The sequence below is a fragment of the Marivirga sp. genome (assembly GCF_035704835.1).
Taxonomy (GTDB): Bacteria; Bacteroidota; Bacteroidia; order Cytophagales; family Cyclobacteriaceae; genus Marivirga.
On sequence record NZ_DASSWQ010000075.1, the window covers coordinates 1 to 53,637 of the forward strand.

At 34.3% G+C, this 53,637-nt stretch carries 50 protein-coding genes and 2 pseudogenes; 33 read left to right on the forward strand and 19 right to left on the reverse strand.

The genetic code is table 11. From position 1 onward, the window contains the following. Positions 1-484 precede the first annotated feature (484 nt). Positions 485-982: a hypothetical protein gene (locus VFM92_RS13130; protein WP_325122682.1), complete on the forward strand. Its 498-nt coding sequence runs from the start codon at positions 485-487 to the stop codon at positions 980-982. 94 nt (positions 983-1,076) lie between these two features. On the opposite strand, the gene VFM92_RS13135 is transcribed toward VFM92_RS13130, so the two are convergent. Beyond that, complete coding sequence (locus tag VFM92_RS13135) at positions 1,077-2,498, reverse strand: hypothetical protein (protein ID WP_325122683.1); 1,422 nt, start codon at positions 2,496-2,498, stop codon at positions 1,077-1,079. Positions 2,499-2,535: 37 nt separating this feature from the next. Continuing rightward, complete coding sequence (locus VFM92_RS13140; protein WP_325122684.1) at positions 2,536-3,924, reverse strand: T9SS type A sorting domain-containing protein; 1,389 nt, start codon at positions 3,922-3,924, stop codon at positions 2,536-2,538. Positions 3,925-4,368: 444 nt separating this feature from the next. Between VFM92_RS13140 and VFM92_RS13145 the strand changes: the two genes are divergently transcribed. The 23 genes and pseudogenes from VFM92_RS13145 (at position 4,369) to VFM92_RS13255 (ending at position 24,293) form a co-directional block, all read left to right on the forward strand. Next, entirely contained in the window at positions 4,369-4,563 is a 195-nt protein-coding gene (locus VFM92_RS13145; protein WP_325122685.1) for a hypothetical protein, read from the forward strand. Between the two features lie 108 nt (positions 4,564-4,671). Beyond that, positions 4,672-4,956, forward strand: a complete 285-nt coding sequence (locus tag VFM92_RS13150) for a hypothetical protein (protein WP_325122686.1) — start codon at positions 4,672-4,674, stop codon at positions 4,954-4,956. 255 nt (positions 4,957-5,211) lie between these two features. Further along, entirely contained in the window at positions 5,212-6,624 is a 1,413-nt protein-coding gene (locus VFM92_RS13155; RefSeq protein WP_325122687.1) for an inorganic phosphate transporter, read from the forward strand. 156 nt (positions 6,625-6,780) lie between these two features. Continuing rightward, entirely contained in the window at positions 6,781-7,146 is a 366-nt protein-coding gene (locus tag VFM92_RS13160) for a hypothetical protein (protein ID WP_325122688.1), read from the forward strand. 199 nt (positions 7,147-7,345) lie between these two features. After that, positions 7,346-10,279 carry a protein translocase subunit SecDF gene (gene secDF, locus VFM92_RS13165; RefSeq protein ID WP_325122689.1) on the forward strand — a complete coding sequence of 978 codons (2,934 nt, stop codon included), beginning with the start codon at positions 7,346-7,348 and terminating at the stop codon, positions 10,277-10,279. A 2-nt stretch (positions 10,280-10,281) separates the two neighbouring features. Then, on the forward strand, positions 10,282-10,914 hold the full coding sequence (locus VFM92_RS13170) for a DedA family protein (RefSeq protein WP_325122690.1): 633 nt from the start codon (positions 10,282-10,284) through the stop codon (positions 10,912-10,914). Beyond that, positions 10,911-11,303 (forward strand): hypothetical protein, encoded by a 393-nt coding sequence (locus VFM92_RS13175; protein ID WP_325122691.1) that lies wholly within the window; start codon positions 10,911-10,913, stop codon positions 11,301-11,303. Before VFM92_RS13170 ends, VFM92_RS13175 begins: the two co-directional genes overlap by 4 nt. Before the next feature lie 103 nt (positions 11,304-11,406). Continuing rightward, positions 11,407-12,249 (forward strand): MotA/TolQ/ExbB proton channel family protein, encoded by an 843-nt coding sequence (locus VFM92_RS13180; protein ID WP_325122692.1) that lies wholly within the window; start codon positions 11,407-11,409, stop codon positions 12,247-12,249. 4 nt (positions 12,250-12,253) lie between these two features. Further along, complete coding sequence (locus VFM92_RS13185; RefSeq protein ID WP_325122693.1) at positions 12,254-12,850, forward strand: biopolymer transporter ExbD; 597 nt, start codon at positions 12,254-12,256, stop codon at positions 12,848-12,850. Positions 12,851-12,867: 17 nt separating this feature from the next. Further along, positions 12,868-13,413, forward strand: a pseudogene (locus tag VFM92_RS13190) (ExbD/TolR family protein). Then, a complete protein-coding gene (locus VFM92_RS13195; protein WP_325122694.1) occupies positions 13,410-14,189 on the forward strand; it encodes a TonB family protein in 780 nt (259 codons plus the stop codon). The pseudogene VFM92_RS13190 and the gene VFM92_RS13195 overlap by 4 nt, the downstream one beginning before the upstream one ends. 21 nt (positions 14,190-14,210) lie before the next feature. Further along, positions 14,211-14,444 carry a hypothetical protein gene (locus tag VFM92_RS13200; RefSeq protein ID WP_325122695.1) on the forward strand — a complete coding sequence of 78 codons (234 nt, stop codon included), beginning with the start codon at positions 14,211-14,213 and terminating at the stop codon, positions 14,442-14,444. Then, positions 14,441-15,349 carry a substrate-binding domain-containing protein gene (locus tag VFM92_RS13205; protein ID WP_325122696.1) on the forward strand — a complete coding sequence of 303 codons (909 nt, stop codon included), beginning with the start codon at positions 14,441-14,443 and terminating at the stop codon, positions 15,347-15,349. Before VFM92_RS13200 ends, VFM92_RS13205 begins: the two co-directional genes overlap by 4 nt. Before the next feature lie 33 nt (positions 15,350-15,382). After that, positions 15,383-16,693 (forward strand): NAD(P)/FAD-dependent oxidoreductase, encoded by a 1,311-nt coding sequence (locus tag VFM92_RS13210; protein ID WP_325122697.1) that lies wholly within the window; start codon positions 15,383-15,385, stop codon positions 16,691-16,693. Next, positions 16,690-17,616 (forward strand): TerC family protein, encoded by a 927-nt coding sequence (locus VFM92_RS13215; protein WP_325122698.1) that lies wholly within the window; start codon positions 16,690-16,692, stop codon positions 17,614-17,616. The genes VFM92_RS13210 and VFM92_RS13215 overlap by 4 nt, the downstream gene beginning before the upstream one ends. Next, complete coding sequence (locus VFM92_RS13220) at positions 17,613-18,968, forward strand: dicarboxylate/amino acid:cation symporter (protein ID WP_325122699.1); 1,356 nt, start codon at positions 17,613-17,615, stop codon at positions 18,966-18,968. The genes VFM92_RS13215 and VFM92_RS13220 overlap by 4 nt, the downstream gene beginning before the upstream one ends. A 265-nt stretch (positions 18,969-19,233) precedes the next feature. Further along, positions 19,234-19,842 carry an AraC family transcriptional regulator gene (locus VFM92_RS13225; protein ID WP_325122700.1) on the forward strand — a complete coding sequence of 203 codons (609 nt, stop codon included), beginning with the start codon at positions 19,234-19,236 and terminating at the stop codon, positions 19,840-19,842. 210 nt (positions 19,843-20,052) lie between these two features. Next, entirely contained in the window at positions 20,053-20,520 is a 468-nt protein-coding gene (locus tag VFM92_RS13230; protein WP_325122702.1) for a hypothetical protein, read from the forward strand. Positions 20,521-20,574: 54 nt separating this feature from the next. Further along, positions 20,575-21,660 carry an ice-binding family protein gene (locus tag VFM92_RS13235; RefSeq protein WP_325122703.1) on the forward strand — a complete coding sequence of 362 codons (1,086 nt, stop codon included), beginning with the start codon at positions 20,575-20,577 and terminating at the stop codon, positions 21,658-21,660. Between the two features lie 667 nt (positions 21,661-22,327). Next, positions 22,328-22,891, forward strand: coding sequence for an AraC family transcriptional regulator (locus tag VFM92_RS13240; RefSeq protein WP_325122704.1), 564 nt, complete (start codon positions 22,328-22,330; stop codon positions 22,889-22,891). A 99-nt stretch (positions 22,892-22,990) separates the two neighbouring features. Further along, positions 22,991-23,281 carry a hypothetical protein gene (locus VFM92_RS13245; RefSeq protein WP_325122705.1) on the forward strand — a complete coding sequence of 97 codons (291 nt, stop codon included), beginning with the start codon at positions 22,991-22,993 and terminating at the stop codon, positions 23,279-23,281. Positions 23,282-23,467: 186 nt separating this feature from the next. Next, positions 23,468-24,127 carry a porin family protein gene (locus VFM92_RS13250; RefSeq protein ID WP_325122706.1) on the forward strand — a complete coding sequence of 220 codons (660 nt, stop codon included), beginning with the start codon at positions 23,468-23,470 and terminating at the stop codon, positions 24,125-24,127. Between the two features lie 7 nt (positions 24,128-24,134). Continuing rightward, entirely contained in the window at positions 24,135-24,293 is a 159-nt protein-coding gene (locus tag VFM92_RS13255; RefSeq protein WP_325122707.1) for a lmo0937 family membrane protein, read from the forward strand. Positions 24,294-24,381: 88 nt separating this feature from the next. Here VFM92_RS13255 and VFM92_RS13260 read toward each other — a convergent pair whose 3' ends face one another. Then, positions 24,382-25,911 (reverse strand): SulP family inorganic anion transporter, encoded by a 1,530-nt coding sequence (locus VFM92_RS13260; protein ID WP_325122708.1) that lies wholly within the window; start codon positions 25,909-25,911, stop codon positions 24,382-24,384. A gap of 240 nt (positions 25,912-26,151) precedes the next feature. Beyond that, entirely contained in the window at positions 26,152-27,405 is a 1,254-nt protein-coding gene (locus VFM92_RS13265; RefSeq protein ID WP_325122709.1) for a cystathionine gamma-synthase family protein, read from the reverse strand. A gap of 124 nt (positions 27,406-27,529) precedes the next feature. Between VFM92_RS13265 and VFM92_RS13270 the strand changes: the two genes are divergently transcribed. Continuing rightward, on the forward strand, positions 27,530-28,009 hold the full coding sequence (locus VFM92_RS13270; RefSeq protein WP_325122710.1) for an Lrp/AsnC family transcriptional regulator: 480 nt from the start codon (positions 27,530-27,532) through the stop codon (positions 28,007-28,009). Between the two features lie 89 nt (positions 28,010-28,098). Here the strand turns inward: VFM92_RS13270 and hutU are convergent, their stop codons facing one another. From hutU to VFM92_RS13295, 5 genes are all read right to left on the reverse strand, one after another. Beyond that, complete coding sequence (gene hutU, locus VFM92_RS13275; protein WP_325122711.1) at positions 28,099-29,772, reverse strand: urocanate hydratase; 1,674 nt, start codon at positions 29,770-29,772, stop codon at positions 28,099-28,101. Between the two features lie 85 nt (positions 29,773-29,857). Next, the gene (locus tag VFM92_RS13280) at positions 29,858-30,184 is read right to left on the reverse strand and encodes a nucleotidyltransferase domain-containing protein (RefSeq protein WP_325122712.1); all 327 of its coding nucleotides are present in this window, start codon (positions 30,182-30,184) and stop codon (positions 29,858-29,860) included. A gap of 302 nt (positions 30,185-30,486) precedes the next feature. Beyond that, positions 30,487-30,852 (reverse strand): dihydroneopterin aldolase, encoded by a 366-nt coding sequence (folB, locus tag VFM92_RS13285; protein ID WP_325122713.1) that lies wholly within the window; start codon positions 30,850-30,852, stop codon positions 30,487-30,489. Between the two features lie 20 nt (positions 30,853-30,872). Next, entirely contained in the window at positions 30,873-31,649 is a 777-nt protein-coding gene (locus VFM92_RS13290) for a DivIVA domain-containing protein (RefSeq protein WP_325122714.1), read from the reverse strand. Between the two features lie 106 nt (positions 31,650-31,755). Then, entirely contained in the window at positions 31,756-32,673 is a 918-nt protein-coding gene (locus VFM92_RS13295) for a WD40 repeat domain-containing protein (RefSeq protein ID WP_325122715.1), read from the reverse strand. A gap of 16 nt (positions 32,674-32,689) precedes the next feature. Here VFM92_RS13295 and VFM92_RS13300 point away from each other — a divergent pair, with 16 nt between their 5' ends. Further along, a complete protein-coding gene (locus VFM92_RS13300; RefSeq protein WP_325122716.1) occupies positions 32,690-33,325 on the forward strand; it encodes a 4'-phosphopantetheinyl transferase family protein in 636 nt (211 codons plus the stop codon). A 268-nt stretch (positions 33,326-33,593) separates the two neighbouring features. Here VFM92_RS13300 and VFM92_RS13305 read toward each other — a convergent pair whose 3' ends face one another. From VFM92_RS13305 to VFM92_RS13320, 4 genes are read right to left on the reverse strand one after another with little or no spacing between them, the layout of a single operon-like run. Next, complete coding sequence (locus tag VFM92_RS13305; RefSeq protein WP_325122717.1) at positions 33,594-34,454, reverse strand: transglutaminase-like domain-containing protein; 861 nt, start codon at positions 34,452-34,454, stop codon at positions 33,594-33,596. 17 nt (positions 34,455-34,471) lie between these two features. After that, positions 34,472-36,100, reverse strand: a complete 1,629-nt coding sequence (locus VFM92_RS13310; protein WP_325122718.1) for an acyl-CoA carboxylase subunit beta — start codon at positions 36,098-36,100, stop codon at positions 34,472-34,474. Positions 36,101-36,147: 47 nt separating this feature from the next. After that, positions 36,148-37,086 (reverse strand): MlaD family protein, encoded by a 939-nt coding sequence (locus VFM92_RS13315; protein ID WP_325122719.1) that lies wholly within the window; start codon positions 37,084-37,086, stop codon positions 36,148-36,150. A gap of 15 nt (positions 37,087-37,101) precedes the next feature. Beyond that, entirely contained in the window at positions 37,102-37,848 is a 747-nt protein-coding gene (locus VFM92_RS13320; protein WP_325122732.1) for an N-acetylmuramoyl-L-alanine amidase, read from the reverse strand. Positions 37,849-37,972: 124 nt separating this feature from the next. Here VFM92_RS13320 and VFM92_RS13325 point away from each other — a divergent pair, with 124 nt between their 5' ends. Continuing rightward, a complete protein-coding gene (locus VFM92_RS13325; protein WP_325122720.1) occupies positions 37,973-40,636 on the forward strand; it encodes a putative LPS assembly protein LptD in 2,664 nt (887 codons plus the stop codon). Positions 40,637-40,694: 58 nt separating this feature from the next. Here the strand turns inward: VFM92_RS13325 and VFM92_RS13330 are convergent, their stop codons facing one another. Genes VFM92_RS13330 through VFM92_RS13345 form a run of 4 tightly spaced genes read right to left on the reverse strand, consistent with a single transcriptional unit; the run spans position 40,695 to position 44,179 of the window. Beyond that, positions 40,695-41,177, reverse strand: a complete 483-nt coding sequence (locus VFM92_RS13330) for a low molecular weight protein-tyrosine-phosphatase (protein WP_325122721.1) — start codon at positions 41,175-41,177, stop codon at positions 40,695-40,697. Further along, entirely contained in the window at positions 41,174-42,040 is an 867-nt protein-coding gene (locus VFM92_RS13335) for a glycosyltransferase (protein ID WP_325122722.1), read from the reverse strand. Before VFM92_RS13335 ends, VFM92_RS13330 begins: the two co-directional genes overlap by 4 nt. Further along, positions 42,030-43,256: a hypothetical protein gene (locus VFM92_RS13340; protein ID WP_325122723.1), complete on the reverse strand. Its 1,227-nt coding sequence runs from the start codon at positions 43,254-43,256 to the stop codon at positions 42,030-42,032. Before VFM92_RS13340 ends, VFM92_RS13335 begins: the two co-directional genes overlap by 11 nt. Then, positions 43,250-44,179 carry a hypothetical protein gene (locus tag VFM92_RS13345; protein WP_325122724.1) on the reverse strand — a complete coding sequence of 310 codons (930 nt, stop codon included), beginning with the start codon at positions 44,177-44,179 and terminating at the stop codon, positions 43,250-43,252. The genes VFM92_RS13340 and VFM92_RS13345 overlap by 7 nt, the downstream gene beginning before the upstream one ends. Positions 44,180-44,258: 79 nt before the next feature. On the opposite strand from VFM92_RS13345, the gene VFM92_RS13350 reads away from it, so the two are divergent. Beyond that, positions 44,259-44,867, forward strand: a complete 609-nt coding sequence (locus tag VFM92_RS13350) for a YigZ family protein (protein ID WP_325122725.1) — start codon at positions 44,259-44,261, stop codon at positions 44,865-44,867. A 2-nt stretch (positions 44,868-44,869) separates the two neighbouring features. On the opposite strand, the gene VFM92_RS13355 is transcribed toward VFM92_RS13350, so the two are convergent. Beyond that, positions 44,870-45,346, reverse strand: a complete 477-nt coding sequence (locus VFM92_RS13355; protein WP_325122726.1) for a DUF962 domain-containing protein — start codon at positions 45,344-45,346, stop codon at positions 44,870-44,872. Positions 45,347-45,694: 348 nt separating this feature from the next. Here VFM92_RS13355 and hisG point away from each other — a divergent pair, with 348 nt between their 5' ends. Genes hisG through hisC form a run of 3 tightly spaced genes read left to right on the forward strand, consistent with a single transcriptional unit; the run spans position 45,695 to position 48,949 of the window. After that, on the forward strand, positions 45,695-46,552 hold the full coding sequence (gene hisG / locus VFM92_RS13360; protein WP_325122727.1) for an ATP phosphoribosyltransferase: 858 nt from the start codon (positions 45,695-45,697) through the stop codon (positions 46,550-46,552). Between the two features lie 41 nt (positions 46,553-46,593). Then, on the forward strand, positions 46,594-47,880 hold the full coding sequence (gene hisD / locus VFM92_RS13365; protein ID WP_325122728.1) for a histidinol dehydrogenase: 1,287 nt from the start codon (positions 46,594-46,596) through the stop codon (positions 47,878-47,880). Between the two features lie 13 nt (positions 47,881-47,893). Beyond that, entirely contained in the window at positions 47,894-48,949 is a 1,056-nt protein-coding gene (gene hisC, locus VFM92_RS13370) for a histidinol-phosphate transaminase (protein ID WP_325122729.1), read from the forward strand. Here hisC and VFM92_RS13375 read toward each other — a convergent pair. Then, a complete protein-coding gene (locus tag VFM92_RS13375) occupies positions 48,946-49,494 on the reverse strand; it encodes an NUDIX hydrolase (RefSeq protein ID WP_325122730.1) in 549 nt (182 codons plus the stop codon). The two genes, hisC and VFM92_RS13375, sit on opposite strands and share 4 nt — an antisense overlap. Positions 49,495-49,669: 175 nt before the next feature. On the opposite strand from VFM92_RS13375, the gene VFM92_RS13380 reads away from it, so the two are divergent. Then, positions 49,670-52,276, forward strand: coding sequence for a tetratricopeptide repeat-containing sensor histidine kinase (locus VFM92_RS13380; protein ID WP_325122731.1), 2,607 nt, complete (start codon positions 49,670-49,672; stop codon positions 52,274-52,276). Positions 52,277-52,360: 84 nt separating this feature from the next. Further along, a pseudogene (locus VFM92_RS13385) lies at positions 52,361-53,512 on the forward strand (hypothetical protein). The last annotated feature ends 125 nt before the right edge of the window (positions 53,513-53,637 follow it).

The following is a 53,637-nucleotide window of genomic DNA, read 5'->3' on the forward strand; positions in this document are numbered from 1 at the left end:
CTTCAAAAGGATGATGAACATATGGAAATCATCTCTTTGGCTCTATTTACAAAAGATGTATCAAAGCTGTTTCATCTGTTATCAAAATTTTTTACCATTAAAAGGGATGTATTATGGGGTTTTTAAGGGCTGACTAATTAAATCTTTAAATAGATTCATTTATGTAATGAAATAAAGTCAGGGGAAATCATTTATGATTACTGAGATTAGCGTACAGAAGTAAAATGGAATCTAAATTTTCTCACCATCTACTTTTTAGCTAAGAAACTGGGAAATGTGTCTACTAACCCTAACTCAAGAATCGATTTTTCCTGGCTTTTTTCTATTTAAAAATACTATTCAAATAACTTATCTACCTTAATAAATTCAATTATACTCAATAGTTCTGACTATTGAATTCTTAGGGGAAGGATACAAATTAATATTTTAAACGACTACATTCCACGAAAATCCACCTAAAGTACTCAATTCAAAATCTTGATAAATGCAATTAACTAACTTTTTACTCGCTATTTTCTCAGGTCTTATCGGAACAATTGCAATGACACTTGTCATGTATTCATATGCTGCAATTACCAAAAAGAAAACAAAAGTCGTTCATGTATTAGGTCTTATGGTAACAGGAAACCATGGTTTTTCGAAAGAAAGAAAAACCATAATATTGACCACTGGCTCAATAACTCATCTATTAGTGGGTGTTCTTTTCAGCTTTTCTTATTTCCTCCTATGGAATTGGGGAGTTTTTAGTATTTCAACACTAGATTCCATTATTGTCGGTGCATTAAGCGGAATTTTGGCAATCGTTGGTTGGGGAGCCTATTTTAAAGTGTATAGTAAACCTCCTAGAATTAATCTATCGCATTACTTTACCGCATTATTTATTTCTCATATCGTTTTTGGATGGGTTACTGTAAATATTTTCAGATTAATTACAGACTCGCCCCAATTTTGGTATCAGCTTCAAGAGGAAATAAATAAATAGCTCACACCTATTATCTCTACTGGTGTTAGGGAAAGAAATGTTTTCCCTAAAAAGTGCGCAAAATACATGAATAAAAACATCTAAAAACATTTGACTAATTTCTCACTCTAAATTGTAAATCAGTAATTAAAACAGTCATATCTCCTGTTGTGGTTTTGATTACAGCTTCAATATAATCACCGGTAGCCATGTCAACCTCAGTTTCTAATACCAATGTAAAGGTCTGATTGTTCACCATTGCACCTGTACTATGATTAGGATTACTAATTGCGGTTCCATTCTTAGAAAGGGCTATTGTAAATTCTGCACCATTGCTGGGAGCTTTGCCTGTCACCGTAATAAAAATATTAGCTCCTATAGATTCCTTTCCTTTATAAGTAAGTCGATTATTGGTGTCAGACTCAAATTTCAAGAGTTTCAAACTTGAGGTAACTCCTTCAATTTTCACAAAGGTATTATTTGGTTGTGTATTGGTGGAAGTATTAGCGTTTGCATTCGCATAAATATAACCATAAACACGAGTATTGGGAATATTTGTATTTTGAGACATATACCAACCAATATCATGGGGAGTTAGGCCATTTAAAACATTAATGTTATTGCCTCTAAACATATTGGTTGTTAAACGACCTCGATCCACTTGCGCTGATGGGTTGAGCTTTACGCCTATTTGGTCAGGGTAAATAAAGTAATTATTGGAAAGATCAATATCATCTACCACTAAATTATTCAAAAACTCAATACCCGCACCTGTCGTCAGATTGGTTACCAATGTGAAACTGCAGGCAAATTTACCCATATTGCCAGCTACCTTTATGCCATCCGAACAGCTCCAATAATTTTTAATGATGGTTGCAGCCAAAAAACCACTGACCTGGCCAACACCTAAACTGGGAATACCCGACAATTCGACTACAGAATTCCCAGAAAAAAGATTGCAAAACTTCGTTTTAGTTCCATCTTTAAAATCGTAAGCGGAGGTACTTCCACTCATTGGAATTACTGCTAAATCTTGCATAAATACGGAAACATCCGTACTTCTGAGCACTGCACCACTTACAGATGATAATACTCCATCGCGCACGGGGTCAATGCCGCGCAGACTAGCTCCATTTAATTCTAAATAATAAGGAGAAATGTCCACAATTCCTCTAAAAATATACATGCTGTTGGCATCTAAAGTTATTCCGCCTGCGGAAGGTGCCGGAAGGTCATCCAGAGAGTAAACATATACTAGGCTTTCATCGGTTTTGCTATATGCAGTAGACTCCCAACCATCGGCTCGGTAAATATCCATTGTATTGGTGGTGATATTATAAATTTGTAAACCATTGGGTGGAGTTGAAATGGCATCACGCTGAGAGGTGGTCATTCTAGTAACCAAAACACCCCGAGTGGTATCTTCCATTTCTAAAATTGAAGCAGGATTAATGGAATCTGGATTAGCCCCTATTTTCACCTGAGCATGAACAGAGAAAACTATAAAAAGTAAAGTGAATGATAAAAAATATTTCATATGATTTAATTTAACTCTCCAAAAGGAAATAACAGTATTAGTATTTAATAAATGAATTGTACTTATTTTTTGTCTTTAAATAATACGTACCGGGTAAAAGTAGCGAAATGTTCAATTGTAAATTTCCTTCACTATTTTTTAAGATTGAAATAGAACGAGTCACTTCCTGACCCAGCACATTAAAAATTTTAAACTGTATACTTTCACCAGCAATACCTTTTAGCGTTATTAAATCTTTGGCTGGATTCGGATATATTATCAATTTGCCCTCAGTGGCATTAGTTATATTCACCATCTCTATTGATGAATATTTAAACTCTCCATTAAAATCAGTTTGTTTTAATCTATAGTAGGAAATGCCTGAAAAAGGAGATGTGTCAATAGCCTTATAATTCAATAGACTTTTTGAATTTCCTGCTCCTTTTATATCTGCAAAAGCTTTCCAAATCAATCCATCAGAAGATTTCTCGATAGTAAAAAAATCATTATTTATTTCGGATGAGGTTTGCCAATTCAGACAAACTGATAGTTCACATAAATTAGCAGTAAATGAAGTTAGATCAATAGGCAAAGGATTATCACTTGAAAATGACCCCAGCGTGAAAGGACTAAAGTTTGAAATAGGTTCTGGAACAGAACAATTACTTCCTGAAACTACAGTCCCTGATAACCCAGAACCAGTGGTACCACCATTTCCTTCTGAAATCCATTGTGTTCCATTCCATTTTGCAACTCGCAAATCGCAAAGATTATCAACTCCACAGGAGTTAGATGACCATGACAAAGTCACCTCCACACTGGAATTCCCATTTGTCCGGTTAAGTACCCAGTATTCGCAAGCACTAATATGATGCACATCAGCACCAAGAGAAGCACCGGAATAAAGCCCATCAGGATTGGCCTCCGTATAGTAAGCGGTAAAATGATCGGTAATCGCAACTGGCGCAGATATCGCTATTGTTCTTAAAAAGGAATTGTCACCAGTAGGAAAAACGAATGCATCATTTCCAACTTTACGAATAACACCATCAATATGGCTGGTATCGCTTTCTCCTGTATAAGAAGCATTATCAAGAAACTCAACATATTCAGTATCATAATCAATATGGTCAGTTGTGATCACACCCTTGACAAATGTTAGCATTTCAGTAATTTTTAAGACATTGTCTAGCTGAAGTGAATTGCTGGTTTTATTAATCGTCAGATGGTTAGTTTGAATAAGTTTAGATCCACCTAAGGCTTGAGATTTGGAGCCTACAATATGTAGTGTACCTAAATTTGAGGTAAAGTCTCCTTCATTAACGAAATCACCAAATAGACCCATTTTAGAATCTGAATGCATTCTCAAATTACCATTGTTTCGTATTTGTCCGAATGAAAAAATCGGATAAAATGATAGTGCAAAAAATGCATAAGCTAATTTCATACTGTACTATTATTACGTAAATATCAACTCAAATGCACTTTAATCATGGCTTACTACACTGCTTTTTATAAAAAATAAGAAATCAATTTTAACGACTATTTTATAATGAGTTTGATAGCCTTCATAAATAATAGATTATAATTATTTTAACAAGGTTAGGACTTTTTAGGTAATTACTAGTTATACTAAAGGATATAATACTTACATAAGTTACATATTTTCCTATTTTGAATATAATTTAAAAAGTAGGTCTTTGTAGGGCATTTAGATATGTTAAGACGATTTAAAAAGCGGTAATTATCAATTTATATTTTATAGAAGCTAATGGTTTAGCAAATAAGATATGATTAAAAATATTTTTACAAAAGTATTTGGTGAAATAAACTATTTCATATTACTTTGTATTTCAAAGTACTTTTATCAATTTATTTTAAGTATGAAATTATGGAAAAGAAAAACAGTCAAAACCTAAAAAGCTTCCGAGTATTATTCATCGTCATTATTTTGATTGGCTTAGGCTTAATGATATTTATGATAACGGTAGAGGACGAACCTGGTGCCTTACCCCTTTTACTTATTGTATTGGGCACCATTAGTTTAATCATCAACCAAATTAAAATCAAAAAACAAAACGCTTAAATTTTATAAACATGAGATGAGCCTAAATTTTGCAATCCTCAACATAGCAGCTGAGGATGAATAAAATTTATCGAATTACATGTAACAGTTAAAAATAAATCTATACCCATGAAAAACAAAAGATTAAGTTTGATTATGGCAGCAGTGGTAGTATTGTTGCTTATCCCTTTTATTGCGATGCAGTTTACTAATGAAGTAGACTGGGATGTTTTTGACTTCCTTATTATGGGGATTTTACTAACAGGAACTGGGCTATTATGCGAACTCGTACTAAGGAATGTAAAAACCTTAACGGGCAGAGTGCTTGTTTGTGGAGCAATTTTAATTGGTCTATTTCTCGTATGGGCTGAACTTGCAGTTGGAATTTTCGGATCACCATATGCTGGCTCCTAATCCATAACTCCTAGTAGGAAGTATAATTCTAGTCCATTTATAATTCGAATACTCATCTTACTTGATGCATCATTCTCAAAATGATGCATTTTTTATTGCGTAAAATCGTAAAATGGACTTAATAAATTAATGACACTAATAATTGTCTTACCATTTTTTCAGCATCCTATTAAATAAATTTTTAATGAAATATTTGTTTGTCTCTTGTTGAGTTCTGTTAAAAATTACCTCTACATTTGCGAAAAATAATTTAGAATGTTTCTTCTATTAGATGCTAACCACGCAATTCTTCTGGTAATTTGCTTAATTGCTGCATGTGCCTTTGAATTTATAAATGGTTTTCATGACGCTGCAAATGCGGTGGCCACCGTAATCTATACCAACTCACTAAAACCTAGAGTTGCCGTTATTTTATCTGGCATATTTAATTTTATTGGAACCATGACGGGTGGTATTGCCGTAGCTATGGCAATCGTGAATTTACTTCCAGTTGAAGCGCTGGTGGACCAAAACATTAATCATGGAATTGCGATGGTGTTAGGTATTTTACTATCTGCCATATTTTGGAATTTTCTCACCTGGTATTTGGGTATACCCTGCTCTAGCTCCCATACGCTAATTGGCTCCATTTTGGGAGTAGGAATTGCGTATTACTTATTACCTGATAGCCAGGGAATGGCTGTCAATTGGGGTAAAGTTGGTGATATAGGATTGTCTTTATTGATTTCCCCTATATTTGGATTCAGCGCAACTATTTTTTTAATGTATCTTTTGAAAAGACTTACTAAAAAGGATAAACTATTTAAAGAACCACCTAAAAATACTCCTCCTAGTTTAGGAATTCGCTCATTACTCATTTTGTCTTGTACAAGCGTAAGTTTTTTTCATGGTTCAAATGATGGACAAAAAGGCGTAGGATTGGTAATGCTTATTCTTATTGGAATAGTTCCCGCTTATTTCGCACTCAATCCTGATGTGGAGCTGAAACAATTTAACAAGCCTATTAATGAATTAAGTTTAATAATTGAAAATGCTAATTTAGAAGAATTTGGTCTTGAAGATAAAAAGACGCTTCAAGAAACTCTGAAAGTCACTTATAAACTAGATTCCATTACGCACACAGCTTCTTTAGCTTCAGCTATTCCAGAGGAAAATCGATTTTTGGTTAGATCTGAATTAATAAATGTCAATCAGAATCTTAAGGACATTACAAGCCGCTATCCGGAACAGTTCTCTAATAAAGAGTTAGCCACTATTAAAAGCAGCTTATCGGAATTAAAACCATTCACAGAATATAGCCCTATTTGGGTTTTAGTGATGATTTCAACCTCCATTGGTTTGGGTACCATGATTGGTTGGAAAAGAATTGTAGTCACCATAGGTGAGAAAATTGGTAAACAACATTTGACCTACGCACAAGGAGCTTCTGCTGAAATGGTAGCCGCTACAACTATTGGTCTATCTAGTGCTTTTGGATTGCCCGTAAGTACGACCCACGTACTGTCATCCGGAATAGCAGGAAGTATGGTCGCTTCAAAAGGATTAAAGAACCTCAATAATAATACTATCAAAAATATAGCGCTGGCCTGGGTATTAACTTTACCAGTTGTGATTTTCCTATCAGCTTCTTTGTTTTTGTTGTTTAGGTGGATTTCAGATTTACTTTAAAAAATAGTTTTAACGATGAATACTTAACTAAAAAAAGCTATGAATAAGAGGTCAAACATCTAAAAATCAAAATTTGGGCACCCAAAAAAAAATAAAAAAATAATTATGATAGTATTTGCAAATATATCATAAACTATACATACATTTCGTCTGTAAATGAAACACAATAGCGCAATGCTGCTCCGCCAAACTCTCGGCATCTTCCTGATGGCATTAATGCTTGTGATTTCACTTTTCACCAGTCCCATTACTGAAAGCAATGCAAAGCAAATTTCTACTGTTTACTCCCAATATGAAATAAGCGCGCCAAGTGCAGTATCTGATCTTGATTTTCTTCAAGTCAATAGTTTAAAATCAAACTTTGTAAAAATCCCAGTCTTCTCGAAAATTGCGGAAAAATTTGCTGAGAAGACTCAAATTATTTTCAATGAGACCCATTTCATACCATATCCGTCTTTATTAAAAATCAATTCTTTCTCTAGAAACGTCTTTTACGTTTTTATCTCTATCAAAGCACCCTAAATCTGAGGCTACATTTTAGCTATTAGCATTTTGAAAGCTTGACTTCCCTGAAGTAATCTCCTTTCAAAAGCTATCCTTAATTTCTTAAATTATCAGATTTACGATCATGAAATCATTATTCAAATTCGAATTTACACTAATCGAAGATGAATTTTTAATCAAAGATTTCATGTGACAATCAAAAAACAGTCAAATACACATGAAAAACAAGTCATTTATTATTGGTATTACGATTATCGTGAGTTTATTATGTATTTACTTTCTTTCATTCACTCCTATTTCAAGGAAAATTGAAAAAGCCGCAGAATTTCAAGCATTAGAAGAAGGTACACTTAATGAAGTAAAAAAACAGGCCTATCTGGATTCTATCTACAGCCTTCCTGTTTTCAACCTATTAGGCATTGAATACACTTATCAGGAAATAAAACAAAATGAATTAAAGTTAGGACTTGATTTACAAGGTGGAATGCATATTACTTTGCAAATCTCTCCTGTAGAAGTATTGAAGCAAATGGCTTCCAATAGCATAAATCCCGATTTTCAGGCTGCCATATCTAAGGCAAATGAATTGCAGACAAAAACCAATGAGAACTTTGTTGATTTATTCTATCAAGAATACAAAAAGACTAATCCTGAAGGAAAACTTTCTACAATCTTTGCAAATAGCAGAAATCAAGAGCGAATTAATCAGAAATCAAGTGATAAAGAAATCTTATCTATTATCAATGAAGAGGTTTCTTTAGCTATTGATAGGTCATTTCATATTTTACGTACTCGCTTAGATCGTTTTGGCGCGACCCAGCCCAATATTCAATTAATTGCTGGAACCGAAAGAATTCAAATTGAGCTTCCTGGTGTGGAAAACCCAGAGCGCGTGCGTAAATTATTGCAGGGTGTAGCCAAATTAGAATTCTGGGAAGTTTACACTCCTTTGGAAATCAATGAGTTCTTAGAGGCTTCAAATAGCTTATGGTTGGCTTCACACCCAATAAATAAGGAGAACAAATCTGTAGAGAATTCTACACAATCTTTGAAAAACCTTTTAGGAGATGAAGCAATTCAACAAGATTCTGTTGCTACTGATACTGCTGAAGAGCTAGCTCTATCTCCCATGATTGGCAAATTGCGTTCACCCTATGGACTGGTTTACGAGTTGAAAGATACAGCCCTGGTGAATTTACAGATTAGAGAATCAATAACAGCCGGAATATTTCCTAAATATTGCCAATTCATGTGGGATTTAAAAACGCGCACTTCAGCCGAAGATGGCCTAAATTATATTGAATTATATGCATTAAAAGGTGATCGTTACGGTAAAGCTTCTATGGCTGGTGAAGCAGTAAGCGATGCAAGTCCATCTGTGGAAAATGATGGACCTGGTGTGAACATGCGAATGAATATTGAAGGAACTAAAAAATGGAAAAAACTAACTTCAGAAAATATTGATGAGCAAATTGCCATTGTTTTAGATGGTAAAGTATATAGTGCTCCTGTAGTTCAATCAGAGATTCCCAATGGTAACTCTTCCATTTCCGGCAATTTTTCATTAGAGGAATCGAAAGATTTAGCCAATATCTTGAAGGCCGGGAAAATGCCTGTTTCTACTCAAATTGTTGAAGAAGCTGTTGTTGGGCCATCATTAGGACAAGAGGCAATTGCACAAGGATTAATTTCGATGGTTGCTGGATTGGGTTTAGTAATTATTTTCATGGTATTGTACTATGGAAGTAGTGGAATGGTAGCAAACCTAGCATTATTGATTAATATTTTCTTCATCGTTGGATTATTAGCTCAATTTGGAGCAGCCCTCACACTGCCAGGAATAGCAGGTATTGTGCTCACTATAGGTATGTCTGTTGATGCTAACGTCTTAATTTTTGAACGAATAAGAGAAGAATTAAGATTGGGTAAATCCATCATTGAGGCTATTAGAATTGGTTATAACAAAGCGTATAGCTCAATAATTGATTCGAATGTCACAACCTTTTTGATTGGTGCAATTCTCTACACTTTTGGCTCTGGTGCAGTAAAAGGTTTTGCTCTAATTTTGATGATAGGAATTGCTTGTTCCTTATTTACAGCTGTTTTTATTACCCGATTAATTGTAGAAAATGTGGCTAAAAGAAATGCTGGTCGAAACATAAAATTCGATACTATCTTCTCTAAAAATTTACTATCTAATATTCAGTTTGATTTTATCAAATTCAGAAAAAAGGCGTATTTGTTTTCGATAGTAGTAATTCTTTCTGGATTTGCTGCAATTTGGTATCAAGGAGGCTTGTCATTAGGAGTAGATTTCAAAGGTGGAAGAAGCTATATCGTTCAATTTAATGATAATATTACTGCTTCTGAAGCTAGAGAAGCACTTTTACCTCATCTGGAAGGAGCAACTGCAGAGGTGAAAACATATGGAAGTAATAATCAATTGAAAATTACAACCAGCTATATGATAGATGATAACAGCAACGAAGCCGATAAAAAAGTGGAATCTGCAGTATATATGGGGCTGGCATCATTTGAACAATCTAATCCAGAAATTTTGAGTAGTTCTAAGATTGGAGCTACCATAGCTGATGATATTAGAGAGTCTTCACAAACTTCATTAATCTATTCTTTACTAGCTATTTTTGTTTATATCGTGATTCGTTTCAGAAAATGGCAATTTGGACTTGGCGCATTAGTCGCGCTATTTCATGATGTGCTAATGGTTTTATCATTCTTTGGTTTGGCAAAATTCTTTGGCTTCAATTTGGAAATAGATCAAGTATTCATTGCAGCAATTCTTACTGTTATTGGGTATTCCATTAATGATACTGTAGTAGTTTTCGACCGACTCCGTGAGTTTTCTGGGGAGAAAATCAATCAATCATTGAAAAACACATTCAATCGTTCGATTAATGATACGCTAAGTCGCACGCTGATTACTTCTTTTACAGTATTTATTGTAGTAGCAGTGCTACTCATATTTGGAGGTGAAGTCTTAAGAGGCTTTTCTTTTGCCTTACTGATTGGCGTTATTTTCGGAACTTATTCTTCTATCTTTGTGGCAGCACCTCTCGTTTTGGACTTGGATAAAGAAAAGAATACTGACACCCTTGTTATTAAAATGAATAAACAGTCTAAAGCTGCTTAAATATGGAAACGGTATTACTTATTATGCCTGAATGGCTAGAGCCGACTAATTTGCTTGCTTTTGGTGGCTTAACACTACTTTTACTGGTAGTATTTATCGAAAACAGCTTCTTTTTTGGATTTTTTCTACCAGGAGATTCACTGCTTTTTACTGCAGGCTTATTCTGCGGTTCGGTTTACTTACCTGTATCACTCCTAACATTGATTGGTGCGCTTATTTTAACCGCAAGTTTGGGATCACTTTTGGGGTATTGGTTTGGTAAAAAATTTGGTTTTTGGATCAAAAATTTACCTGACGGCAAGATTTACAAAAGAAAGCACTTAGAAATGACCTCAGAGTATTATGAAAAGAAAGGCTCTTATGCATTTATTATGGGCAGATTTCTACCCGTTATAAGAACTTTTGTACCCATTTTAGCTGGAATTGTGAATATGCCTTTCAAAAAATTTATGCTATTCAACGTTCTAGGTGTATCAATTTGGGTTATAATCATTGTAACTGCTGGATTTTTCTTAGGAAAAACCTTTCCTCAACTTATTCATCATTTAGAGTGGGTTATTCTAGCCTTAGTAGTATTACCATTAATCCCTGTATTAAAGAAAATATTTTCAAAAAATGCAGTAAAGCCAGCATGATTAAGCAAAAAAAACATATCAATTTGATTAAAGCATTGCTGCTAATTGTGATTAGCACTGGTTTCCTTAGTTACTTCTCTTTCAATGAAGCAGTAATTAAAAAACATAATCCCAATCAAGAATTCAGTTCATTAAGTTTTGATACTTTTTTTGATTTTGATCAGCCTACAGAACCGATGGCTGGGATAATAGAAAAAAGTGAAGCATTCCTATTGAGCTTACCTTTAAAAAAGTCTGGGAGGTTTTTAAATCAAGTTGGATTTAATGATAGTTGCCAGGGTTCTACTCTTGCTTTATTACACATAGGTAGTAAATCAAACTTCAAAATTGTAAAAAAGCAAGTTAGTTTCATTGATTTTTACAGTACCTACCGCCAATTACGGATTTGAAATAGCCCTATGTTTTAAGGGCACCAAAATCATCAAAATAAGTGTAGCAATAATTTAATGCTACAAAAAAATAAAATTTCAAATCGTAAAAAATCATTTATCAATGAAAAACTCATCAAGTATTCTTGACAGCATAAAATCAAAATTTGTAGCAATTATCATCCCTTTAGAGATTTTAATCGCAGTTTTAATATATATGTACATTTTGGAAAATCCTGCAAACTTTCAAGGAGGAGACCCATCAAATCATCCCTTGCCTGATAATTATTTAGGTATTATTTATAAAGGCGGATTTATAGTTCCGATACTAATTTCTCTACTCCTATTAGTCATTACTTTTGGAATAGAAAGACTATTAATTATTTCTAAAGCTAAAGGTAAAGGAGATGTTCGGAAATTCGTAGCCAAAGTAAAAAGTCTATTAGCAAAAGAACAAATAACAGATGCAATTCAGGCTTGTAATGAACAAAAAGGTTCAGTAGCCAATGTGGTGAAATCTGGTTTGATAAAATTTCAGGAAGAAGCAAAATCTATTCATTCTACTGAAAGCGAAAAACAAATTGTAGCCATTCAAAAAGAGATAGAAGAAACTACACTTTTGGAAATGCCTATGCTTGAAAAAAACCTAGTGATTATCAGTACTATTGCTTCTATTGCTACTTTGATGGGTTTATTAGGAACTGTTATGGGAATGATTAAAGCTTTTGCGGCCATTGCAACTGCTGGAGCTCCTGATGCAGTTGCGCTGGCTAATGGGATTTCTGAGGCGCTTATTAATACAGCCTTAGGCATTGGTACATCGGCATTAGCGATTATTGCCTACAATTATTTCACCAATAAAATTGATGCATTAACGCATAGTATTGATGAAGCCTCTTACAGCATAATTCAGCATTTCTCTGCTTTTAAAAAAACAAGAAAGTCAACCTTTAAAGAGGTAGCTTAAAAATATGAGCCAGACTAAAATAAAAAAGAACCAACCATTACTGGACATGACTCCTATGGTTGATTTAGCCTTTTTGTTGGTCACTTTCTTTATGCTGACCACTAAATTCGCTAGTGAAGAACCTGTAATTGTGGATATTCCTTCTTCTATATCGGAAATAAAATTACCCGACAATGATATTCTAACCATCACAATTTCAAAAGAGGGAAGTGTGTTTTTCAATATGGATGGAAAATATAATAGGCAAGAACTCCTATCAAAAATGGGAGACCGATATCAGATCGAGTTTACAGAGCAAGAAATAAATTCCTTTGCACTAATGACCAGTTTTGGAATGCCCCTGAATAAATTAAAGGGGTTTCTGCAGCTTGAGCATGAACAACAAAAGGAAGTAATCCAAACAGGCATTCCTGCCGATTCTCTTAATAATCAACTGGCAGATTGGATTGTTTACTCTCGCATGGCAAATCCTAAATTGCGAGTGGTATTAAAAGGAGATAGAGACGCTAATTATCCGTCTGTTCAGAAGGTTATAAATACCTTGCAGACTAATAATATAAGTCGTTTCAATCTAATCACTAACATGGAAAAAGCTTCTTAACTTTTAATAACAAAGACATGTCAGAAGTAAGTAGTTCCTCCACTGGTGGAGGAAAACAGCAGGATGGAAAAGTAAGAAGCAAGAAAAGTTCAACTAAAATTGATATGACGCCAATGGTTGATCTGGCCTTTCTTTTATTGACGTTTTTTATGTTTGCAACCACTTTTAACAAACCTCAGACGATGGAAATTACCTTGCCTGAGAAACCAAAAACGGAAGACTAACAACCACTGATAAATGAGAAGAAAGTGCTGACATTAGTTTTAGACGAGGAAGATAAAATTTTCTGGTATGTAGGCATTACTGATCCTTCTGTTGCATTAACCAATTTTTCTAAAGATGGAATTCGCAAGATTTTATCAGAGCAAAAAAATACTATCAGTGAGATGGTGGTGCTTATCAAACCAACAGAAAAATCGCGATATGCCAATATTGTGGATATTCTGGATGAAATGAGCATTGGAAATATTGAGCGCTTTGCTATAGTTGATATCACTTCTGAAGATTTATCTCTCATTAATTCAACAATCAATCCTTTAGGCAAAGGAAATCTGAAAATATGATGAATCAAAGCTGGGAAGACCTGGTTTTTGATGGAAGAAATAAAGAATTTGGTGCATATGTTTTACGTAAAGCATACAGTCATGTATTGGTAAAATCTTTCCTAATTGCTGTATTAATACTTGTTGCGGTTTTCACCACGCAATATTGGGGACAGCTCTTTAAAAAAGATACAGTAGAAGAGATTGCAGCCGTTAAAACAATTAAGTATACGGAATTAGCTCCTCCTCCCCTAATTGAAAAAATTCAGCCACCTAAAATGGATTTGCCTCCTCCCGTGAAAACAGTGGTAAAATACTTACCACCTAAGGTCACCCAGAAAGAAGTAATAGAGGAAGAATCCATGCCTACGGTAGACGATATAAAAGCAAACTTAACTGGTTCTGAGAATATTGAAGGAACGGGAAAAGTAATTGTGGAGGAAACTCCTGTGGTAACTGACGATGATGTTGATGAAAATAAGGTATACAGCATTGTAGAGGAAATTCCAATTTTTGATGGAGGATTAGAGGCTATGTATGATTTTATCAATAGAAATATGTCTTATCCTCGCCAAGCTCAAAGGATGGGACTGGAAGGCACTGTTTACATTGGATTTATAGTAAGTAAAACCGGTGAAATAACAGAGGTAAAAGTAATTAAAAAGTTAGGTGGAGGCTGTGATGAAGAAGCGGTTCGTGTTATTGAAAAGATGCCTAATTGGAAACCAGGGATGCAAAATGGGAAAGCAGTCAATACCAATTTTGTTCTGCCATTTAAATTTAGACTTGATAGTTAAACATTATAAAATATTACAATTATGGAAAATCAATTAAATTCAGTTAAGAAAACAGGTTTGAGTACATTTCTTAAATTCTTCTCGTTTTCAATGGCCCTCATTTATTTAGCAGGAGGGCTTTGGTTTCTTTTCTCAGCGCACCAAGCATATGTAATTCCTCAGGTCCATATCATTCCTCCTGGATTTGTTTTAGTTGGGTATGGGCTTTTCAGATCCTTCATTAATTACAAAAAAAAATTCAGACATCGTAGATGAAAACACAGCAGCTTTATTCTTTGACATTAATTGTGGTAGCACTTTGGGGATGTAATAATCCCCAAGGTTCTCAGCATGAAAACACTACAGTTTCAGGAGAAATTTTAGTTGGAGTAGATGAGTCATTAGCACCTTTAGTGGTAGCACAAACAGAGGCTTTCCATGCCACCTATCCTGATGCAATTGTGAGAATCCAAACGTATTCCGAGCATTTAGCTATTGAAAACTTTTTAGCAGATTCTGTACAGACCATTGTGGTAACGCGACAATTAAATGCAGAAGAACAAGCGTTATTGAACAAGCAGAAATATTTCTCCAAACATACAAAGATTGCCTACGATGCAGTGGTGATGATTGCTAGTCCAGAACATCCGTTATCAACCTTGGATTCAGTTCAGCTGCAAGCTATTTTTTCAGGTAAAGATTCACAATATCCGTTGATTTTTGACAGTGAAACTTCGGGCACTTTAAGAATGATAATGGATTTATATCCTTCACCTGATAGCATCGCTTCTTACTTTAAAGCAGCGGAAAATACACCTGAAGTGGTAGCTTATCTTACAGAAAATAAAAATGCCATTGGTTTAGTAGGAAGAAGTTGGATAAGTGAAAAGCACGACTCCATTACAGCTAATTTTTTGAATGAGGTGAAAATTCTCAGTCTGCAAGGACTAGATGGAGCCTACTATCAACCTTATCAAGCATATATTGCTCAGAAATCCTACCCCTTAATTAGAGAAGTGTTCATCATTTCACGAGAGGCTTACACAGGCTTGGGCTCCGGATTTACGGCTTACGCAGCTGGAGATAAAGGCCAGCGTGTAGTTTTGAAATCGGGTTTAGTACCTGCAACTATGCCTATCAGATTAGTACAGTTTAGTGAGAAAAATAATAGTAAATTATAAATAATAAATTCAATCCATTAATTTTGGGATAAAATGAGTTTAAAACTTAAAGTGCCGGAAAGTAAGCTCCCGCGAATTATTATAGTAGGTGGAGGTTTTGCCGGACTAGCAATGGCTAAGCAGCTATATAATGCGCCCTATCAGGTAGTTCTGATAGATAAAAACAATTACCATACTTTTCAACCATTACTATATCAAGTTGCCTCTGGAGCTTTAGAACCCGATGCCATAGTAGCACCATTTAGGCTAATCTTTGAGAAAAAGAAAAATATATTCTTCAGGATGGCGGAAGTAATTAAAATTGAAGCTGAAACAAATAACTTGATTACTTCCATTGGAAATATTAAGTATGATTATTTAGTCATAGCATCTGGCTCAAAAACCAATTACTTTGGCAAAAAAGATGTGGAAGAATTCTGCATGCCTATGAAAAGTGTACCCAACGCACTTGACTTGAGAAGCTTAATAATTCAAAACTTTGAACATGCTGTAAACTACGATGAAGGGGATGAAAAAGAAAGCTTGATTGACATCGTAGTAGTGGGCGGAGGACCAACAGGAGTTGAAACTGCTGGAGCCTTGGCAGAACTTAAAAAACATGTGCTACCTGATGACTACCAAGAGTTGGATTTAAGTAGAATGGATATATATTTGGTAGAAAAATCGTCTCAGCTATTAAATGGAATGTCCAATGAAGCTTCTTCTAAAACTAAACAGTACCTAGAAAAGTTAGGGGTGAATGTTTGGTTGAATACAGGGCTTGAATCCTATGATGGCAATAATGCCGTATTTAGCAACGGAAAAGTAATTGCCACAAAAGGTTTAATTTATAGTGCAGGTGTAATAGGCAATCCTATTGCAGGAATTAAACCAGAGTCAATTACAAAAGGAAGAATCCAAGTTGATGAATATCTTAAATTGAAAGATTATGAAAATATATTTGCCATGGGAGATGTAGCTGCTATTCAGCAGAATCAAAAATTACCACATCCAATGGTAGCGCAAGTGGCTATGCAACAAGGTGTATACTTAGGAAAGCGATTTTTGAAAAATTTCAAAACTGGTAAACCTTTTCAATATAAAAATCTTGGTGCAATGGCTACTATTGGCAGAAATAAGGCCGTTGCTGATTTACCCTTATTAAAACTTCAAGGTTTTGTAGCTTGGTTAGTTTGGATTTTTATTCATTTAATGCATTTGGTGGGTTACCGAAACCGAGTAGTAGTTTTTATGCACTGGGCAAACAGCTACTTTAGTTCCGAAAAACGATTCCGATTGATTATACGCCCTTTTAATAGAGTTAATACATATACACAAAAAACAACGCAACAACAAGAAATATGAACAACACCGTTTGGATTTTATTCAATGCATTAATTGTCTTTTTATTAGCCCTCGATTTACTCATTATAAATCGAAAAGCGCACGTAATCAGTGTGAAGGAAGCATTAGGGTGGTCAGCTTTTTGGATTGGACTAGCCGCAATTTTTAACGTGGTAATTTACTTTTGGTTAGGTGCTGAACTTGCCCTTGAGTTCACTGCTGGTTACTTAATTGAAAAATCACTTAGCGTAGATAACCTTTTTGTATTTCTAATGCTGTTTGCTTATTTCAAGGTTCCAGCAATATATCAGCATAAAGTTCTTTTTTGGGGAATTCTTGGAGCAATTATTTTTAGAGCTATTTTCATTTTTGCAGGTATAGAGCTTTTGAACAGATTTAGCTTTACCGTTTATATTCTAGGTGCCTTTTTAATTTTTGCTGGCATAAAAATGTTTTTTGCAAAGGAAAAGCCTTTAAACCCAGAAAAGAATGTGGTTCTCGCAATTATTCGACTATTTGTCCCGGTTACTAATGAATACCATGAAGGTAATTTTTGGGTGAGAATTAAAGGTGTATTACATGCAACCCCTTTGTTTGTTGTTTTAATCATTGTTGAAACCACAGATATAGTTTTTGCAGTGGATAGCGTTCCAGCTGTTTTGGCAATTTCCAAAGATCCATTCATTGTTTACAGTTCCAATATTTTTGCAATTTTGGGCTTAAGATCCTTATTTTTTGCTTTAGCAGGGATAATGGATTTATTTCATTATCTCAAATATGGTTTGGCTTTAATTTTAGCATTTGTGGGTACTAAAATAGTACTCAGCCACTGGTATCATATGGACATTGTATTGTCACTTGGCATAGTAGGCTTTATTTTATTGGCCTCAGTAATATTATCCATTTCATTTCCCAAAAAATCTCATTTAGATGTACCCAAATGAAAAAAGTTAAAATTGCACTTTTTATAACTGGCACTATTACGCTAATTCTTGGCCTTTTACAATTAGAACAAATTTTTATACTACCCTCCCCAGCCTTCACAATAATTCGCTGGGCATTATGGATTTTATTTTTTTTCTATGCATGCCTCAGAAAATCCTTAACAACCTGGATTTTAGTAAGCATGTTAATAGGCGCTGAGCTAGGCAATAGTTTCCCTGAATTTTCATCCAATTTACAGGTGTTGAGTCAAGCTTTCCTTAAACTGATAAAAGTAATTATTGCTCCTCTCCTACTTGGGACATTAGTAGTGGGTATTGCTGGTCATTCTAACTTGAAGCAAGTCGGTAGCATGGGATGGAAAGCCTTACTGTATTTTGAAGTGGTCACTACCTTGGCACTTTTCATTGGATTATTTGCAATTAACCTCACAGAAGCTGGAAAAGGCATAGATTTATCATCTGTGGTAGTCAGTAATGAAATTCCTCAAATAAAAAGTCAGGGATGGCAGGAAATAATTCTACATATTTTCCCTGAAAACATTGCCAAATCAATTTATGAAGGTCAAATTCTTCAGATTGTAATATTTAGTATTTTATTTGGATTAGGACTTGCTATGGTCAAAGATGAGCAAAAAAGAAGGCCTATGATTTCCTTTGCGGAAAGCTTATCAGAAGTGATGTTTAAATTTACCAATATTGTGATGTTTTTTGCGCCATTTGGGGTAGGTGCCGCAATTGCCTATACTGTTTCTCACATGGGTCTGGGAATTCTAGTGAATCTATTTTATCTGTTAGCAACACTTTATGGTGCTTTATTAGCATTTCTTTTACTTATTTTACTCCCCATTGCTTTAGCATTTAAAGTAAATATCAAAAAATTTATACAAGCTATTTCAGAGCCAGTTTCTATAGCATTCGCCACCACCAGTTCAGAGGCGGCATTACCTAAAGCTATGGAAAATCTGGAAAAAATGGGGGTTTCCAGAAGAATTGTAGCCTTCGTGATGCCAACGGGTTATAGTTTTAATCTGGATGGTACTACACTTTATTTATCGCTGGCAACGGTTTTCGTAGCACAAGCTGCAGGTATTAGCCTAAGCTGGGGAGAACAGCTTCTAATTGTATTTACACTGATGCTCACCAGCAAGGGGGTAGCAGGAGTCCCGAGAGCATCTTTGGTAATACTTTTAGGTACGGCCGCCACTTTTGGTCTACCTGTAGAACCTATTTTTATTATTTTGGGTATTGATGAATTGATGGATATGGCAAGAACATCTGTAAATGTAATCGGAAATTGCCTTGCAACGGTCTTAGTAGGCAAATGGGAAGGTGAATTTACTGAAGTCCAGTAAACAATAGTTGCCTTGTAGCCAGTTAGGAAAAAAATAAACTTTTGTATCTTTCTTCTAACTAGCCTCAAACCATACATGAGAAACTATCAGTCAGACAAACAATAGTTTCCCCAGATACTAATGCGTACCTTCAATTAAATCGATAAAGATTTAGCACGTCCGAAATCCATTAAGAATCATTTTCATATTTACTGCTTGTGATGTATTTGATATCTGTACACAGATCATTCGTTAGTTTAAATTAGCATTCATAAATCAATTTCGTATGCAAATCAATCCCCTTCACATAGCACTTTCATCCCCTATTGCTAAGGAAAAACTATATATAAAATATATGGTAAGTCTTCGATGCAAATTGTTAGTACAAGAAGAACTTAAAAAATTAGACATTCAACACTTGGTGGTGGAATTAGGAGCAGTTGAACTACTCCAAGATATATCTGCCGAACAACGTCTTATACTCAGAGAAAACCTGATAAAATCTGGTTTGGAGCTTCTAGACAATAAAAAAAGCATTCTTGTAGAGAAAATCAAAAGTGCAATTATCAATGTCATTCATTATTCAGATGAACAACTGAAAATTAATTATTCCGAATACTTAGCTGAAAAGCTAGGGTATGATTACACTTATTTATCTAATCTTTTCTCAGAGGTGAAAGGCATCACCATACAACAGTTTATCATTATCCATAAAATTGAAAAAGCAAAAGAACTCATTCTTTATGAAGAGCTTAATACAACAGAAATATCGTATAGACTTCACTACAGTAGTGTGGCACACTTTTCTAATCAATTCAAAAAAGTAACCGGTCTCACTCCTTCTTTCTACAAAAAATTGAAAAAAAAACGCCAAGGTAATCTCGAGGACGTTTGATTTCAGTGAATTTAAGATTCAGTAGCATTGAGATGGCTAAATCAGTGATTTATGTAAAAATATGGGTTTATTATGTAATACTATTCGGTGGTTTACCTACTAATATTGTATCACCAAAGAAACAACTGGTAATACCTGACTGAAACAGGAATAAAAAGACGGGGCGATACCGAAAAGCCATAAGAGTAGGATAAAAGTAACAATGAACTGATGAAAAAATTAAGCATTACATTTCTATTAACATTATTCGCATTAACCTATGGTATTGCGCAAGATTACAACACAAGTATAGGCCTAAGAGGAGGATTTTCAAATGGCATTACCATTAAGCACTTTGTTTCCTCAAAAGCAGCTTTTGAAGGTATTATAGCAAGCCGTTGGAGAGGCGTTGAACTTACAGGTTTATATGAGATCCATGGCAGAGCCTTCGATACTGAAAGATTAAACTGGTACGCTGGTTTTGGTGCACACGTTGGATTTTGGGATGGAAGAGATACTAGATGGGGTGAAGATAGATCTTATACAGTAGTAGGAATTGACGGAATTTTAGGATTAGAATATAATTTCGTTGAAATCCCTTTTAACATCAGTGTTGACTGGAAACCTGCATTTAACTTATATGGTTACACAGGATTTTGGGCTGACGGTGGTGCACTATCAATTCGTTACATTTTTTAATATTACAACATAACTTTTAAAGTACGATTAAATACACTTTTTTAAATACACAATATGAAATTAATTAAAATTATTCCAATACTAGCAATTATGCTTTCGGTTTTCGTGATAGGCTGTAATGAGGACGATGAAAATAATCCGAACAACCAAGGCAATAACCCAACTATATCAGCAACTATTCCTGAAAGCAATGAAGTAAATATTGCTCGAAACAATGCTGTCACGGTTACCTTTGATGTAGAAATGGATCCAGCTACAATAAATAGCTCAACTTTCATTGTAACACAAGGCACAACAGAAGTAGATGGAAATCTAGAATACTCTGAAATGGAAGCTACATTTACACCGACTATGGCATTCAATGCTCTTACTGCTTATACAGCAACCATTACTACTGATGCAAAAAGTTTAGAAGGTAACAACCTTGAAGAAAACTATAGCTGGACGTTTACTACTGGTGGTACAAACGCTAACATAGAAAATGTTGACCTTGGAGCTTCTGGAAATTATGTAATTCTTTCCAAAACAGCCATCAATAATACAGGGACTTCTGCACTCACAGGTGATTTAGGTTTAAGCCCAGCAGCCACTTCGTATATCACTGGTCTTTCTTTGACTGACTATACAGGTTATGCAACTTCAGCTCAGGTTACAGGAGAAATTTATGCAGCAGATATGGCTGACCCTACTCCATCGAATCTTACAACTGCAGTTGAAAACATGATTACTGCTTATAATGATGCTGCAGGACGTTCTGCAATTGATTTCTTAGAATTAGGAACTGGTAACATTGGTGGTAAAACATTAACTTCTGGTATCTACAAATGGACTAATACCGTTACAATTCCAACGGATGTAACACTTTCAGGTAGTTCAACTGACGTTTGGATTTTCCAAATTGCTGAAGACCTTACTATGAGTGCTGCTACTAACATTATCTTAACAGGTGGTGCAAGTGCTAAAAACATCTACTGGGTAGTTGCTGGTCAGGCTACATTAGGAACTACTTCTCACTTTGAAGGTATTATCTTATCAATGACTGGCATTACGCTTCAAACAGGTGCTTCAATGAACGGACGCGCTTTAGCACAAACAGCAGTAAATCTTGATGGAAATGCAGTAACACAACCTGCTCAATAAGTATAAATCCATTCATCACATTGAAAATAGGAGTTGTCATAAGCAACTCCTATTTTTTTTGCTACTACATTCAATCATTCTTCTACCAAATAATACCCATCTAATCAATTGATTTAAATGGTAAGAATCAAAAGTATATTGCCTGTACTGAAAACTAGATTTTCATTCCTTTGAATAATTAGTACGTTTTACACTAAAATCTCAAATTATTTTCACCTCATTTCTCAACATAATAATTCACCATTGACCGATAAATTTATCCCATACCTAATCGGTATTTTCAATCTGGATTAGATTCACAAAAATGGTCATAAGTAAAATTTTACTTTTATTACTTTTTTATATTATTTATTACGTGCATAAAAATACCGACTTTTAAGTACTTAAGACAAGATTATATCAAAAAGCGAATGGTAAGTTCACATCCAATAGTTATGTCCAATTTATAATAATCGTATATAATAATTCTATTAAATAATTTAAAATCACCTTTTCTATTTCAATTCAAAGATATTTATCAACACCTCTATTAGCCAAAATATAAAATCAAAAAATTTAAAAATTTAAAATAAATCATATAAAAGTCAGTTTTTATTGAAAATCTTACGTATAAAAAAATGAACCTAAAGTAGGCTAAAGTTTGAATTGTTAATTAAACATTAGTGTCATGCAGATATTACATATTAAGTACATGGTCAGTTTGCGTTGCAAAATGATGGTGAAAGAAGAATTAAATAAACTTGATTTACACGGTGCCACAATAAATTTGGGCACTGTTAAAATTCGAGAAGAACTATCAGAGTCTAAGCGCGAACAGCTTAAAGAAAATTTATTAAAAATTGGATTAGAATTAATGGACGATAAAAAAAGTATTCTTGTAGAAAAAATTAAAAACGTAATTATCGAAATGGTGCATTACAGCGAAGAGCTACCAAAAGAGAATTACTCTTACTATATAAGTCAGAAACTGGGTTATGATTACACCTATTTAGCTAATGTCTTTTCTGAAGTAAAAGGGATAACGATACAGCAGTTCATTATCAATAATAAGATTGAGAAAATCAAGGAGCTTCTCCTTTATGATGAATTAAGTCTTTCAGAAATTGCTTTTCAAATGCATTACAGTAGCGTAGCCCATCTTTCCAATCAGTTTAAAAAGAATACAGGTCTTTGTCCCTCGTTTTATAAAAACAAAAAGGAAAAGCGATTAGAGAATCATGAAAACCTATGATCTTTGTATTATTCAATTATTTGAGTGTAACATAGCATACCTTCATTTGAGCTAATTTTATAATGTAATAACTCAATTACAAAATAAATTTTACAGCTTATGAACTCAAATAAAAATAATTCGAACGAAAATTTTCAAATAAAAGGAAATTGGGAGGCGCAGTCGAGACAACTTAAATCTAATTATCCTCAACTAACGGATCAGGATTTAAAGTATGAAAAAGGAAAAGAAGATGAATTACTGGAAAGAGTAGAAAATCGATTAAATAAAGACCGGGAAACTGTAATTGGTATTATTAATGAAAACCAAAATGAGCAACAAAGGGAATACCATAATGAAAATCAAAATGGTATTTACAATGAAGACCAAAACGAAGATTCAAGTAGATAGTGGGAACTACCTCTTAGCAAAAAAACAAAAAGGTCAGGATATTTAAATCCTGACCTTTTTTTGGTTTTAGGCCATATGTGCAAGTAACAATGTGCGAATCATGTAATGATCCTCATTAAATATGTAACAAATTTCCAACGCATGGTTCTGATCTTTACATAAACTAAATCTTAAAACCGCGAAAATATGAAAAATCTTAAAATTTTAGCTACCGCAGCATTTATGACTATTTCCAGTTTTGCAATGGCTCAAGACGAAATATATGTGAGTAGATATGACGATAGAGATGAAGCAAGGCTAGGGATTAAAGCAGGTCTTAATTATTCCAACGTTTATGATGAAAATGAAGAATCTTTTAATGCCGATGGGAAATTTGGCTTTGTAGGAGGTCTGTTATTACATGTTCCAATTGGCGACTTTCTGGGATTTCAACCAGAGGTATTATATTCTCAAAAAGGATTTAAAGGTAATGGAACTTTATTCGGAAGCAATTATAGTTTTAAAAGAACCACCTCCTTTATTGATATACCACTACAGCTCGCTATTAATCCTACAGAAGCTCTTACAATTCTTGTAGGCCCTCAATATTCTTTTCTTATCAAGCAAAAAGATGAGTTTGATAGCAACTTTGGAACTGCAGCACAGGAGGAGGAAATAAGAAATGATAATGTTCGAAAAAATATTCTTGGCTTTATTGCCGGAATCGATATTAATGCTGATGATTTAATAATTGGATTGAGAATGGGATGGGATGTTCAAAACAACAATGGAAATGGAACTTCAGATACACCCAGGTATAAAAACGTTTGGGTTCAAACAACAATAGGGTACACATTATTTAAATAAAAAACACATGAACAACATTCTTTACATTGTAGCAGTAGTATTAGTTATTCTATGGCTAATTGGTTTCTTAGGATTCGATTCCGGAGGAATTATTCACATACTCTTGGTAATTGCAGTAATTGCTGTCTTGCTTAGATTAATTGGCGGAAATAGGATCATAAAATAACATCAACTGGGAATGGTATTAAATAAGAAAAGCCGAATTGATTAATCCGGCTTTCTTATTCTAAACCAAAACTACTCACTATGAAAAACTAAACTTTATCGATCACTAATTTATAGTTAGGATCTTCTATTACATTAACATCGATTATTTTATCAGCATTTTTCAACAATCTTCTGCAATCAGGACTTAAATGTTTCAAATGCACTTTCTTGCCTACCTTTAAATATCGTTCTGTAATTTTATTCAATGCTTCAATTGCAGACATATCTACAACCCTACTTTCCTGAAAGTCGATGATAACCTCTTCAGGATCATTCATTACATCAAATTTATCATTGAAAGCCGAAACAGACCCGAAAAATAATGGACCATAAATTTCATAATGTTTTATTCCATCCTCATCTACACTTTTTCTAGCACGAATTCTTTTGGCATTGTCCCAAGCAAAAACCAGGGCAGCAATAATCACACCTACTATGACAGCCAATGCCAAGTTATGAAGTATAATTGTCACCAAAGTAACTAAAACCATCACTAAAATATCTGATTTAGGCATTTTGTTAATGGTCTTCAAACTCGCCCACTCAAAAGTGCCAATTGCCACCATAATCATCAAACCTGTTAATGCGGCCATTGGAACTAATTCAATATAAGCAGAAGCAAACATGATGAATAATAATAAAGTTACTGCCGCTACTATTCCAAATAATCTTGCTCTGGCACCATTAGAAATATTAATCAAACTTTGCCCTAACATTGCACAACCACCCATTCCTGAAAAGAATCCTGACAAAATATTTGCAGCACCTTGTGCTACTGCTTCTTTATTTCCTCTACCTCTGGTTTCGGTTATTTCATCAATGATATTTAGTGTTAAAAGACTCTCAATCAAGCCAACTGCAGCCATAATCCCTGCATAAGGGAAAATGATGACTAATGTCTCCCATTTAAATGGAATATGAGGGATATGAAATGGAGGAAAACCGCCTCTAATTGAAGCTACATCCCCTACTGTTCTGGTTCCAATTCCAAAATAAACAACCACTCCAAAAACGACCAAAATAGCTACTAATGAAGATGGAATTACTTTTGTTAACTTAGGTAAACCCCAAACAATTAACATAGTCCCTAAAACTAATGCTAATAATATATATATTGGCTCACCTGTTAGCCAATTACCTGATGCGTCTTTGAATTGCGCTAATTGGGAAGTGAAAATAATAACAGCCAAGCCGTTAACGAATCCGAAAATTACCGGATGTGGCACTATTCGCATGAATTTCCCCAACTTTAAAAATCCAGCAGCTACTTGTATTAACCCTGATAGAATGACCGCTGCAAGCACATATTCAATTCCATGAGTTTGTGCTAACGCCACTATTACAACTGCAATAGCTCCTGTTGCTCCAGATATCATTCCAGGACGACCACCTAAAATAGCAGTCACTAAACCCATAACAAAAGCTGCATATAAACCTGTAAGGGGCGCTAAACCAGCAATCATCGCAAAAGCCACTGCTTCAGGTACCAAAGCTAATGCTACGGTAACTCCTGAAAGTACTTCTGTTTTGTAATCTACTTTTTGGGTCAGGTCAAATAATTTGAAAAATTGTTTCATTCTAAGATATTTAATTGCGGGTGGCAATTATAGAATGCAGCCCTGTGAAAACGAGCGCGCAAAGGTAAGGGTAATTTTATTTAATCAAAAGTTAGAATAAAAATATTCGTAGAAAATATAATTTAATAGTCTAAGGAAAAAAATTGACAGTTGACAATATACAATTGATAAAAAAAGCTAATTTATTAAGAGAAACAATAAGAGCCTAGAATCTATGTTCTAGACTCGTGATTCTAGAAATCAAACTTTCGCCAAAGCCTGATCAATATCCCAAATCAAATCTTTTGCATCTTCCACTCCGACTGACACTCTAACTAAACTGGCAGTAATGGACATTTTATTTCTTAATTCTTCATCAACATCCGAATGCGTCATGGTAGCTGGATGTTCAGCTAAAGATTCCGTACTTCCTAAACTTACCGCTAGTTTAATCAACTTTGTGCTGTTCAAGAATTTGAAAGCTTCTTTTTCTCCACCTTTTATATCAAAAGCTAGCATGGCTCCATTGGAACTACATTGTCTTTTGAAAATTTCATATTGACGACCATCCTCAGGTTTTAAATTACCTAAGTAATAAACTTTATCTACTTTCGGGTGTGTATTCAAGAAATTAGCAACCTCTTGAGCATTAGCGGCTTGTTTTTCCATACGTACTTTTAGCGTTTCCAAGCTTCTCATCAACAACCAACCAGTATGTGATCCAGCCATATTGCCCATAAAAGTTCGGAATCCTTTCACTCTTTTAATCAAATTTGCAGCTCCTAAACAAGCTCCCGCAACTAAATCACTATGACCACCAATATATTTGGTGGCAGAATAAATCACTAAATCAGCACCCAATTTCAATGGGTGCTGCCATACAGGGCCCATGTAAGTGTTATCAACTCCAATGTAAATAGGCTCTTCCGTAGCTTGTAATTCATTTGCAATTTCTCGAAACATCTCTATATCAACCAATGCATTAGTTGGATTTGCAGGCGTTTCCAGATAGATAAAACGAATCTTATCTTTCATACCGCTCGCTTCTATTTCCTTTAAAGCTTCTGCTTTATCTTGATAAGGATTTATTCCAATAGATTGAATACCCCATTTGGGCAAAACATGATTAATAAAATGATCGGTTCCACCATAGACAGGTACAGAGTGCAACAGAACATCACCAGGATTTAAGAATTCCATCAACATACTGCTGATCGCACCCATTCCACTTTCGAATATTGCCGCATCTTGCGCCCCATCCCAGAGGCATAATCTCTCTTCTGTAATTTGAAGATTGGGATTATTTAATCTACTATAAATTAACCCTAAATCTTCATCTTGCGCCTTTTCTCTTTTTCCATAAGCTACTTCAAAAAATGCTTTTCCATCTTCTGCTTTTTTAAATGCAAAAGTTGAAGTCTGGAAAATAGGACATTTAATAGCTCCTTCTGATAATTCTGGCTTATAACCAAAAGACATCATTAAACTTTCTGGTGAAAAAGAATGCTCGCTCATAATTTCTAATATTTTTTATAAATTTAGAAAATAATTCTTGTATTGCATGTTATTAAGAAAATAAACCTATAATTAGAAATACAATAGAAATTAAGTCTTTTTAAACCCTTTTAAAAGTATTAAAATGGAAAATAATTCTACTATCCGCCTTGATGCCATTGATATTCAAATCATAAAGCTCTTGCAAATGAATGCTCGCATTACAAATAAAGAACTGGCAGCACAGCTCGATCTCACTATCACACCAGTTTATGAAAGAGTAAAAAGACTAGAGAAAACAGGGGTAATCGGACAATATGTAGCACTGATTGATGCTGATAAAACTGGGAAAGGATTAATGGCTCTTTGTATGTTGAGACTTGAAAAACACACCAAGGATAAATTGGCTCAATTTGAAGCGCATGTAGCAAAAATCCCAGAAGTTACCGAATGTTATCACCTGGCAGGACAATACGATTACCATTTAAAAATCTTGGTAAAAGACATGAATGCTTTCCAGGATTTTATAGTCAATAAACTCTCCACCAATGAGAACCTTGCAAATATCCAAAGCTCCTTTGTAATGAAAAAAATTACGGATACCACCGCGGTTCCTTTGGGGTGAGCAATCAGAAAACCCGCAAGGTTTTGAAAACCTTGCGGGTTTAGCAAAATACCGGTCAGATACGAAATGCATCAGACCAGGGTCAACTTTTATTTCAATCGTTCTTTAATATCCAATTTATGCTTTCTGGCAGTGTCTTTTGCAATATCATAACCAGCATCTGCATGTCTGATAACTCCCATTCCAGGATCGTTACGTAGTACTCTTTTTATTCTTTTCTCAGCATCCTCAGTACCATCTGCCACTATCACCATACCCGCATGGATGGAATAACCCATTCCAACTCCACCGCCATGATGTAATGAGACCCAGCTGGCACCACCCGCAGTGTTCACTAGTGCGTTTAACAAAGGCCAGTCAGCAACTGCATCCGAACCATCAAGCATGGCTTCAGTCTCTCTATTTGGAGATGCAACAGAACCTGTATCTAAATGATCTCTACCAATTACAATCGGTGCTTTAACTTTTCCTTCTTTTACTAATTTATTGAAGGCCAATCCAGCTTTTTCTCTTTCTCCTTGTCCGAGCCAGCAAATTCTCGCTGGCAGACCTTGAAAGGCAATTCTTTCTTGCGCCATATCCATCCAACGCATTAAAGATTCATTTTCAGGGAACAATTCTTTTATGATTCTATCGGTTTCCGCAATGTCAGCAGGATCGCCTGATAGTGCAACCCATCGAAATGGACCTTTTCCCTCGCAAAAAAGCGGACGAATATATGCAGGTACAAATCCTGGGAAATCAAAAGCATTTTTTAAACCTTTTTCTTGAGCCCTCGCTCTTAGATTGTTTCCGTAATCAAAAGTGACGGCTCCTAATTTTTGCAGTTCCAACATCAATTCTACGTGGCGATACATTGATTCATAAGAAAGATCCTCATATTGAGCAGGATTTTCTTCCCGTAAAACATTAGATTCTTCCAGGCTTATTTGATGTGGCACATATCCTATCAAAGGATCATGAGCAGAAGTTTGGTCGGTTAAAACATCAGGAATTACATTTCTTTCTTTCAATCTTTCTAGCAGATGAACGGCATTGCAAGGAACTCCAATTGAAACGCTTTCTTGTCTCTTTTTTGCTTCTAAAGCCCTATCTATGGCAGCATCCATATCTATTATGGATTCATCTAAATATTTGGTTTTTAATCTTTTATCAATTCTCCATTGCTCCACTTCTGCAACCAGACAAACGCCATCATTCATGGTAACGGCCAAGGGTTGTGCACCTCCCATACCACCCAATCCAGCAGTAACAGTCAAGGTTCCCTTCAAACTCCCGTTAAAATCTTTATTCGCTATAGCGGAAAAAGTTTCATACGTTCCTTGCACAATACCCTGAGAGCCAATGTAAATCCAGCTTCCTGCAGTCATCTGTCCGTACATCATCAAGCCTTTCTTTTCCAGTTCATCAAAATGCTTCCAGTTTGCCCAGTTGGGCACTAATTGCGAATTAGATATCAAAACCTTAGGTGCATCCGTATGAGTTGGTAAAATTCCAACTGGCTTACCAGATTGCACAACCAAGGTTTCATCTTCTTCTAAATCTTTAAGCGCTTTGATGATTAAATCCAGCGATTCAAAATTTCTTGCGGCTTTTCCCCTTCCCCCGTATACGATTAGTTCTTCAGGTCTCTCTGCCACTTCTGGATCCAAATTATTTAACAGCATTCGCAAAGCAGCTTCTTGCACCCATCCTTTGCAATTGAGTTGACTGCCCGTTGGAGTTCTATAAGTTTCGGGATTGTATTTCTGAGTCGATTCCATAGCTGATAATTTTGTTCAATATTTCAGACTGTGAAATAGCAGTAAATTCAACAAAAAGGCAAATTAGAAATGAATGTATTTAATTTTATTGGTTGGAATGGGCTTGAATTGCTCTTTGGTAAAGGGGCTTTCCTATTCTGTTTATATGTTGAATTAATTCCTGAGAAGTAACTTCATGATAAATAAACAAGTCTAAAGTATAGGGAGAATTCAGCTCATCAATTTCCCAAAATATCTTATTTCGAATATCTTCAGTTAGTAATTTTCCTTTTAAAACCATATCAATATCAGAGCCTTCTCTATAATTTCCTTTTGCTCTTGATCCATAGATTAGAGCTTCTTCCACTTCTGAATGATTTTGGAGAATATTTGTAATTTTCTCTATTAAACTGTCGGGCAAACCAAAACTCATAACAATGATTTCATTTTTGTTTGTAAGTCGATTTAGTTAAAATAAGTTCTGATGAGATACCATCTACTGAGGTTCATCCGTGCGTCATTCCTTTGAAGAAAGGAATCTATTAATTTTAACCTAAGGTTAAAATATGAACAACTTTTTTGCAGATGGCTAAAATATCTAAAATCATAAAAATAGATTAGACTATGGTTCTGAAAATTATTGAAACAAAGTTTCAATAAGACAAGATACCTGCCTCCGCAGGTATGACGTTCTAATCTAACATTGTAGAATTATGAAAGCAAAATGTAGCTCTGTTAAAAAATATCTTCCCTATCCAACTCTAATTCCACATAAGCCTTCTTACACAAAGCCCCGATAGGCGGTTGTTGTTTATTGACTCTTACCAATACTTTTAAAGCAGATTTATTTTCTGTCAAAATTTTCTTTCCGATATGGAAGGCTAAGGTTTCTAATAATTTGAGGGGTTTTTTCATCACCTCCTCTGTGCTCTTATAGAGGTTTTCGTAATTTAATGTGCTTTCTAAATTATCATCCATCTGTTTAAATTCGGTTTCTACCACCAAATCAACTGTATAATGATTTCCTAGTTTATTCTCCTCCACATAATAGCCGTGATAGCCATAGAAGGCCATTCCAGACAATGCTACTTTTCCTTTCATAATAAACTTATTGAAATATTCTAATCCGCAGTAATTTCATCAAAGAATGAAGTGTCATCTCCACCCTCCTCTCTTTTCTCCTTTTTCTCTTTAACGGGTTCTTCCTCTTTCACTGATGCAGGTTCTTCTTTTTTAGTTGGAGCTTCAATAGTTGGAGCTTTTACTCCCTCATGGGCTATCGGTTTGGATTTTAAATCCTCTAATTCATAGCCATCTGCATTTTGAATTTTTTTTACTGCTTTCCTAGCTCTTTTAAGGTGAGTTTCAATATCGACATGTTGCATTCGTTCTTCAATCTTCTTCACCTTATCAGTTAAGCCTGTACTTAAATTTCTAAGCTCCTCTGCCACATTATCTTTGTGATTTTCTAGTTGCTTGAATCCGTCCGCCACTTCTTTCAACTCATCCTCCATTTCTTCGAGAATAGTTTGAGCTTTATGATTGGCATCTTCTACTATATCTTTGGCTCTTTGCTGCGCATCAGATAATAGCTTATCCGCTTTCATTTGCGTTTCCTTCAAATGCAGTTCAGCAGTTCTATTAGCTTGAGTGATTACATTGGCACCCGTATCTTCAGCAGTTTTTAAGGTTTTATAAAGCGAACTTTCCACTTGACGAAGCTTGGCAACTTCCTTTTCAGCAGCTTCCAGTTTCATTTTTAACTCCTTTTGCATATCCATTTCCCGCTCCCACTCTTGGGAAAGAGAAGCAAGAAATGCCTTGACATCGTCTTTATCGTAGCCCCTAAAGCCTTTTTCGAATTCTTTGTGTCGTATTTCTAAAGGAGTAATTTTCATAATGCTTAACTAATTGTTTTATTTAATAACGCATTTAACCAGGAAATGTCTTAATCCTAAGAAAAGTATTTCACTTTTTCAAGATATAAAGATAACGCGATATTTTCTAATTTTTGATTTGTAAGTCCCAAATTGATAAAGTATGGTCATCGCTGGCACTTACCAACTTGTTTTCATAGTTTGTCCAAAGTAATTTATTGACAGAAGTGGCATGACCAGCATGCCGAGCTTTATCGATCACCTTCAGTAATCTGAAGGTCTCAGCATCCCATATTTTTATACTTTTATCCATACTGCAAGTCGCAAAATATTTCCCATCTGGTCTGAAACTGATGTTGTTGATGGCATACATATGCGCAACTATGGATTCTAATAATATATAATCACTTTTTACATCCCATATTTTTAAATGTGCATCTCTACCTGAACTTAATAAAAGATTACCATCAAATGAATATTGCAGTGTGAACACTGAATTATCATGTGCTTTAAATTCCTTTTTCAAACGCCAATCGGAAGTAGAAAGTATCTTGATGGTATTATCACTAAAACCAATGGCAACTTCCTTTCTATCTGGATGCACTGCAATGGTTCTGGCACTTTTATCGCTCAATTGTAATTTAGCTAAAGTACTCAAATCCATTAAATCGGATAAAATTAACTGCCCATCTCCACAAGCAGTTAAAATAATATTTTCTACCACTTTGATATCAAAAATGGCACTATCAGTGATTTTAGCTGATTTCAATTCCTGCTTTTCTGCTACATCTACCAAATGAATGCCTTCATAGTTGTGCCCTACTATCAATCGATTACTTTCCTTCAAAAAATGTAGCGCATAGACAGAATTTTGAACTTTGGCCACCATAGTTCCTAATTCAGGGTCTTTTAAATCCCAAAGTGCCACCATTCCATCACCACCTGCTGAAAAAAAGAGATGGCTTTCGCTTGCAGGTTCTACCACATACAAGCAATCTTTGTGTCCAGTTAGGCTTTGAATTTTTTCTACATTAATTTTAGGCATATTGTAAAGTTAAACGATGGCATTAGAATTCATTAAGAAAATCAACGAGAATATTCATTTAGCTGTTTGGAAAATCGAAGAGGATTTAGATTTCTACCTCGAAAATGTTCCACTTAGTTCAATTGATAAAAATATATTGGAGGAAACTACCCATCCTGAAAAGAAATTGGAGTTCATGGCAGGAAGAATGCTTTGTAAAACGGTTTTACATGAATTAAGAATTAGTGAACAACCTATTTTTCGAAATGAATATGGAAAGCCGCAAATCCCTGATTCAGAATACGATATTTCTCTATCGCATACAGAAAATTATATAGCGCTAACTGTCGGATTCAAACTAAATGTTGGCATTGACATAGAAAAACCAAAAGCCAAAATGGCTAAAGTTGCTCCCAGGCTTTATACTGTGGAAGAAATGTCTTATTGCCAGGATAATCTAGTGCACTTTTCTAAAGTATGGTCTGCAAAGGAAGTCTTGTATAAGCTTTTTATGAAAAGGGAACTGGATTTTAGAGAGCATCTACGTGTAAAGCCTGAAAATAAAGAATGGACTTTAATGACGGGTACTATTCAAAAAGGGGATTTTAATCAGCAATATCAATTGGCTTTTTATGAGCTAGAGGAGTACTTTATTTGTTTGAATTTGACCTGATAGTAGTTACAATAATGTATTAAAATTAATCTGACCTTGCGATGTTAATGATTTATGGATGAATCTAATATTCCTCTCGTTCAGCATGAAAATAAAGAAACATAAATTTTAGAAAGTTTAATTTCAGAAAAAGGCTGGCTTCTACCATAAATGCATAAGCCTGTCTACACAAGCAAGCTCGCTAATATTTCCTCTTTCTTTCTCAAAACACAAATTTTGGAATGCTTGAATAATCTATACCAGTAATGGGAAACACTAGTAAGAGGGATTACAACCCCAAAGCATCAAAGTCGATTCCACCAGAAATTTCTATTAAAAGTTCTTTTACTTCTTCCGACTTATGGTGTTCTCCTAATTTCTCAAAAGCCATTATCAAATTTCTAAGCACTCTCTTAACAATATCTTCATTTGAGCACGGCTCGTAATAAACTGCTTTGGGAGTTAAATTCAAATTCGCCAAGTAGTTATCAATGTCTTTTTTTGAAAAAATTAATCCTCTATTAAAAGCATTTACATAAAACTGAACTTCATCGCTTTTATAAGTGATTATGAAAAGGTTTGGTAAATTCACTCCATAAATTGGCAAACCTAATTTTTCAGCTACCAGCATGTAAACTACCGAAAGTGAAATGGGATTACCCTTTTTACTTTCCAAAACTGATTTCAAAAAAGAATTATTAGGAGAATGGAAATTCTTAGTATTGGCGCGGAACTTTAATTTAGTAAAAAGCGCACCATTAATAATTTTAATTTTATCGTAGGGATGTAAATCATCTTTCAATTCCACCCAAATATCGTAGTAAATTTGCTCTATCTCTTTGTTTAATTCATTAAGCTCCGTATCAGGATATTGATACAGTGAAACTAACCACATCCCCTCCAATAAACTTTCGCCCCCGTTTTCCTTCCATACTCTGAAGCGTTCTTTTAATTGAGAAAACTGAAGAGTATGAATCATATCCTCAATTTTCCGCTGAATGTTGGGGTCAAAACTGTTTTCCCATTGTTCCTCCAAAAATGGGATAACATCACTGCCCAAAGACATTATTTTCCCCTCTACATGACGATTTACTTCCTCATCTTCATCCTCTAAAAGCGAAACTAATGCCTGAAATTCTTTCTTATCCAATTCCAATTTTTAGTAATTTAGGTTTGAATTACGCCTACATTAAAAGGCTTTTCTATTGGGGCATGATCTGCGGCTTCAATTCCCATTGAAATGACTTTACGAGTCTCCAAAGGGTCAATAATTCCATCTACCCACAATCTTGAAGCAGCATAGTATGGAGAAAGCTCCTCGTTATATTTATCGGTAATTTCTTTCAACATTTTCTCCTGATCCTCATCTGAGATCACTTCTCCTTTTGCTTTTAAAGTAGCTACTCTGATTTGCAATAGAGTTTTTGCAGCTGCTGCCCCACTCATAACGGCAATTTGTGCTGTAGGCCATGCATAAATTAAGCGTGGGTCATAAGCTTTTCCGCACATAGCATAATTTCCAGCACCATATGAATTTCCAATAACAATGGTGAATTTTGGTACTACAGAATTCGCCATGGCATTTACCATTTTAGCACCATCTTTAATAATTCCACCATGCTCGGACTTACTACCAATCATAAATCCACTCACGTCTTGAAGAAAAACTAATGGAATTTTACGCTGGTTACAGTTCATGATAAAACGTGCTGATTTATCTGCAGAATCGGAATAAATTACGCCTCCCATTTGCATTTCACCTTTCTTGGTCTTCACCACTTTTCTTTGATTGGCTATAATTCCTACTGCCCAACCATCAATTCTGGCTGTCCCACAGATGATAGATTTACCGTAAAGTGCTTTATATTCATCAAATTCTGAGTTATCAACTAATCTCTCGATGATGTCTTTTGTATCGTAAGGTTTTACTCTGTCGTTAGGAAGGATTCCATAAATCTCATTTTCATCCTTTTTAGGAGCTGCTGATTCCTCTCTATTAAACCCAGCCTTTTCAAAGCTTCCAATTTTATTAAAAATTCTACGGATGTCATTCAAGCAATCCTTATCGGTTTCGTGTTTATTATCCGTAACTCCAGAAATTTCGCAATGAGTGCTTGCTCCACCCAATGTTTCATTATCAATAGTTTCTCCAATAGCGGCTTTTACTAAATAAGATCCCGCTAAAAATATAGACCCGGTTTTATTCACAATCATCGCTTCATCGGCCATAATTGGTAAATAAGCACCACCAGCAACACAGCTTCCCATGATGGCAGCAACTTGGATAATCCCCATTGAGGACATTTTAGCATTATTTCTAAATTGTCTTCCAAAATGCTCTTTATCAGGAAAAATCTCATTTTGCATGGGCAAGAAAACTCCAGCGCTATCTACCAAATAGATTACCGGCAGTCTATTTTCCATCGCTACTTCCTGAGCTCTTAAATTCTTTTTAGCTGTCATTGGAAACCATGCACCAGCTTTAACAGTAGCATCATTAGCAACAATAACGACTTGTCTTCCTTCCACATAGCCAATTCCAGTAACCACTCCAGCGGATGGACAACCTCCTACATCTTCATACATTCCATCAGCAGCAAAAGCTCCTATTTCAAGGAATTCCGAATCATCATCTAATAAATATTCAATGCGCTCTCTGGCTGTGAGCTTACCCTTTTCGTGTTGGGAAGCAATTTTTTTCTCGCCTCCACCTAAATATACTTTTTCTAATTTGTGCTTTAATTTGTCTACCTCTTGTTTGTTGAGGTCTTCGTTTTTATTAAATGCTATATCCATTGAGTCGTTTCCTGGTGTATTTAATAATTAATTGATTGTTTCTCTTACTATTTATCTTTGTCTTTGTTCTTGTCCTTTCTTCCAAATAAGGAGAAGTGAACATATTTCTTTGGTTGATCTTTCATATCAACCAGAAGTGCATCTAAATCAACTAAGGTTTGATTTAAGTTAACATACAAAGAATCATCATTTAGTAATTTATCAACGGTTCCCTCACCATCTTGCATGGCTGCTACCGTATTGTTGATAGTAATTAATGTTGTATCTAATCTGTTTACAACTCTAGCCAATTCTAGTGCATTTACAGAATCTGCGATTCCATTAGTTTTTTGAAGCAGCGCTTTCAAACCACTCTTTTCATCAGCCAGAGTAGCTGAAATTATTTTAAAATCATCTATAACAGCATTAATAGTTGCTTGTTTCTGTGATATCTTGGCTAGGTTCTGAGTCGTTAGTTCTACGTTTAACATGATGTTTTGTATAGCCTCTTGATTTTTATCTATATTCTCTAAAATACCATTCAAGTGTCTCCCTACTGAATCCATAGTTTTTAAAACAGGATATGCTTGTTCTTGAATCTGAGCTGTTAAAGACTGTTCAATATCCCCTTTAATCTCACTTCCTTCTGGTAATGGATTTGTGACGTTGTTTCTTTGAATGACAATGGTTTGAGAACCCAAGAGATCAGAAACCAAAAGAGCTACAGTTTCTCCTCCTAAAGTAATATCCTCTCTTACCTCAAAAAATACTTTCAGTTTGTTATTCTCATCTTGAAGTATCTCAATTTTACTGACTCTACCCACGGATAAACCGCTCAGCAATACTGGGTTAGATACTGTTAGCCCATCAACTTGTTCATAAACTGCATAATACTCATTTGCAGGATTAAAAAAATCTACGCCTTTGAGAAAATTAAACCCAAAATAAAATATAACGATTGCAACAATTGCCAAAAAGGCAACTTTAACTTCTTTTGCTATTTTCAAAACTTTATAATTTAGTTAGTTCATTGATTCAATTTCTACTTTGTAATCTCGAATTGCACGAAAGATTCCAGATGCTATATACGTCTGTCCTAGCTCATCGTTTAAATATCTTTCTTCTTTTGGATTAGTAAGGAAGCCAGTTTCAATTAAAACGCTAGGCATTGAGCTTTTATAAAGGACTACAAATACATTCTGCTTTACTCCTCTACTATTTCTTCCAACTCTTTTTTCAAATTGATACTCAACCTTTTGAGCCAAGTTTAGGCTATTTGATAAATAAGCATTCTGATAAAGTGAAAATAAAATATGTGAAGCAGGATCATTTGGATCGAAACCTTCATATTTTTCTTCATAATCATCCTCAATTAATATTACGGAATTTTCCCTTTTGGCAACATTTAGATTATCGGCTGATTTATTGAGACTCATTACCCATGTTTCCGTTCCATGTACCTTGTCACTATATTCAACAGCATTGCAATGAATAGATACAAACAGGTCGGCACCATTTTTGTTTGCGATGTTCGAACGTTCATCTAACTCAATAAATTTATCATCATTGCGGGTAAAAATAACTTCAACTTCAGGTAAATATTCTTTAATGATTTGTCCTAATTCCAATGCAATCTCTAAAGCAATGTCTTTTTCTTTTGACATTACACCTCTAGTTCCGCTATCTTTGCCACCATGTCCAGCATCAATCACAACCTTATCAACTTTATATGAAGGTTTGTTTAGATTAGTGAAGGAGCCAAGGACCATCAATAAAGTAAGTGTAAAAAGGATGGTAATATTTTTCACAATCTTTCGGTTGTTAAATTTGAATAGTATAATTTTACACAAAGATTGCAAAAAATCATCAAATCGGAAAAATCCACAGAATAATTTGAAGCGGTTTATATTTATTTTAGTCATTTTCTTAATCCCATTTTTTGGGTATTCACAAATAGGTGGCAATAGAATTCGGAAAGCGGATAATGCCCAAACTATTAACGCTAATGATACGTCAAAAAGTGCGAATAATAAAAAAGCGTTAAAAGCCGATTCCACTGCTAAAGTAAAAGGTGATATTAAAACCACAATCAATTACAATGCCACGGATTCAATGAATTTCAATTTGAAAACTCAGGATATCATCATGTATAATGAAGCACATGTTGATTATGGGGATATAGAATTAGAGGCAGATAAAATAAAAGTTAATTACAACACTAAAATATTAGATGCAAGCGGTTTGAGAGATTCTGCCAATAATATGACAGGTGAACCTGTTTTTACCGACAAAGGTCAGGTTTATCAAACAGAAAAGATTACTTATAATTTTGATACAAAAAGAGCAATCATTAAAGGGGTAGTTACGCAGCAGGGTGAGGCATTCATGCACTCAGACTGGACTAAAAAGAATGAGAAAGACGAATTGTTTAGTGATCATGCTTTGTATACTACTTGTAACTTAGAACATCCACACTTTGGAATTTCCGCTAATAAAATTAAACTAATTCCTAATGATAAAATTTTGGCTGGCCCGTTTAATTTAGAAATCACTGAAATACCAACCCCATTTATATTCCCATTTGGTATGTTTCCAATGCCTAATAATAAAACTTCCGGTATTTTATTCCCTACTTATGGAGAAGAAAATAGAAGAGGATTTTTCTTAAGAGATGGTGGTTATTACTGGGCCATTAACGAATATGCAGATATGGCTTTAAGAGGAGAAATATATTCTAAAGGAAGTTATGGATTATCAGTTGCTTCCAATTATAAAAAACGGTATAGCTATTCAGGTGACTTAAGCATTAGATTCAATCAACAACGACTAGGTGAAACGGAAGCCGATTCAGCTATTTCTAGGGATTTTTGGGTGCGTTGGTCTCACAGACCTGAGTCAAAAGGCACTGGACGGTTCTCAGCATCAGTAAATGGAGGAAGTTCATCATATAATAATAATAATCCAACTTCGGATTATCAGCAGCAAGTAACACCTATATTTAATTCTAATATTTCCTATTCAAATGTAATACAGGGAACTCCCTTTAACTATGCTATTAGTGCCCGACACAATCAAAATGTTAGAACAAATGAAATAGACCTACTATTACCAGAAGTGGCATTGAATATGAATCGACAATATCCTTTCAAAAATGTAAATGTCAAAGGTTTGGATTGGTTACAAAAAATAAATTATTCTTACAATTTCACCGCAACCAACCAAATTACAAATAAATTAGGCACCGTTGGTGATACACAAGATAGCATTGCACCTTTTAATAGAGAAACATTACCTTATTTACTAGAAAGAGCAAATAATGGAGGTCGGCATAGAATTCCAATTTCAACTTCTTTTAATGTTTTAAAATTCATAACAGCAAGTCCTACTTTTAATTATGATGAGGTCTGGTATTTAAAAGAATTAAATTTCCGCTATAGTGATTCTTTAAATAGACCAGTTGCGGATACTATAAACACTTTTAGTAGAGCATCTTCCTATAGTGCAGGAATTGGATTTACCACCAGACTTTACGGAACTATTTATCCAAAAAGAGGAGCAGTTAAAGCTGTCCGGCATATCATGACACCTTCTATAAACTTAAATTGGAGACCTGATTTTGGAGATGAAAAATATGGTATCTATCAAGAAGTTCAATCCGATTCATTAGGTAATACACAGATCCTCTCAAAATATCAAGGATTTGTTTACGGAAGTCCAGGGAGAGGTCAATCTGGTACTATTGGAATATCTCTTTCTAACACTGTAGAAATGAAAGTTAAAAAGAAAGGGGACACCTCCGATATACCTACCAAAATTAAAATATTTGATAACTTATCATTTTCAACATCTTACAACATCATAGCAGATTCTTTCAGATTAGCTCCAATATCAATTAATGCTAGAACTAATTTATTTAATGGTAAACTAGATGTGAATTTACAAACAGGAATTGATCCTTATGTTATAGTTTTAGACAGCATTACAACCTTAGAAAACGGGAACACAGAAGTTTATCAGAGAAGAATAGACCAGTATGCTTGGGAAGGTGGTCAAGGAATTGGCCGTTTAACTACCGCTAATCTAGCATTATCAACAAATCTTAATCCTGCAGGAAGAGAAAGTGACACAGAAAATAGAAACAGTGTAGCAGAAAGAGCTAGGCAAAGTGGGGCTACTGAAGACCAAGTTCAAGCCCTAACCAATAATCCTGAAATGTATGTTGATTTTGAAGTTCCTTGGAATTTAAGAGTTCGATATAATATCAGATGGAACAAACAAGGGTTTGAAGAAGCAATGGTTCAGCAAACAATGAACTTTAGCGGAGATGTGAATTTTACTGAGAACTGGAAAGTTGGATTTACATCTGGTTACGATTTTGAGCAGCAAGATTTCACTCAAACTTCACTGAATATTTTTAGAAACCTACACTGCTGGCAAATTAATGCTAACTGGGTTCCATTTGGTAGATTCCAATCATTTAGTGTGGATATTGGTGTTAAAGCATCCATACTTCAGGACTTGAAATTGAATAGAAGAAGAAGCTGGTGGGATAATTAATTACGAATTATCAATTACATAATTCCGAATTACTTAAGATTCTGAATTTAAATGGCATTTAGTTTTCTATAGCCTCAAGGTGGTGGTTCAATAGATTTTCAGTGCATCTATCTAAGATATTATAAACATTTTGAAAACCTTCAACGCCTCCATAATAAGGGTCAGGAACATCTTTTCCCTTTAATTCAGAGGCACTTTCAAAGTCACGCATTAACTGTACTTTTTGTAAATGTATTTCTGAAGTAGCCAACCCAATAACTCTCATTTTATTAGCATTGTCCATAACCAAAATATGGTCAAACCGGTTAAAATCAGCCACTTCAAATTGTCTTGCTCTTTGTTTTAAATTTAATCCATTTTTCAATGCATTTTCTCGCGTTCTTTCGTCAGGTAATTCTCCGATATGATAATCTGCTGTTCCACATGAATCTAACTTAAATTGCTTTTCTAGGCCTAATTTAACTATTTTTTCTCTCATTAAGCCTTCTGCCAAAGGTGAGCGACAGATATTTCCCAAGCACACGAAAAGTATTTTTTTCATTTTAGTAAGATAGATTTAAACCCTAATTTAATAAATGATGCGAACAATAATAATCTTTTATGAATAAAAGCCTGCTTAGCTTCATAAGATATTCTTTTCAAGAAGGCTTTTTTCTCACGCTTGCCTAGAATCAATTGATAGGCCTTATGGCAAATTTTTAACGTGGAACTCAATTGCCTATTCCCCCTTTTATATTGATTAGCTGATAAAGAACTAGGTAATTTCCGCTTTTCAACTAATATTTTATCCGTATAACTAAAGGGAAAATCTCTCGAAAGCCTCAACATGATATCGAAATCTTCATAAGCCAACTCTTCATCATAACCACCCAATTTTTTCAGTATAGAAGCTCTGTACATCAAAGTGGGCGGACAAATAAAATAACGTTCCAGAATATGATGAAAAACTTCTCCTTGAGGTACATGAACTTTCGATTCACCTTTCTCATTTATTTCATAATGATTTTTTATAAATTCCCCAGTCTCATCAATATAATTGGCATTGGTGAAATTTAAAGCAACCTCAGAATTTGCATTCATATTTTTCGACCCCTCTTCTACTCTTTTAGGCAATAAAATATCATCCGCAGCCAAATCAATAATATAATCAGCATCCGTTAATTTTAAGGCGGAGTTAAAAGCTTTACAATTCCCAATATTCTTCTCAAGAAACAAAGTCTTAATATTTCTCTCAGAATATTTATTTTTAAAAGTCTTGATTATTGATATACTATTGTCAGTTGAGGCATCATCTACCACAATGAGTTCTGTTGGAAAAGTCTGGTTGAGAACAGACTTCATGGCCTCTTCCACGAACTTTTCGTGATTATAACACAAGCAGATAACAGTTACTTTAGTAGGCATCTCTCAAACTTTTTGTTCCAACAATGCCGACCATTAAAAAATAGCAAATGAATCGAATGATATGAGCATAAACCAATATTTCAACTCCTATGTCGGATTTCATTACTATTAAAATTACGAATATAAGTGCACTCAATAATTCTGTAATAATATAGATTTTGGTTTTAACCGATGCAATCAGGTAGATTGAAAAAGGAAAGGCAAAAAAGGCAAAAACATCACCTAAAATTTGAAATTGAAAAAGATTACTAGCACCAATATATTGCACATCATATAAAGTCTTCAAAAGAAATTCATTTAGCAGAAAGACTAAAAGCAAAAATAAGATTGAGATTTGAGCATATATTAAATAATAGTTTTTGAAAATTCTAAAGTCCAATTTACTTTGCGTTATTTTTTCCGAAAGAAGTGGATATAAACTCAAGAACAAAAAGCTAATCATCAACCCTCTGTAAGCTACCGAGATTCTAACCACCGATTGCCATAACCCTGTCTGAACTGCTCCAAATTCCTGAATTGCATATTCTCTAATGAAATAATCCACCCATTTACTGCTCAACCAAATGGTTAAAGCCATGATAAGAAACTGTTTGAAATGATTCTTTACTTTCCTGTCAATCTTAAAATCGAATTTTAAAGAAGAATAGACAGGTATAATCAGAATGACAGTAAAAAGGGATTGAATGATTAACCAAAAAATTAAAAACTGATTAAGCTGAAAATCAATAAAGCCAATTGCCAGGAAAAATACTGACCATTGAATTAAAAGGATAAAAGAAAATAACTTAAGTTTTTTCCGAACAACATAAATTGCTGATACAATTAACCCAAAACAGAAAAGAAAAATAGATGGAATAATCATCAACCAATTTTGAAGGCTGAACGTGAAAATACTTTCTCCAAAATGTTCACTAATCAATAAAAACAATCCACTTGAAAAGACTAGAAATGTCATAAGAATGATGGCAGTACCAACAATCTGTGCATTATGAACTGATTTTTTTGGAAAAGCATTAATCAATCCATGAGCTACGGCATCTTGAATGGGCTGAGTGAATAAAGCGACAAAATTTTGAAAATGGCTAAAAAGTGTGGTTCCAGCTGGACCATAGAAAATTGCCACCACTTTTTGAGCTCCGAATCCTGCAAAAGTTCGAATCATGAGCAGCAATGCACTCAAAATGCTATGATTATATTTAGTCCAATATTTCAGCATTCAAAAGTGTATTTCCTTATGGCCGATGCACCAATTTCCTTTTTAAAACGAGCAATATTTTTGTGAATATTTCCATTTGAATCCATGGAAGTCCCCAAATCCAAAAGCTTTATTTTATTGGATTTAGCATATTCATAAATACTTTCATACAGCAAAAGAGAAAGCTCTTGATTGTCAAACGCTGGATTTGTGATTAGACTATATAGGTATAAATATTCAGCTGAGACACGTACTACAAAAGCATTCCCTATCAACTGATTTTTAAAAATTAACTGAAACCCTAGGTAATTATTCGGAAATGCACTTTTAAACTGGATAATCCTTCCTAATGGGATATAATTTTCGTGGCCTTTTTCAATTCTCCATTCCAGATTCTGCTGATATATTTTTTCCCATTGTTTAATTCCTATTTGCTCAACAACAAAATCTCTTCTTTTTAAAGCCCTTAACTTTTGTTTTCTCCTTTTTTGAGGTAGCTTTTCTGCAAATCTATCTTTATCAATTCTCATAAAGTGGTTAATTTCAACTTTCACAATCTTAGAAAATTGAAACTGTTCCTGACCAGAAAAAAGTGAGTTCCAAACAAATCGAATGGGTTTATTGCTTTTAGCTCGTAGGAATGACTTACTCTCCTGCAATAAGTTTTTAAAATTAATATCTCCAAAGTATTTGGGACAGGAAAAAGGTGCTGAAACCGGGCTAAACCAACAATCATTTTCTTCTTGAAAAATCCAAAAAGCAAGCAACTGATTATTAGTATCTCTAATAATCAAAGGGCAAATTGATTTTTCAGAATTAAATAGATTCACATAATCTTGTAAAAGGAAAACAGGAAATCCGAGTGCTTCTTCTTCCTGAGGGGAAGGGAATTGCTCGGAAATTTGATAGTTTTGCCTCATGGGGTAAAAATACTTTTTATGCATCAATTAACATCAGTTTTGATACTAATTTGCTCAAAAACCTCTAATTTGAGCATTCTTTTGATAAAATTCCAGTGAATAAATGAAGGACTATTTCTATACAATTTCTAAAGGTGGCGAAGGATTTTACAAAGAAAAGGGCAGTAAATTCATTGGATTAGCTTTTCGTGTAAGAGATGAAGATGAAGTTAAAGAAAGGCTTGAGGAAGTGAAAAAGCAATATCATGATGGTCGTCATCACTGCTATGCCTACATTTTATCAAAAGATAAACTAAGAGCCAATGATGATGGAGAACCTAATCATTCTGCTGGAGACCCTATTCTAGGACAAATAAAATCCAAAAATCTTACTGAGGTTTTGATAGTGGTAGTCCGCTATTTTGGAGGAACCAAATTAGGTGTTTCAGGACTGATTAACGCTTACAAAACAGCTGCTTTTGAAGCATTGGAAGCTTCAAAATTGATAGAAGTTACCATCGAAGAAATTTATGATATTCAATATGGATATGAAATCACTAATGAAGTGATGCGTTTAATCTCTGACTTTGAAGCTGATATCAAAAATCAGGAATTCACTGAAAATTGTACTGCCACTTTAGGCATAAAGCAATCGCTCAAAGAGAAATTTGAAGATGAGGCACAGAAGATTGAAGGATTAACTTTCAATCCTATTGAAGAAACCAATAAATAAATTCAATATTTCACACCCATTTTTCTATAAATAAAATGCATTAGCCAAGCAGGTCCAATCAACAAAAACTGTAAATCCTTAAGAAAGGAAGGCTTTTTACCTTCAATTTTATGCCCCCAGAATTGACCTACCCAGGCCAAGAAAAATACGATTAAAGCAATGGCCCATAAAGGCAAGAAGTTTAATTGGTCTGCCCAACGAGCTACGGCTATACATAATATAGCAAAAGCTACCATTCCAAATGAAAGCGGAATAGACAGACTGATATAATAAATGAGAACTATTGCTAAAACTACTACTGCCCAATTATCAAAATACCCAACACCAAAAGCATAAGTTAGCATGTCATTAGGAATGGAATATAAAAGTGCAACTACACTCCAAAAAATCAGGGGCACACAAATCCAATGAACCATTTTGTTGGTTTCATTTTTATGACTTGACCCATATTCTTCTAATAATGCATCTATCTTTCTCATGATTCTAAAATAGATAATTTTATTTTATGAATCAATAAGTCCAAGCTTCGAACCTTCTTTTTCTTAAATATTTACAAAACCACTTTAATAATAGTAGCTATTTTAAAAAAGCTTACTACATTTGCATCCAAATGAACAACAGAATAGTACATATCCTTTCAATGCAAAATGCTTCTCAAGCATTTCACGCTATTCATATATTCCATCATTCCTCGTTTTAAGAGGAATAAATTCACTATATCGCCATAAGCAGGTTTCTGCACGTTAAATAATTTTAAGGAAAATCATAAAACATTTCCTTAGAAAATCTCTTAGTTAAATACTATTTTTAAATTTCAAAAATCAAAGATGAATACATTAAAAATTGCTATACAAAAGTCAGGTCGTTTAAGCGAAGACTCACTTAAATTAATAAAAGAATGCGGCATTAAATTCAACAATGGAAAAGGAAAATTAAAAGCTACAGCGGATAACTTCCCTCTTGAATTTCTTTTTTTAAGAGATGATGATATTCCGGGTTATGTGGAAGATGGAGTGGCTGATTTAGGAATAGTGGGCGAAAACGTATTGGTTGAATATCAAAAAGATGTGAAGCTCGTTAAGAAATTAGGCTTTTCTAAATGCAGACTATCGATTGGAGTTGACCGAAACTGGGATTATAAAAACATTAAAGACCTTGACGGCAAAAGCATTGCGACCTCCTACCCTAAAATTTTAGGCAACTATTTAAAAGAAAATAACATCAATGCTGAAATTCACGAAATCAGTGGTTCAGTAGAAATTGCACCAAGTATTGGTCTGGCTGATGCTGTTTGCGATATTGTAAGCTCTGGAAGCACTTTATTGAGCAATGGACTGAAAGAAGCAGATGTTATCATGAGGTCTGAAGCTGTGTTAGTTTCAGGAAAAAACTTATCTGCTGAGCAAGAGAAAATCTTGAATCAGTTGTTATTTAGAATGGAAGCTGTTCAGGCTGGAAAAAACAACAAATATATTCTATTAAATGCTCCTAATGATTCTATAGATGAAATCATTAGTTTGCTACCAGGCATGAAAAGCCCTACAGTTTTACCATTGGCAATGGAAGGTTGGAGTTCTTTGCACTCGGTAGTGAAAGAAGATGAATTTTGGGAAGTTATAGAAAAACTCAAAGATGCAGGTGCACAAGGAATACTAGTTGCTCCAATTGAGAAAATGATTGTTTGAAGATTCTGATGCGATAGAGATATTGCTTGATTTAAAAAATTATGAAGGATTATACATACCCTAAAAGGGAAAACTGGGAAAAAATTCTAAAAAGACCTACCGCTTCGCTTTCAGACATCAGAAAGGTGGTTCAGCCCATCATGGATGAGATTCAAAGTAAGGGTGACAGCGCTTTGAAAGAATATACCAAGAAATTTGACGGAATAGATTTAGAAAATTTAGTAGTAAGCCAAAAGGAAATCAAAGATGCTTCTTCTCAAGTTTCTGATAAATTAAAAGAAGCAATCAAAGTTGCTCATGACAATATTTATAAGTTTCATGAAGCACAAAAAATTGCCCCATTGAAAATTGAAACCATGCCTGGCGTGCTTTGTGAAAGAAAATCAGTAGCGATTCCAAAAGTTGGGCTTTATATTCCTGGTGGAACAGCACCTCTTTTTAGTACGGTCTTAATGCTAGCAATTCCTGCTAAAATCGCAGGTTGCAAAGAGATTGTTTTATGTAGTCCTCCAGATAAAGAAGGCAATATTCACCCAGCTATTTTATATGCTGCTGAGGTAGCTGGAATTACTAAAATATTTAAAGTAGGCGGAGCGCAAGCAATTGCTGGTTTGGCTTACGGAACGGAAAGCATTCCGAAAGTGGATAAAATATTTGGTCCGGGAAATCAATACGTAACCGCTGCCAAGCAATTGGCAAGTCTGGAAGCTGTAGCAATTGACATGCCTGCTGGCCCTTCCGAGGTTTTAGTTTATGCAGATGAAAATGCTGACCCTGCATTTATTTCAGCTGATTTGCTTTCACAAGCCGAACATGGAGTTGACAGTCAAGTAATCTTCGTCACGACATCAACAGGCATGTTGGGTGCATTGCAAAAAGAGATTTATCATCAATTGAGTGAATTACCAAGATGGGAAATAGCAGATAGATGTTTGCAAAACAGTGCCGTCATCATCCTTAAAGATGAAAAGGAATGCATTGATTTAATCAATTTATATGCTCCTGAACATTTGATTTTATTGGCAAAAAATGCTCGAGAAATAGCAGACCAAATTGAAAATGCAGGTTCTATATTTTTAGGCTATTTCACTCCTGAATCGGCTGGGGATTATGCCTCCGGAACCAATCATACTTTACCAACAAATGGAGCGGCAAGAGCCTACAGTGGTGTTTCATTAGAAAGTTTTGTCAAAAACATCACCTATCAGGAAATTACACCTGAAGGCTTGCAAAACTTAGGCCCCCATGTGGAAGAAATGGCAGAAGCAGAATCGTTAATCGCACACAAAAATGCAGTGACTTTGCGGTTAAATAGTTTAAAAAAATAAATGATTTGCTAGAATGAGCATTAAAACAAATTGGAAGGGATTAGTGGTTCCTCATATTTTAAATTTGCAGGCCTATTCATCCGCAAGAGATGAATTTTCTGGCGATGCAAAAGTATTTTTAGATGCCAATGAAAATCCGTTTGATGAGGAACAACAAAAATGGAATCGCTATCCAGACCCTTTGCAAAAGGACATCAAAAATCAAATTTCTGAAATTAAAGACATCCCTTCTGAAAATATCTTTTTAGGGAATGGCAGTGATGAGGCGATTGATTTATTATTCAGGATTTTCTGTAAAGGAGGTGAATCAAATGTTATTACCTGCCCTCCCACTTATGGAATGTACAAGGTCTCATCATCTATTCACAATATTGACAATATTGAAATTCCTCTAACCCCGGATTTTCAATTGGATGTAAATGGTATTTTAGAGGCTGCCAATGAAAAAAGCAAGATGTTGTTCATTTGCTCGCCTAATAATCCTACAGGAAACAGCATGAGAAAAGATACCATTCATAATTTGTTGGACAATTTTAATGGAATTGTTATCATAGATGAAGCCTACATTGATTTTTCAGCTCAAAAATCGTGGATTCATCAATTAGATAATTATCATAATTTGGTAGTCTTGCAAACCTTAAGCAAAGCTTGGGGATTGGCATCAGCTCGATTAGGAATGGCATTTACAAATCCAGAATTAATTAAAATATTAAATAAGGTAAAGCCTCCATACAACATTAGTGGGCCAAGTCAAAAACTGGTTTCGGAATCACTATTCAAAAAAGATGCTTGGGACAAGCAAATAAAAACAATATTAGCCGAAAGAGATGTGCTTAACCAAAAGCTTCAGGAAATACCCGGAGTCAAAAAAGTCTTTGCAACGGATGCTAATTTCATTTTAGTGAAAATAAATAATGCAAAATCAATCTATCAAAAACTAATTGAAAAAGGTATAGTGGTGCGCGATAGGTCCAATGTAAAACTTTGTGATGATTGCTTAAGAATTACAGTGGGCACTGAAGTTGAAAATGAAAATCTCATCTCAGCTCTTTTAGATATCTCAAATTAATTCTCTTTAGCTAGGATAACTTTTAGTTTTAAAAGTGCTGCCATGCTAATGCTATCCGTTATTTTTCCATCCAAAACCATTTGAAAGGCTTCCTCTAGGGGAAGCTTTTTAATTTTAAGGTCTTCGGTATCTTCAAACTGAGTATTACCTTGCTCTAACTCTTTTGCTAAAAAAACCACTCCCCTTTCATCTGAGACAGAATTACTGGTATGGATTCTCAGAAATTCTTCCCAATCATTTGCAGTCAAGCCTGTATCCTCTTTCAATTCTCTTTTGGCTGCATCAAGTTCCTTCTCTCCAATGGGACAACCACCTTCAGGAATTTCCCAACTATATTCATCCAATGGATATCGATATTGCCCCACCAGCCAAGTATTTCCGTCCTTATCAATCGGAATAACACCCACTGCAACATTTTTAAAATGTACTCTACCATAAATTCCTTTACCCCCACTTGGATTTATAACTTTATCCTCTTCAACCCGAATCCAAGGATTATCATATTGAAGTTTTGTATTTAAAAGTTTCCATGGATTGTTTGCCATTATAATCTTGTTTTCAATTTTTGAATGCCAGTTGGTTGACTAAAAAAATAAAGATGAAAAATTTCTTACCTGATTATCACACAAAAAATTAATTATATCGAAATTTAGATCAAGTATTTTTTAAATTGTTTAGATTTTTAAAATAAAATGGTCAATTTAATTTCAAATCTTAATATTGAGCGAAAAAAATAAAAATACTATCCAATTAACCCTTTTGTTATTAGTAGTCACTTCTCTTTTGAACTTGAACTTATTAAAGGCTCAAAATAGTGTAAATGACTCGGCTGTTTATTACATTTCAATAGCAAAAGAAAATTGGCATAATGATCTACAAAAATCACATAATGCTGCTTACAAAGCATTTAAGCTTATCCCGAGAATAAATAATATTGATTTAATTGCCGATGCATATGCTCAATATGGCGTTTCGTTTTATACAAATTTAGAATATGATAGCGCAATATTTTACTATAAAAAAGCTGTTAATACTATTGAAAGTAGCAGTAAAGATTATTATCGATATATCTCTTATTTATGCTCAGCACTGGAAAAAAAAGGATTATACAAAAATATATTTGACATAATTGACAATCAACTATCTGGCATAGAGACGAATAATAGAGAGCATTTAAGATTGTTATTTATTAGACTTTCTGCCGCTATAAAAATTGGTTATTCAACGGATGCCGAAAGCATTATTAAGCAAATTGAAAAAATATTACCCAATCTTAATGAAAAATATACTTCGCAAGAATTTACTAAACTAAAGGGTGAATATTTCCACCTTGTAGCATCTTATGAAAAATCAGATTCAATTTTCCATCAATTGAAAATTCATTATGATTCAGTAAATAATAGCATAAACAAAGCGGAAATCTTTCTACTCTTGGCGCAAAATTCTATGGAGGTTAGTAAATATAAAGAGAGTTCTAAATACTTGATAAAGTCCCAAGCAATTTATGAAAGTATAAATTATGAATATGGAATAGCGAATATCAACCTGAACACTGGAACATTACTTTCATGGATGCAAATGTATGACGAAGCAAGTGATTATATCTTCAAAGCCTTAGAGGTATTTGAAGAAAATAAAAACTTGAATGATATTCAAATAGCCTATTATGAATTAGGATGGATTTATCAATCATTAAAATTAGAAGAAAGGTCCAAAAAATATCTTAATGAAGCACTTACTATTGCTGGAAAAATTCAAAACATAAAATACTTAGGTAGAGAACATAATGCTTTTGGTTCTTTGTACACAAGTTTGGAAAAATACGATTCTGCCTTAATGCATTTTGACTCGGCTATCTATTACCAAAACATCAGCAAAAATATTAAGGAGCTTTCAGCTGCGAAATTTAACAAAGCTGTTGTTTTAGATAAACTAGGTAAAGACAATCAAGCACTGGAGTTATATAGAGAAAGCTATAAAGTTGATTTAAAGCTAAATCATAATTCGGGTCTAATTGAAGGTGAATGGGTATTGGGAGAATATTTCATGAAAAAAAACCAATTAGATTCTGCAATACATTACTTTAATTTGGGAGAAAAGAGAGCAGTAGAATTAGGTGAAAAGTATTTTTTACTGAAGATATATGAAGCTCAAGCCACCTTAGCAAATAAAAGAAACAACTATAAACTTTCTTCCGAATATCTTCAGAAAGCACTTAAAGCTCAGAAAGAATTGTCTGAGGAAAATAAAACGCTTGATTTAGCCACTGTAGAAACCATGTACGATTTAAAAAATAAAGAAAAGGAATTAGCCTTACTAAATCTTCAAAAGGAAAATAACGAACAAACAATTGCTTTAAATAAAAAAACGATTGAATCCCAACAAAACACTTTGATAGTGCTTGCAACTGGAATTATTTTATTGTTGATTATCAGTTATATCATTTTCAGATATCTAAAAGTAAAAACAAAGACTAATCATCAATTAAGAGAATTATATAGTCAAATTCAAGAGAAGCAGGAAGAGATAATGGCGCAGTCAGAGGAGCTAAAGGAAGCAAATGACTATGTACATGAATTAAATCAATTTCTAGAAGAAAGAGTTAAAGAAAGAACAATAGCATTAGAAAATGCACTATCTGAACTGGACTATTTTTTTTATAGAGCATCACATGATTTTAGAGGTCCGTTGACTACATTAATGGGCTTGGTAGGGCTCTCCAAAACCTTATCAATTAATGGAAATGCAGGCGAACTTTTTGAAAAAGTTGATATTACTGCCAAAAAGCTTGATGGAATGGTTAAAAAACTTCAATCTGTTAGTTTTTTAGGAGAATTCAAAAACTTAAAATCTCCTAAAAATATAATCTTAAGAGAAGAAATTTTAAAGATTTACCAAAATGTTCTTGAAAATGTGAGTAGTCAAAAACAGAAATTTCATTCTGAAATAAAAATCAATACTAACATTCAGGAAATCTTTTTTTATCCGCGCATTTTAGAAATATGTATCTTTAACCTTTTAGAAAATAGTATCATATTTAATGACAATGAAAACATACATCTCAATATTACAGCAGAAGCCAATGAAACGGAGTTAATTATTAGCATTGAGGACAATGGTTTAGGGATACATGAAAATATTCAAAGTGAAATATTCAATATGTTTAAAAGAAGCTCTCATGCTTCAGCTGGAAACGGATTAGGACTTTACTTGGTTAAAAAAGCCGTGGATAATCTTAATGGGAAAATTTTACTACGCAGTAAAGAACGAATAGGGAGTAAATTCACTATTTTTATGTCTCTTCCAGAACACAAAAATCTTCCTTAATTGACAGTACCAATCAAATTAATTCAACTAAAAAGTCAACACTGACCGTAGTTTTCAGTTAAGACTTATTTACCAACTTGAAAAATGTTAGATACCTTACGGAAAATAAAATCTCTGGATCTAGAAAGTGAAATAAATATAGATTTACTTCAGGAATTGGTGAATCAAATAAGACCACCAAAAAATAAAATAAATGTTGCAAAACAAAATATAAATCAATTAACAAAAACCCTCAGGATTTACAATGACGAAAAGGAAGCACTAAGAAATTACCTAACACAGCTAATCCGTTCTAGGCAATGCATTCAGTTATTTACTGATTCAGGCATCCTAACGACCAAAGGTTTTTTTAGGGAAACAATGGACAGGCTTAATTCCAGAATCTTACCAAGAGCCTATAATGAAACCGACCATACCGAACTTTTCAATTTAATTTTTTATAAAAAATGGGACTACATTTGGGTGAGCTATATTCCTGATGAAGATTGGTCCCTTTTGTTTCAGGAACTGGGTTTAAAAGGAGTAAGCTTTTTGCAAAAAGAAATCAGCATGCTTTCTCAATTGCTTAATAGTATTTTGGTTCTTTCCCAAAGAGTTGCTGCATTATGATTGGAACCGGAAATACTGGCTAAACTCCCGGAATTAGAAGAGTTTGATTCGCCTTTCATGATTCAGAATATTGAAATTATCGAATATCTGAATAATTTTCAAAAACCTAATTTTGATAAATCAGACCAAAATCCTGACTACAAACACATTTTAGTCATGCTTAGCCAGTGTGAGGACTATATCGCGTTGATAAGAAAAGAGAAAAAAAAATATGGAGCAGATTTGCACTTAACCTATCTCCTTTTAAGATTAAGTCAAAATATTTCTCGCTTAAGAAAGCTTCTGAAATTAGCTGATATCTCTAATGATGATATTCCTTTTAAAACAGAAATTGAAGTTTTAAAAACCCTAGTCCGTACTGAAAATAAAAAAGACAGTTTAGTTGAACATTTAGAAAATAATATTAATCTTTTAGCCTTTCAAGTTACAGAACATGCAGGAAAAACGGGAGAACATTATATAAGTCACACTAGAAAAGAATGGTGGAAAATGCTTGTTTCCGCAATGGGTGGAGGTTTAATTGTAGGCTTTTTAACTATTTTCAAAGTTATAATTTACTATCTAAAACTTGCTTCATTTGGTGAGACTTTTTTATATAGCATGAACTACTCATTAGTCGACCCTTAAAAACTATTTAATACATTGATTATCAATTATTTAATTAATAAAAAGCTTTGATTTTTTTGCAAGTTTTCGTATTTTCCTGACAGAAACCTTGCAAATATTGATGCATGAAACCCATTAAAAAAGCT

Coding starts and splice junctions, on each gene's coding strand:
- VFM92_RS13130 (WP_325122682.1), top strand. CDS start 485: ATGCAATTAACTAACTTTTTACTCGCTATTTTCTCAGGTCTTATCGGA.
- VFM92_RS13135 (WP_325122683.1), bottom strand. CDS start 2,498: ATGAAATATTTTTTATCATTCACTTTACTTTTTATAGTTTTCTCTGTT.
- VFM92_RS13140 (WP_325122684.1), bottom strand. CDS start 3,924: ATGAAATTAGCTTATGCATTTTTTGCACTATCATTTTATCCGATTTTT.
- VFM92_RS13145 (WP_325122685.1), top strand. CDS start 4,369: ATGGAAAAGAAAAACAGTCAAAACCTAAAAAGCTTCCGAGTATTATTC.
- VFM92_RS13150 (WP_325122686.1), top strand. CDS start 4,672: ATGAAAAACAAAAGATTAAGTTTGATTATGGCAGCAGTGGTAGTATTG.
- VFM92_RS13155 (WP_325122687.1), top strand. CDS start 5,212: ATGTTTCTTCTATTAGATGCTAACCACGCAATTCTTCTGGTAATTTGC.
- VFM92_RS13160 (WP_325122688.1), top strand. CDS start 6,781: ATGAAACACAATAGCGCAATGCTGCTCCGCCAAACTCTCGGCATCTTC.
- secDF (WP_325122689.1), top strand. CDS start 7,346: ATGAAAAACAAGTCATTTATTATTGGTATTACGATTATCGTGAGTTTA.
- VFM92_RS13170 (WP_325122690.1), top strand. CDS start 10,282: ATGGAAACGGTATTACTTATTATGCCTGAATGGCTAGAGCCGACTAAT.
- VFM92_RS13175 (WP_325122691.1), top strand. CDS start 10,911: ATGATTAAGCAAAAAAAACATATCAATTTGATTAAAGCATTGCTGCTA.
- VFM92_RS13180 (WP_325122692.1), top strand. CDS start 11,407: ATGAAAAACTCATCAAGTATTCTTGACAGCATAAAATCAAAATTTGTA.
- VFM92_RS13185 (WP_325122693.1), top strand. CDS start 12,254: ATGAGCCAGACTAAAATAAAAAAGAACCAACCATTACTGGACATGACT.
- VFM92_RS13195 (WP_325122694.1), top strand. CDS start 13,410: ATGATGAATCAAAGCTGGGAAGACCTGGTTTTTGATGGAAGAAATAAA.
- VFM92_RS13200 (WP_325122695.1), top strand. CDS start 14,211: ATGGAAAATCAATTAAATTCAGTTAAGAAAACAGGTTTGAGTACATTT.
- VFM92_RS13205 (WP_325122696.1), top strand. CDS start 14,441: ATGAAAACACAGCAGCTTTATTCTTTGACATTAATTGTGGTAGCACTT.
- VFM92_RS13210 (WP_325122697.1), top strand. CDS start 15,383: ATGAGTTTAAAACTTAAAGTGCCGGAAAGTAAGCTCCCGCGAATTATT.
- VFM92_RS13215 (WP_325122698.1), top strand. CDS start 16,690: ATGAACAACACCGTTTGGATTTTATTCAATGCATTAATTGTCTTTTTA.
- VFM92_RS13220 (WP_325122699.1), top strand. CDS start 17,613: ATGAAAAAAGTTAAAATTGCACTTTTTATAACTGGCACTATTACGCTA.
- VFM92_RS13225 (WP_325122700.1), top strand. CDS start 19,234: ATGCAAATCAATCCCCTTCACATAGCACTTTCATCCCCTATTGCTAAG.
- VFM92_RS13230 (WP_325122702.1), top strand. CDS start 20,053: ATGAAAAAATTAAGCATTACATTTCTATTAACATTATTCGCATTAACC.
- VFM92_RS13235 (WP_325122703.1), top strand. CDS start 20,575: ATGAAATTAATTAAAATTATTCCAATACTAGCAATTATGCTTTCGGTT.
- VFM92_RS13240 (WP_325122704.1), top strand. CDS start 22,328: ATGCAGATATTACATATTAAGTACATGGTCAGTTTGCGTTGCAAAATG.
- VFM92_RS13245 (WP_325122705.1), top strand. CDS start 22,991: ATGAACTCAAATAAAAATAATTCGAACGAAAATTTTCAAATAAAAGGA.
- VFM92_RS13250 (WP_325122706.1), top strand. CDS start 23,468: ATGAAAAATCTTAAAATTTTAGCTACCGCAGCATTTATGACTATTTCC.
- VFM92_RS13255 (WP_325122707.1), top strand. CDS start 24,135: ATGAACAACATTCTTTACATTGTAGCAGTAGTATTAGTTATTCTATGG.
- VFM92_RS13260 (WP_325122708.1), bottom strand. CDS start 25,911: ATGAAACAATTTTTCAAATTATTTGACCTGACCCAAAAAGTAGATTAC.
- VFM92_RS13265 (WP_325122709.1), bottom strand. CDS start 27,405: ATGAGCGAGCATTCTTTTTCACCAGAAAGTTTAATGATGTCTTTTGGT.
- VFM92_RS13270 (WP_325122710.1), top strand. CDS start 27,530: ATGGAAAATAATTCTACTATCCGCCTTGATGCCATTGATATTCAAATC.
- hutU (WP_325122711.1), bottom strand. CDS start 29,772: ATGGAATCGACTCAGAAATACAATCCCGAAACTTATAGAACTCCAACG.
- VFM92_RS13280 (WP_325122712.1), bottom strand. CDS start 30,184: ATGAGTTTTGGTTTGCCCGACAGTTTAATAGAGAAAATTACAAATATT.
- folB (WP_325122713.1), bottom strand. CDS start 30,852: ATGAAAGGAAAAGTAGCATTGTCTGGAATGGCCTTCTATGGCTATCAC.
- VFM92_RS13290 (WP_325122714.1), bottom strand. CDS start 31,649: ATGAAAATTACTCCTTTAGAAATACGACACAAAGAATTCGAAAAAGGC.
- VFM92_RS13295 (WP_325122715.1), bottom strand. CDS start 32,673: ATGCCTAAAATTAATGTAGAAAAAATTCAAAGCCTAACTGGACACAAA.
- VFM92_RS13300 (WP_325122716.1), top strand. CDS start 32,690: ATGGCATTAGAATTCATTAAGAAAATCAACGAGAATATTCATTTAGCT.
- VFM92_RS13310 (WP_325122718.1), bottom strand. CDS start 36,100: ATGGATATAGCATTTAATAAAAACGAAGACCTCAACAAACAAGAGGTA.
- VFM92_RS13320 (WP_325122732.1), bottom strand. CDS start 37,848: ATGGTCCTTGGCTCCTTCACTAATCTAAACAAACCTTCATATAAAGTT.
- VFM92_RS13330 (WP_325122721.1), bottom strand. CDS start 41,177: ATGAAAAAAATACTTTTCGTGTGCTTGGGAAATATCTGTCGCTCACCT.
- VFM92_RS13335 (WP_325122722.1), bottom strand. CDS start 42,040: ATGCCTACTAAAGTAACTGTTATCTGCTTGTGTTATAATCACGAAAAG.
- VFM92_RS13340 (WP_325122723.1), bottom strand. CDS start 43,256: ATGCTGAAATATTGGACTAAATATAATCATAGCATTTTGAGTGCATTG.
- VFM92_RS13345 (WP_325122724.1), bottom strand. CDS start 44,179: ATGCATAAAAAGTATTTTTACCCCATGAGGCAAAACTATCAAATTTCC.
- VFM92_RS13350 (WP_325122725.1), top strand. CDS start 44,259: ATGAAGGACTATTTCTATACAATTTCTAAAGGTGGCGAAGGATTTTAC.
- VFM92_RS13355 (WP_325122726.1), bottom strand. CDS start 45,346: ATGAGAAAGATAGATGCATTATTAGAAGAATATGGGTCAAGTCATAAA.
- hisG (WP_325122727.1), top strand. CDS start 45,695: ATGAATACATTAAAAATTGCTATACAAAAGTCAGGTCGTTTAAGCGAA.
- hisD (WP_325122728.1), top strand. CDS start 46,594: ATGAAGGATTATACATACCCTAAAAGGGAAAACTGGGAAAAAATTCTA.
- hisC (WP_325122729.1), top strand. CDS start 47,894: ATGAGCATTAAAACAAATTGGAAGGGATTAGTGGTTCCTCATATTTTA.
- VFM92_RS13375 (WP_325122730.1), bottom strand. CDS start 49,494: ATGGCAAACAATCCATGGAAACTTTTAAATACAAAACTTCAATATGAT.